This window comes from Cohnella candidum, assembly GCF_003713065.1.
GTDB lineage: Bacteria > Bacillota > Bacilli > Paenibacillales > Paenibacillaceae > Cohnella > Cohnella candidum.
This window is the reverse complement of record NZ_CP033433.1, coordinates 2,893,358-2,951,028: the sequence shown is the minus strand read 5'-3', so window position 1 is coordinate 2,951,028 and position 57,671 is coordinate 2,893,358. Positions and strand designations below refer to the sequence as shown.

Here is a 57,671-nt window from a genome sequence, read left to right as displayed (position 1 = left end):
CGAGTTCAGCCGAAAGATTCTGCTGCCTGAGGAGGCGGCCGAAATTCGCCCTTTCCAGCGGGAAGGCGAAGAGCCGAGGCTCATGCGTTGCCGCGACGGGGCTCAGCTCGCCGACACCGTCGCCGCCGATATCCGCAGCCTGCTGGAACAAGGGCACGGCACGATCGGCGTGATCGCCAAATCGGCCAAGGAGTGCGGCAACGCCGCCGCTTTGCTGAAGGAAAGGCTTCCTGACGAAGTGCCGGTGACTTACGTCACGGGAGGGTCCGCCGAGCTGCCGCGCGGCGTATCGGTTCTGCCTTCGTATTTGGCCAAAGGCATCGAATTCGACGCGGTCGTCGTGTGGGACGCGTCGGCCGCCCGGTACGGCCAGGAGAGGGACCGCAAGCTGCTGTACACCGTTTGTACGCGGGCTTTGCACGTCCTTCACGTTTATCATTTAGGGGAACCGTCGTCCTGGCTGCCTCAAGGGAGCTAGGACCCGGGAAGGGGAGAACCAGGTTGTCGATGGAGCAGGCGCGGGCGGCGCTGCGGACTTATTTCGGATACGACTCGTTCCGCCAAGGGCAGGAGGAGCTGGTCGGCGCGATCCTGGAAGGACGGGACGTCCTGGGCATCATGCCGACCGGCGCGGGGAAATCGGTGTGCTACCAGATACCGGCCGTCCTGCTGCCCGGACTGACGATCGTCGTGTCTCCGCTCATATCGCTCATGAAGGATCAAGTGGACGCGTTGAACGAGAACGGCATTCCCGCGGCGCTGCTGAACAGCACGCTGACGGCGGCGGAGATGAACCGCCGCTACCGGGATATCGAGGCCGGCCGTTATCGCGTCGTCTATATCGCGCCGGAGCGGCTGGAATCGGACCGCTTCACGGAGTGGCTGGGCCGGGTGGAGGTTTCGCTCGTCGCCGTGGACGAAGCGCATTGCATTTCCCAATGGGGCCACGATTTCCGCCCCAGCTATTTGTCCGTCGCGAGGCTTACGGACCGTCTGGAGCCGAGGCCGGTCGTGGCCGCCTTCACGGCGACCGCGACGCCGGAGGTGCGCGAAGACATCGCGAAGCGCTTGCGGCTGCAGGAACCGCTTAGGGTAACGACCGGCTACGCGCGAAAGAACCTGTCGTTCCGCGTCGTGCGGGGCGGGGACAAGCGGAGGGAGCTGCTTCGCTGCCTGCAGGAACATGAAGGGGAGGCCGGCGTCGTTTACGCTTCGACCCGCAAGGAAGTGGAGGAATGCCACGCCTTCCTCGGGAAGCAGGGCATCCGGGCCGGCAAGTACCATGCGGGGCTGGAGGAACGGGAACGCGCGGACGCGCAGGACGCGTTCCTTCGCGACGACATTCAGGTGATGGTGGCGACGAACGCATTCGGCATGGGGATCGACAAATCCAACGTCCGATTCGTCATCCACTACAACCTGCCGAAAAACGTCGAAGCGTATTACCAGGAAGCGGGCAGGGCTGGCAGGGACGGAGCGCCGGGCGAATGCATCCTGCTCTATTCCCCCCAGGACACGGTCACGCAGAAATTCCTGATCGAACAGGGCGAGGGCGACGAGGAACGCAAAAAAACGGCGTACCGCCAGTTGAACGACATGGTCCAATACGCGTTCAGCCAGGAGTGCCTCCAGCAGGCGATCGTCGCTTATTTCGGGGATACGTGCGAGCCGTGCGGCAAATGCGGCAACTGCCTCGACACGGAAGAACGGCTGGACGTTACGGAAGCCGCGAAGGTCGTGTTCGCTTGCGTGGCGGGCATGCGCCAGCGCTTCGGCGTTTCGCTCACCGCTAAGGTGCTGAGAGGATCGGGCGAGGCGAAAATCCGCCAATTCGGCTTCGATCGGCTTCCCGTGTACGGTCGTATGAGCGGCCGTTCGGAGAAAGACATCGTCGGCCTCATCCAAGCTCTGGCCGCACAAGGTTATATGCGGGTGACGGACAGCGCTTATCCGGTCGTGACGTTAACCGCCAAAGTCCGTGCCGTGCTGGACGGAGAGGAAAGGGTGTACCGCCGGGCAGAGCGCTCCGCGGATGCCGAAGCTTCCGGCGGCACCGGGTACTCCCGCTCGGGTTCGGGTATGGGGTCGGCAAGAAGAGGGCGTCCGGCGGACGACGATCTGGGCGCGGAAGGGGAAGCGCTGTTCGCCAAGCTCAAAACGCTGCGAAAGTCGCTCGCCGACCGGGAGAACGTGCCTCCATTCGTCATATTCCACGATGCCACGCTGCGCGAAATTTGCCGGGTCCGCCCGACGACGGAACGTGCTTTAAAGGACGTCAAAGGCATCGGCGAGGCGAAGATCGCGAAGTACGGCAAAGCTTTTCTGGACGTCATCCGAGAGCATTGAAACCGTTACAGGAAATCGTTGACAGTTTCGCGTCCCCCCGGCTATGCTGGAAATAGTCTGACAATTTTACGGGACAGGGGACTGATTCGATGCACGAGCGGAGCGGGCAGGATCGGATTATCGTCTTTACGGGTCCCGACGGTTCCGGACGCAAGTCGGTTGCGGAAGCGGTCGGGCAGACTTTCGGCATGGAAAAGGTGCTTTCCTACGTCACCCGGAAGCCGCGCCAAGGGGAAGTGAACGGACAGGACTACCATTTCGTCACGAAGGACGTCTACCGGGAGATGGAAGGAGAGTTTCTGGAAAGCGTCGAGATCGACGGGGAATTTTACGGCATCCGCCGGTCGGACGTGGAAGCGGGCCTTCGCGACAACGGATGCGTTTACCTGATCCTGAACCGGGAAGGCGCCGAACGGATCAAGGAGCTTTACGGAAACCTCGCCATCCGGCTTTTCCTGTACGCCGACCGGCGGACGCTGGAGGACCGGCACCGGGACCTGGGATTGTCCGCGGACGTCATCGCGAATCGCATGCGGAGATACGACGAAGAATTGGCTTACCGCTCATCCTGTGAGCATACTTACGGCAATTACGATTTGGCGGATACCGTTTCGCGGATCACCGAAACGCTGGAAGGCTATTTTCAACGCGGGCTCGTCGACAAGGATTGACGGCCGGGCGATGGGCTTTCGCCGCTTGACTGGGGTCCGAAGGGCCGCTATAATTACTTACATCTTATTCCAAGGAGGCTGATGTCATATGATGTCCATTTCCATTTCGATTGCCGCAGCGCGTCAAACGGCATATGCATCGGTCTCATCGGCTTCGGTTCGCAAGTAATACGCGAACCGCGGGAGACCGGACGGTCTCCCGCGGTTTTTTTATGGCAGCGCCAACCGCAGGGGGTTCTTTCCCTGCGGTTTTTTGTTGTCCGAAAATCAACGCAGCGAGCTGGAAAACCTCCAGTCCAACATGCGTTAATCACCCGGGAGCCGAAATCAAGCCGAATAGACGCGAGTTTATCCAGTTCACGAGAAATGCAAGCTGCTGAAAATGAGACCAAACCAACTTAACCAACCAAACCAACCAAAGGGGTTATCGCATGAACGTTGAAAATCAAAATTACCTTCAGAATTACGGCTGGAACGGCCATTGGGAGTCGCTGTGGCAACAGAAAGAATTCGCGGCGAACGCGAACCTGCGTCCCGCCCGCGTGACCGCCCAGTTCTCCCACGCCTACCGCGTCGTCACCGAAACCGGTGAGCGGCTGGCTGAGGTCACGGGCAAATTCGAGTTCCGCGCCTCCGCCAAAAGCGAGTTTCCCGCCGTCGGGGACTGGGTGGCCGCGGAGCTGTCCGGCGAAGACCGTGCCGCCCTGCATGCCGTGCTGCCGCGCCGCTCCGCCATGACCCGCCGGGCGGCGGGCAGCCGTGACGAAGAGCAGGTGATCGGGACGAACATCGACTACCTGTTCATCGTCAACGCGCTGAACGAGGACTTCAACCTGCGCAGGATCGAACGTTACTTGGTCATGGCTTGGGAGAGCGGAGCCCAGCCCGTGGTGCTGCTTACGAAAGCCGACCTGTGCGCGGATCCGGAAGAGAAAGAAGCGCAGGTCGAAGCGATCGCGCCCGGCGTGCCGGTCCATGCGGTCAGCGCGGCGGAGAACGAAGGCAAGGAGAAGCTGCTTCCGTACCTGCAGCCGGGCCGAACGGTCGCGGTGACCGGGATGTCAGGGGTCGGCAAATCCACCTTGCTCAATTGGCTGGCGGATGAAGCGGTTCAGCGGGTGCAGGGCATCCGCGAAGATGACGCGAGAGGCCGCCACACGACGACGCACCGCGAGCTGTTTCTGCTGCCTTCCGGCGCCCTGCTGATGGATACGCCGGGCATGCGCGAGCTCCAGCTCTGGGACGCGCAGGACGGCTGGCAGGAAGCGTTCTCCGACATCGCCGAGTTGGCGCTCCGCTGCCGCTTCCGCGATTGCACGCATCGCTCGGAAGCCGGCTGCGCCGTACGGGAAGCGCTGGAAACGGGCGAGCTGGACGCCAAGCGTTACGCCAACTACGGTAAAACCGAGCGGGAACTTGCGAGGCTGGCGCGCAAGGAGTCTTCCGCGGCGGGAAGGCGGCAGCGCTCCGCGGACGGCAAGTCCGGTCAAACCCGCAAAAAAGAACGCGTCGCGGGCAAGCGCGCGATTTATGACGAAGATGTGGATTAAAGCGTCAAAGCGGCGAAGAAATTGTCGTTCTATGTCTTTGCTTGTCCGAAATGGATGGTATAATGAGAAAAAATGGGTTTTGACTATACCCTGTTCGGACACGTTTGAAACATGACGCAGAGGAAGTGTGGCGCTTGATCGACAAAAATCTGCTGGACGTGCAGACCCTGCTGCGGCGCAACGGCATCCTGATTAGTTTTTCAGGCCGTTTGTCGCAGCAATTGATCGAAGAGTACGGCGAAGCCGTCAAAACCTACCTGGAATCGGAGAACCGCCCGAAAAACGAGATTTTTCACATTTTCTCGATTTTCATCGAGCTCACCCAGAACATCAAAAATTACGGAACCGCCAAGACGGATTCCCCGTTTTACGACAAGATCGTGCAATCGAGCATCATTACGATCGGCAAGGACGGCCAGGGCAGCTACATCTGTGCGGGCAATCTGGTCGAAGGGCCGGATTTGGAGGTGCTGACCGCGCGCATCGACGAGCTTTCCGGATTGAACAAAGACGAGCTTAAAACGTTGTACAAGGACCGGTTGAAGCGGAGCGAACCCGAATTCGGCGCGGGCGTCGGCTTGATCGACATGGCCCGCAAATCCTCGCATGCCCTTCAGTACTCCGTCACCCCGGCGGAAGGCAACCTCTCATTTTTCACGTTAAAGGCGGTCGTGTAGCAATGGGCAGCATCCGGCACATCCAAATCGAAGGAACGAGAAGCACGCCGGAGGTGCGGTTCGATCCCGAGCGCCATATTCTCGCGATCCGAGGCCAATCCTATCCGGAAAACGCGTTCGCGTTTTATGAACCGCTGTTGAAGTGGCTGGACGAATACTTGGCGGAGCTGACGGCGGAGACGACCGTCGAAATCGAGCTCCAGCTTCCCTATATCAATACGACGAGCACCAAATGCTTCCTCATGTTCCTGGAGAAGCTGGACGGGGCGTTCAAGGAAGGGAAGCGGGTATCGGTTCGCTGGCTGTACGACGAAGAGAACGAGAGCGAACTCGAGTGTGCCGAAGAATTCAAGGAGGACCTTGTCCTTCCCTTCGAAATCGTGCCGAAAGCCGCGGAGTAACCGACATGAGCTCGCCGAAAGACAACCGGCATCGATCGCTTTACGACGGAAGCGTGTGGAAGGTCGTCATCCTGGCTTCCGCCCTGATCGTGCTGACGACTTCCTTAATCGGATTCATGTCCTACCGAATGACGCAGAAGGAAGTTATCCGCAAGCTGAAGACGAGCGACCTGTCTTTCATCGCGCGATCGATCGCGAGCCAAGTAGAAGGCCGCATCGACCGGGCGATGGAGACGTCGCGGATCGTGGCGGACGACCCCGCCGTGCGGGAATGGGTCGCGGGCGGGGAGAAGGACGAACGGCTGGGCATGCTCGTGAAGCAAGTTCTCGCCTCGATCCCCAGGGATTACGATTATACCAACTCCTTTGTCGTGAGCGCCGCAACGCACCATTATTGGGCGGAATCCGGAAAGGTGATCGATACCGTCAGCGAAAGCGACCCGGATGACAAGTGGTTTTTCAATACGATCGCTTCCGGCAAGAAGACGGATGTCGTCGTGGATTCGAACAGCGCCCGCAAGGACACGTTCGTTTTCGTCAACGTCTTGATCGGGGAGCCGGACCGACCGCTCGGCATCGCCGGCGTCGGATTGTCCCTGAAGAAGCTGTCCGAAGATTTCGCCGACTATCGGCTCGTCGAAGGCAGCCGGCTGTGGATGGTCGGCGGAGACGGCACGATCCATCTTTCGGCCGATTATGCGGATACCGGAACGAAACTGTCCGAGCATCTGACGGCAGCGGCCTTGCAGGAATGGAACCGAAGCCCTGCGGACCGGGAACGAGTCTTCGAAGCGGAAGACTTGTCTGGCGGCCGTATGGACATGATCAGCTATCCGATCGCGTCGGCGGACATGCGGCTGCTCGTACAGATCCCGAGAAGCCAAACGACGGGTTTCCTGGGCTCGATCAAGCAAAGCACGACCGTGGCCGTCGTGCTGTCGCTGATTCTCAGCATCTATTTTTTCACTTACGTGTCCCGCCGCATGGCCGATCCATACAAGCGCGCGCTCCGGCTCAACGAGGAACTGGAAAGCATGGTGGAGGACAGAACCCAGGCGCTCGCGGACAAAAACCGCGAAATGACGGAAAGCATCGCCTATGCCAACCGGATCCAGCGGTCCGTCCTTCCTTCCGAAGAGGCGCTTCGGGAGCATTTCGCCGAGTTTCTGACCTACTGGAAACCAAGGGACGGCGTCGGCGGGGATTTTTACTGGGTAAAGGAGGTCGGAGGCGTCAAGTGGATCGCGGCGGGCGACTGCAGCGGCCATGGCGTGCCGGGAGCCCTGATGACCATGCTGAGCGTGTCGCTGCTGGATCGGATTGCCGACCAGGAGGACAATGCGTCGCCGTCCGAGGTGCTCCGTAAGCTGAACGTTCTTCTGAAGGAGACGCTCGGCCAAACCGACCGTGAAGGACCGACGGACGACGGTCTCGATTTAGGGCTCGTATTCCTGCGGGACGGGAACATGCAATACGCCGGGACGGGCATCGTGATGGCCGTCAAGGATGCCGGCGGGCTGCGGATGATCAAAGGCGACAAACCGGGCATCGGTTACCGCCGGACGCCGGCCGACGCCGAATATTCCCTTCACGATATCGAACTCGGAGACGATACGGTCGTCTACATGGCAACGGACGGCATTCCCGACCAGAACGGCGGCGCGAAAAAGCTGTCTCTCGGGAAAACCGCGCTGCTGGAGTGGCTGGCCTCGTACGGCGATTCGCCGCTCGCGGAACAACGGAACCATTTTGAACGGGATATCGCGGCATTCATGGAGCAAGAGCGGCAGCGCGACGACATGACCTTGTTCGCGTTCAGGCCGAGAACGGATGACGGAACGAAAGAACGGTGAAATCATGGTCAAACGGAACAAGGATTTCGAAGCGTTTCATGAGGAGCGCGAGACGCTGCGCATCGCCCAGACGGAAGTCCGGTCGACCGAGCATCGGCAAAACGGTCTTCTTCCCGGTTACGAGAGGCTGGCCGCGCGGTACGAGAAGCTGCTCAAGGAAATGAACAAGGTTCTTCACATCAGCGACACCCAGAGTTTGGCGCTGCACCGGATGGAAATGGAGCTCACCGCCTTGCTGGACAACGCGGGCCAAGGGTTCCTGACGATCAACCGGAGCCTGGCGGTGCAGAAACCGTACAGCTCGGAATGCCGGCGGATTTTCGGCCGCAAAATCGGCGGCGCGCCGTTCGCGGAGCTGCTGTGGCCGGAAGACACGGATACCCGTATGAGGGTGGAACGCCTGCTGGGGCAAATGCTGGAGGACCGCGACGGGGAACGGCCTGTCGGCTACTCCGACGGTCTGCCCAACTCGTTCGAACGGGACGGGCTGCGAATCCGCATCGACTACAAGCGGATGGCCATGTCTACTGCCGTGGACGAGCCCCGGATCATGGTCATCCTGACCGACATCACGGAGCAGTACAAGTCCAAGGAGCAGCTCGAATTCCTCAGCACCCATGACCCGCTCACCGGGATGTTCAACCGGAATTACGTGGACAAGTGGCTGTCCGAATTCCGGCGCGGCGCGTTCCGGCCGCTCAGCATGGTGATGGCCGACATGAACGGCTTGAAGCTGGTCAACGACGTTTTCGGGCATTTGCAGGGCGACGAGATGCTGACCCGGGCAGGCGGCATCATCCGGCAGGCGTTCGGCGAAGACGCGGTGTGCTCGCGCTGGGGCGGCGACGAGTTCCTCGTGCTGCTGCCCGGCGCGGACGCTGACGCTTGCGCGGAGAAAATCGCCAAGCTTCGGGAAGCTTGCGAAGCCGTGGCGGCATATCCGATCCAGATCAGCATGGCGGTCGGTTCCGCGACGATGAACGGCCCGGACGAAGACGAATCGCGCCTGTTCCTGCAAGCCGAGAAGGAAATGTACAAGCAGAAGCTGCTCGAAAGCCGCCGGGTCCGCAAGAAGCTGATCCGGGAGATTTCGGAAGCGATGTACGACCGGGGCATCGAGGATCCCCTCCACGTGGAGAGGGTGTCCAAGCTCGCGCTGGGCTTGGCGGAGCGCATCGGCATCGCGCCGGAATCGCCGCAAGCCGCCACGCTCGAGCTGCTCGCCCGCCTGCATGACGTGGGCAACATCGCCATCCCGCAGGACGTGTTCCGGCACGGCGGGGATTTGACTCCGGAGCAATGGGAAATCGTGCGGACGCACAGCGAAATCGGCTATCGTCTGGCGTTCTCGCTGGGAGAGCCGGCGCTGGCCGAAGCGATCCTGTCCGTGCACGAACGCTGGGACGGTTCCGGGTATCCTTACGGGCTTCGGGAGGATCAAATCCCCGAGCTGTCGCGGCTGTTCGCCGTCGTCGACGCCTACGACGCCATGACGCACGAGCGTCCTCACCGCCGCGCCTTGAGCCGGGACGAAGCGTTGGCGGAAATCCGCAAAGCGTCCGGTAAACAATTCGAACCGCGTCTCGCGGAAGTTTTCTCGGCGTGGTTGAGCGGTGAATCATACGGATAATCGCGAAAGAGCAGCCTCGGCTGCTCTTTTTTTGCATGCCGATTTTGAACGCCATTGCGACAACGCAACGTTAATTTTTACCGCTACAGCTGCTCCTGGACGCCATTGCCGGGATGCAACGTTAATTTTTACCGCTGGAGCGCTTCTTGGACGCTACTGCCGGGATGCAACGTTACTTTTTACCGCTGGAGCGCTTCTTGGACGCTACTGCCAGGATGCAACGTTACTTTTTACTGCTGAAGAGGTTTAGACTCTCTAAGCTTGCCCTGCAAGACGGTGAGACCGTCTTCGGTAACGCCAAAGTCGCCAATCCAGCTTCGCAAGACGGTGAGACCGTCTTCGGTAACGCCAATGTCGCACAATCTGCTCCGCAAAACGGAGAGAACGTCTTCGGTACCTCCAAGCTCGCAGATTGAGTAAGTTTCCTGTCGAAATGGACATTTTTTTCCCGAATAGAAAGGGTTTTCACCCCTAGGCAACGTATGTGTGTAATTACGGAAATCATGCGCAGAAATACCGAGTTGGCGTTCGGCTCTTCTGAACGGGCGAGGCCGGTTTCATAATGGAGTCAGCAGCGGCGGGGAGTGTGCAGGATGTTGCGTTGGAGATGGACCAATCCGTTAACGAAAATGAAAGTAAAACAGCAGCTCATTCTGCTTTTCCTCATCTTGGTGAGCCCGGTGTTCCTGTTGAACTTCTATGCCAACATGAAGGCCGAGGAAATTTTGAAGCGCCACGTGACGAACGCCTACGTGGAGCTGAACAAACAGAACTTCACGATCATCAACCGGGATATCGACACGATCAGCAAAATCATGAACACGATCATCGTGAACCCGGTTACGCAAACGCTCCAAACGGGCGGGGACGACATCGTGACCCGGGTACAGAAATACTCGACCGCGGACCGCCTCCTGTCCACCTATTCTTCAAGCGTGACCGAAGGAGAGGCCATCGCTTACTACTTGTACATCTACGACCCGAACGGCGACTACTCCTTCGCGCCGAATACGTCGATCCGATTCAAAGGCGGCGGAGTATTTTTCTACAATGACCGGAACCGCCAGGATTGGATGACGGAAGCCGCCGAACGCAAAGGCAAAGGCTACTTCCGGGTGTTCGAGCCGCGATCGCTGAGCTTGACCCAACCTACGCTCGCCTACGTGCGGGCCGTGAACAGCACCGCAGAAGGAAACAAAGTAATCGGCGTCCTGATCGCGATCAACATGAACAAGAAAATGCAGCAGTCCTTGCAGACGATCACGCTGCCGGACAACGGCGAAATCTTCGTGACCGATTACGCGAACCGGATTCTCGCTTCATCGGTTCACGACGCGATCATCGGTCAATCGCTGGAATTGCCGCCTGAGCTGGTCACCGGGGACGATCCCGACGGGACCGTCGACGAGATCTCGGCGGGCTACATTTACGTCGAGCACTACAATTATGAAGCCCAGCAGAAGCTGATCTATAAAATTCCGACCCGTTCCCTGCTGCAGCAGCAAAACGAGCTGAAACGGGTCATTGCCACCATTTCGATCGTGTACTCGGTTTTCGCCATGGCGGTCATGGCGTATTTCTGGCGCTCCTTGCTGACGCCGATGCAGAAGCTGGCCGTTTTTACCCGTTCTTACGAGCCGGGACGGCCGCTTCCGCATGCGCCGGCGAAGGATCGGAACGACGAGATGGGCGTGTTAATCCACTCCGTATACGGCATGGCCAGCCGCCTCAACGCCTTGATCGAAGACCGGTACCTGCTCGAGATCAAGCAGAAAGAGGCGCAGCTGCAAATCCTGTACCAGCAAATCAATCCGCATCTGCTCTACAACACGCTCGAGAGCATTTACTGGAAAAGCTCGCTGGAAGGCAATTCCGAGTCGGCCGTCATGATCAAGGAGCTGGCGCTCATCATGCGCATCGGACTCAGCCGAGGCCGCGAATTGATCACCTTGCGGGAGGAGCTCGAACACGCGAGAGCGTACATGAACCTTCAGCAAATCCGGTACGAATACGAATTCCGGCTGACTTGGTCGATCGACGAAAGCGCGCTGGATTGCCTGATTCCGAAAATCACGCTGCAGCCGCTGCTCGAAAACGCGATCATCCACGGGGTGCGCAACATGGCGGACGACGGCGAAATCGCGGTTTCCGTCGCTCGGAACGGTGACCGCATCGCCATCCGCGTCGAAGATAACGGCTACACGGAACCGGATTACGGCTTGATCCGACAACTCCTCGAAGGGGAGCGGGCCGATACGCCTTCCGGATACGGCATTTTCAACGTGCAGCAGCGCATCCGCTTGCATTTCGGACAGGGTTACGGCCTTCAATATTCGCCGCGGGAAGGCGGGGGAACGGTCGTGACGATCGGGCTTCCCGCCAGAGAACAGGAGGAACAGCATGTATAACATTCTGATCGTGGATGACGAACCTCTGATTTGCAAAGGGCTGAGCAGCCTTCTCCAGTCGGCCGGCCTCGACATTAAAAGCATTTTTACGGCGTACAACGGGCATGAAGCGCTGGACTTCCTCCGGATGGAGGAAATCGACCTGCTGATCACGGACATCCAGATGGGCGCGATGAGCGGGATCGAGCTGATGCACCAGGCGAAAATCGTCAAGCCTTGGGTGCAGGCGATCATCATTTCCGCGCACGAGACGTTCCAGTACGCCCAACTCGCCCTTCGTCTCGGCGCGAAGGATTATTTGATCAAACCGCTTAAAAACGAGCAGTTTCTGAACTCGGTCCGCAACGTGCTGCTGCAGATGGATAAACCGATGCCCGCCGGAGACGAGTTCCTGTCGGCGCAACGGGAGCATTTTCAGATGGAGGAGCCGCGTCAGGAAAGGACGGACCGGTTGAACCGGCTGCTCGACGTTCCCGACGCCGGCGGCGATTCGGAACGGATCAAGGAGCTGGGGCTGACCGGCCCTTATTTTGCCGTCCTTAAGATCAAGCTGATGACGGCGCAGCGGGAATCGTCTCTCCGGAACGAAGATATCCGGCTCCTTCAATACGCCGCGCTGAATATCGCGGAGGAGCTCTTGACGCCGGACTGGAGCCATGTCGCGTTCTACTCGCCCGAGAGCGAGATCAGCGTCGTCGTGCAGTGGGACGAAGCCGCGTACGGCGCTTCCGGCGTCGATAAAATCAACCAGCTGGACATGATCGGCCGAAGCCTTCACCACAACGTCAGCAAGTACCTGAACCTTCCGTGCGTCATCGGGATCAGCCAAATCCTGAAGGGAACGGAATTTTTGCATACGCTCGGGGAACAGGCGAAGAAAGCGATCCTGTGGAACCGAGAGCATCGGGACCATTTCGTGTTCTACTTCGGGGATTTCAAATGGAGCCTGTTCAGCGAGGAACCGACGGAAGAGGAATGGGCCGAACAGAACAACCAGATCGTGGAGAAAGCGAAGGCCTATATCGACCGGAATTACGCGCAGAAAGGGCTCACTTTGCACGAAGTCGCGCAGAGGAATCACGTCAGCCCCAACTATCTGAGCTATCTGTTCAAGAAATATACCGGCTTCAATCTATGGGAATACGTCATCAAGCTGAGAATGGAAGAAAGCCGCCGATTGCTGCTGCATTCGGACATGCGCCGGTACGAAATCGCGGAGAAAGTCGGGTACGAATCGCCCGAGCATTTCAGCAAGATTTTCAAAAAATACTACGGCGTCAGCCCCAGCGAAGTGAAGAAGTAAAAACGCCCATCATCCCAATAGAACTGCACATGTTCACCCCAGTCTCCTTTTCCTACAATGAGTAGTGACCGATAGAGAAAGGACTGAGGGAGAGCTTATGGACCAAACTGCCGCAACCGTTCGCCCGCTCGGCGCGGAAAGGCCTCTTCAACGGGGCAAATGGAGACGGTCCTTCTGGGGTTACGCGTTCGTTTTCCCGGCCGTCGCGATTTTCCTCCTGTTTCTGTGGATGCCGATCCTGAAAGGATTCGTCTACAGTCTGTACCACATCGATTTCGTCAAAGGGGACACTTACGTCGGCTTCGACAACTACAAGATGGTCCTGAAAGATCCCGATGTCGTCACCGCCGTCAAGAACACGCTCTATTACATGCTGCTCTGCCTCGTGCTCGGCTTCTGGGTGCCCATCCTGTTCGCGATCGCGATTTCGGAGCTGCGTAAAGGCCAGGGCGTCGCGCGGGTCGCCGCGTATTTGCCGTACGTCGTCCCGGTCGTCGTCCTGTACGGCTTGTGGAGATGGCTGTACGATCCGGTCGGGCCGATCAACGCCGTGCTGCAGAAGCTCGGGCTGTCGCAGATCAGCTTCATGACCGATACGAAGTGGTCGATGGCGTCGCTCGTCATCATGGAAACCTGGCAGCAGTTCGGCTCGGCCATGTTGATCTACTTGGCGGCCGTGCTCAGCATTCCGCGCGATTGGTACGAAGCCGCCGAAATCGACGGGGCAGGCGTCTGGGCGCGAATCCGCCACATTACGCTTCCTTCGATCCGCAATCAGATCGCGCTGCTGTTCGTGCTGCAGTTGATCGCCACCTCCCAAGGCTACCAGTCCCAGTTCGCCATGCTGGACGGAGGCCCGAACAACGCCACGCTGACTTATTCGCTTTATATCGTCAAAATGGCGTTTAACCGGCTGGATTACGGAGTCGCATCCGCGCTCGGCGTCATGATGTTCTTCGTCCTCGTCATCCTCGCGATCATCCAGAATAGACTTTCGAACCGGGGAGGGAACGTGTCGTGAATAACGCGGAACGCGGCATCCTGTCGCCTTACGATTTGAGGAAACCGTTAAACCGGTTCGTCTATTGGCTGATGATTCTCGTCATCATCCTCATGATTTGTTCCATGCTGTATCCGATCGTCATCGCTTTCTTCAACGGCGTGAAAGCCAACACGGAAGTCAACTCGTTCCCTCCGACGTTCCTGCCGAAGTCCTGGAACTGGGACAACTACGGTAAAGGCTGGCATTTCATCGACCTGACGAAATACCTGAAGAGCACGCTGTACATTTTCGCCGGCAACATGGTCGTCACCGTCATCGTGCTCGGGCTGGCCTCGTTCAGTTTATCCAGGCTGAATTGGCGCTTCCGCAAAGCGGTGTACTACTTCTTCCTGGCCACGCTGTTCATACCGCCGACGACTTACATCATCCCGAACTTCATCAACCTGAAGGAACTGGGACTGCTGAACAGCTACTGGGCATTCTGGCTGCCCGCGGGCGCCAACGCCTTCTTCCTGCTGCTGCTTAAAACGTTCTTCGACGGCATCAACAACGAGCTGTTCGAGTCGGCGCGGATCGACGGAGCTTCGGAGCTTCGCAACTTTTTCCAAATCGCCTTTCCGCTGTCGATTCCGATTTTCGCCACGCTCGCCATTTTCGTTTTCGGAACGGCATGGAACGACTGGTTCTGGCCCTCCTTCGTACTGAACGGGGATAAGTATCCGCTGGCCACCGCGATCAAGCGGCTCGTCATCGACGCAAGGCGGTTGGACACGAACATCAAATTCGCGATTTTGACGATGGTCATGCTTCCGCCGGTCGCCATTTTCCTGATTTTCCAACGGTTTATCATCCGCGGCCTGCATCTCGGCGGGGTGAAAGGTTAAGCTCGAATATGTCTTTTTTCAAGATTCGCACATCGTAAACCTGCACATGAAGGGAATAGGAATACACATCGTCACGATGCAAACGCCTCCATTATGATGAGCGTGTAATCAAAAATAACGACTCAGAAGGGGAGTAACCAGACATGCGTAAGTTCACTTCGATCGCAGCTTGCTTGATGGCGTTCAGCCTCATCCTGGCTGCCTGCGGCGGGAAGAGCGACAACACCAGTTCGCCGTCCGCATCGCAAAGCTCCGAACCGGCATCCTCCGCACCGGCTTCCACCGACAGCGCAGCGCCTTCGGACGACATCTCTTCCAAGAAGATCACGATCAGCATTTACTATCCGACGCCGGACCAAGTCGAAAGACGGGCGCTGGAAGACGACAAGATCAAGCGCTTCAACGAGAAGTATCCGAACGTCACGATCGTGAAAAGCGACTGGCAATACAACCCGAACGAAATCGGGATCAAGATGGGCGCTAACGAAGCGCCGACGCTGTTCAACACGTATGCGACGGAAGGCAAGTTCCTCGCCGAAAAGGGCTGGGCAGCCGACATTACCGATCTGTTCAACAACTACGAGTTCAAAGACCAAATGAACCCGATTCTGCAAAACCAATTCGTCATCGACGGCAAAGTGTACGGTCTCGCCCAACAAGGCTATGTCACCGGCACCGTCGTCAACAAGAAAATGCTGACGGATAAAGGCGTGGCGGTTCCTTCGTACGATTGGACGTGGGACGACATGCTGAACACGGCCAAAGCGGTCGCCGATCCGGGCAAAGGCATCTCCGGCATCGCGCCGATGGGCAAAGGCAACGAATCCGGCTGGAACTGGACCAACTTCCTGTTCGAAGCGGGCGGCGAAATCCAGAACGTGGCGGACGGCAAAGTCACGGCAGCGTTCAACTCCGACTCCGGCGTGAAGGCGCTCCAATTCTATCAGAAGCTCAAATGGGAAGCCAACTCGATCCCGCAAGACTGGGCGCTCGGCTGGGGCGACGCGGTCGGCGCGTTCGCTCAAGGACGCACGGCGATGGTCATCGCGGGTCCGGACGGTCCGGTCGACCAAGCGCTGAACCAAGGCGGGATGAAGCCGGAAGACGTGCTCGTGTTCCCGATGCCGGCGGCGCAAGCAGGCGGCAAGCATACGGGCGTGCTCGGCGGCGACTTCCTCGTCATCAACCCGAACGCTTCCAAAGACGAACAGCAAATGGCATTCAACTACGCCGTGTTCGACTACTTCTCCGACAAAGGCCTGGAATCGTTGGAAGCGAACATCGCGGCCCGCAAGAAAGACAACAAATACTTCGTTCCTCCGGTCATCCAGTACTTCAAGGACGATTCCGAATACGGCAAGAAAGTACGGGACGTCTACGCGAAGCATGACAACGTGTACGTTTACAACGCAGACGCGATCAACCTGCTGGACGGCAAGCCGGAAGCGCAGTACAACACGCAAGACTACTACGCCGCAATGACCAACATCATTCAAGAAGTATTCTCCAAGAAGGGTTCCGATCCGAAGAAATTGTTGGACGACGCCGCGAAAACGGTACAGGCGAAGTTCTACGACACGATTAAGCTGTAATTCGATCACCGATCCAGTTTCATCTGATCCGGTCCTGCCTTGGCGGGACCGGATTTTTAAAAGCCGTAAAAGCAGAGAGGAGGCAGCGCGGAATGGCGACAAGCCGAATGAACCGCCGGAATCGGTGGATCGGGATAGGCGCCGGATTGGTCGTGTTGATCGCGGCCGCGATCATTTGGGGATACCCGGCGGTCGTGTCGGGCAGCGCGGTCAAGTTCGCGAAAGAAGATGACCGGATCGTCGTCGGCGGGGACCGTTACGAGATCGCCTTCAGTACGGCGAACGGAGGCATCCGGTACATTCGGGATAAGCAGACCGGCCTGGACCTTTCGCTCGGCAACCGGGAAAGCGCGCTGTGGTGGGCGTTTTCGGGCAACGAAGCGTTTTGGAACGGCGCCAAAGCGCCGGATTTCTCTTACGATTGGAACAACCGCTCGAAGAAGCTCGTGCTTCATTACGGGGGTCCTCTTCGCGTGGAGGCGACAGTGTCTTTCGCCAAGGACGGGTTGATCCGGATGTCCGCGAAAGTGTCGAACGGCACGGGGAAAACGGTGGAATCGTTCCAGTTTCCTTACGAGCTGAAGGCGGACGCCGGCCAAGTCAAGGACGGCTTGCTTCCGATGCTGCCGGGCGCGAAGCTGAAGGACGCGTTCTTCAAGGAAAGCAATTCGTATGAAGGCCAGTACCCCGGCGTCATGTTCGCTTCCTACGTTGCCTTGCGCACGGATGAGGGCCAACTCGCTCTCTACGACGTGCACGGAGACAAGGTAGAGACGGCGAATCTCGGCTTCAAAAACCAGGTGAAGGATCCGGGCAAAACCGCGCTCGTCCATAATTACGCCGTGTCGATCGCTCCGGACGCGGAATGGACGACGCCGCAGGTCGTGCTCGAGGTCGGAGGGGATTATTCCGATTCGATCCGTCGATATGGCGAAATGAACGGGATCCGCGACGGTAAGAGCCTGAAAGACAAGCTGGGCAAAGAGCTCTCGGCGTATGCCGCGCTCCCGTTCTACAAGATGGATATTTCCGCTTTGAAGGACGCCAATTGGAACGTGCTGAAGACCGGTTACGCAGACCGGCTGACATATCCGGGCGTACTTCATCTCGTCGGCTTCCAAACCGGCGGGCACGACGAGAATTATCCGGACTTCCTGCCCGCGGATTCGAAGTGGGGCAGCGAGGCCGACATGCAGGCGTTCGTGAAGGACGCGCACGACAAAGGGTTCAAAGTCGTGCCGTACACGAACTTCTCCTGGTGGGGCGTAAACTCGCCCACGCTCGGGAAACTGCCGCAGGGAAAGACGCTGGAAGACATCGTGACCGTCCTGAAAAACGGGACGATCAACAAAGAAGACTATGGACCGCACAGCGGCTACGTCGTGGATCCGAACCAGCCGTTCGTCCGCGAACGGATCGCGCAGGAACATGACAAACTGCTAAAGGGTGCGGGCTTCGACGGCATTTTCGAAGACCAGTGGGGCATCCGCAACGCGCCGGCCGTCTATAACAAAGACATTCCCGCCGGCACGACCCCGACAACCGCTTACTTCCAAGGCGTCCGCGACTATTTCGCATCTTTGAAAAACCGGATGTACACCGAAGACGGAATCGACGTTCTCGCGGGGGACACGGTCGGATTCATGGGCACGAACTATTTGTGGGACCTGCTGGACTACCGTAAAAATACGGCCAGCTATACGGAGTACTATCCGATGATCGGCATGCTGGCTCGAGATAAGGTCATGCTCTACCAGCATGACTTGGCGGCGGAAACGATGACGGACAGCCAGGAGATGCTGCGCTGGAATGTCGCCATGGGCTACAACCTGAGCGCCGATCTGTACAACGGCGTCTCGAATCCGTGGCTGGACGTGACCGGCGTCTTCCAGAAAGAGGTGCTGTCCGGCTACGTCGATCAGTTGGTCACAGGATTCGAGGAGATCGCGCCCGGCGTGACGCGCACTTCCTTCGGAGACCACCGTATGGTCACCGCGAACTGGAACGCGAAGGAGCCTTATGTCCTGAACGGAGAGATCACGTTGTCCCCCGGCGGATTCGACATCGAAGCCAAGGACGGCGGCGTGCGGGCCGGCAATTATGCCCGCTATAACGGTTTCGATCTGGATCCCGGCGAGCATGACCTCGTGGAGGTCCGGAGCGGCGATCGCATCCGCGTGTATCAGCCATTCGGTTCCGACACGACGCTCCGGATGAAGAAGGGCGCGAAGTGGAGCCATGCGGTAGCGTCCGCTTATGAAGCGAACGGTACGAAAATCGCGGAACTGCCCGTCGTTGAAGAGGGCGATTTCGCGCAATTCGACTACATCGCGAGTATCCTGGACCGCAAGGTCGGTTACGTCGAGTTGACCGGCTCCGATCAACCCTCGGCCGTGAAAGGCACGCCGTTCAAAAAAGTGAAGCTGCAGACGAACCTGGCACTTGGCAAAGAGATTCGATCCACCTCGGCGACGGCGGAAGCGTTTGACGCGAAGAAAGCGAACGATGGGGATCCGTTCACGTATTGGGAAAGCACGAACAAGAAGTTCCCGCAATCGCTCACGCTGGATCTCGGCGAGGCTGCGGAAATCTCGAAAGCGGTGCTGCGTCTCGTGCCGCAGGACGCTTGGGAGAAACGCGACCAGGAAATCGAAGTATGGGGAAGCTCGGACGGCGAGACGTTCACGTCCATTCTGCCGCCGAAAGCCTACGCCTTCGATCCTGCGGCGGATAACCGCGTGGAAATCCCGCTGCCCTCGGCCGCGAAGCTGCGGTATGTCCGTATTACGGTGACCGGCAATACGGCATGGCCAGCCGCGCAAATTTCGGAGTTCGAGGTTTACGGTCCGTAACCGCAATGAACAAGATGGCCCCCGTTTCGTCACGGTAGTGACGGACAGGGGCCGTTTCGGCTACAACATCGTAATGCACATGAAAAACATAGAAATGGACCTCGTTTCGGACATGCCCGTCTTATATGATGGTGGCATCCTATCGAAATTTCGAGGTGAACAGACATGCTGACCAGCGAAGCCATCCATCCGGAACAGAACCGGCCTGGCTCGGACCGAATTGCCGGCCGGCGTATCGGGCGCATTCGGCGCGTGGAACGGACGGAGCAAGAAATACTCGTATTCGGGGAAAGAGCCAATTTGGCTTTCCGTTTGGCGGGAGAGGGGATCCTCCGGGTAAAGCTGTTTTTCTCGGCCATGCCGGATTGGGAGACCACGCCCGCGGTGTTGGCGTCTCCCGGCGTTCCGATGGAGGCTGAGGTACAGGAGACGGAAACGGGGTACGACATGCAGGCGGGATCGTTCCGCTTGTCGCTTCATAAAGAAAATTCGTCGCTGGTCGTCAGGGATGCGAGAGGAGACCGCTTGCTCGGCGAAGCGGAGTGGTCATGGGAGAGGGAGCGCATCACCCTTACCGTCCGCGCCGAAGCGGACTCCCACTATTACGGATTGGGAGAGAAGACGGGGTTTTTCGATAAAAAGGGCGAGAGCTACCGGATGTGGAACAGCGACGTTTACGAGCCTCACGTGCCGGATATCGACGCGCTGTACCAATCGATCCCCTTTTTGGTCCATTTCCGCAAGGGAGGCAGGGCGAGCGGGGTGTTCCTCGACAACCCGGGTAAAACGACGTTCGATATGCGGAGCCGCGCGGATGCTTATTCGATCGCAGCGGACAGCGGGGCCATGGACTTGTACCTCGTGGACGGCCCGGGGCTGAAGGACGTCGTGTCCCGTTACACCGACCTGACCGGGCGAACCGCGATGCCGCCGCGTTGGGCGCTCGGTTATCAACAGTCGAGGTACAGCTACATGGACCAAGAGGAAGTGCTGGAGCTCGCCCGCACGTTCCGGAGCAAAGGCATCCCGTGCGACGTCATTTATTTGGACATTCACTATATGGACGAGTACCGGGTGTTCACCTGGGACCCGGAGCGGTTTCCGGATCCGAAGGCGATGACGGCGGAGCTGGCGGAGATGGGCTTCCGCATCGTGCCGATCGTCGACCCCGGGGTGAAGAAGGACCCGAATTATGCCGTCTATCAAGAGGGCGTTGCCGAGGGCTATTTCTGCAAGAAACTGGAGGGGGACCTGTTCATCGGCAACGTCTGGCCCGGGCCGAGCGCCTTCACGGACTATACCGACGATCGCGCCGCCGAATGGTGGGGGGACTTGCACCGATTCTATATCGACCACGGCATATCGGGCATCTGGAACGACATGAACGAGCCTTCGGTGTTTAACGACACGACCAAAACGATGGACCTCGACGTCGTTCACCGCAACAACGGCCGCCCGAAAACCCACGGGGAGCTGCACAACCTGTACGGGATGCTGATGTCCAAGGCGACCTACGAGGGCATGGCCCGGGGGCTCGGCGGCGAGCGGCCGTTCGTGCTCACGCGCGCCGGTTACGCAGGCATTCAGCGGTATGCCGCGGTGTGGACGGGGGACAACCGCAGCTATTGGGAGCACCTGGAGATGAGCATCCCGATGGTGCTGAATCTGGGATTGTCCGGCGTGGCGTTCGCCGGCGCCGACATCGGCGGCTTCTCGCACCATTCCTCAGGGGAGCTGCTCGCCCGCTGGACGCAAATGGGGGCGCTGTTCCCGTTCTGCCGGAACCACAGCGCGATCGATACCTCCCGCCAGGAGCCGTGGAGGTTCGGGGAGCAGGTGGAAGCGATTTGCCGCGAGTACATCCGGTTTCGGTACCGGCTGATGCCATACCTCTACTCTCTCTTCTATGAGGCCTCCGCGTCCGGGCTCCCGGTTCTAAGACCGTTGCTGCTCGAATATCCGGGGGATCCTCTGGTCACGAACTTGAGCGACCAGTTCCTGGTTGGAGAATTCCTGCTGGCGGCGCCGGTGTGCCGTCCCGGCGTGACGGCGAGGGCGGTCTATCTGCCCGAAGGCGTGTGGTACGATCACCGGACGGGTGAACGGTACGCGGGAGGAAGACATGTGTTGGCGGAAGCGCCGCTGGAGTCGATGCCGCTGTTCGTGAAAGCGGGAGCGATCATTCCCGTGAAGGAAGCGGGTGGCCAGTTCGCCGACGAGGTCGGTAACGGGGAGTTGACGCTGGAGGTGTACGCCGGCGCTTCAGGCGCGAGCCGCTTCCGTCTGTTCGAGGATGACGGGAAAACGTTCGCTTATCGCGAAGGGGCTTATCGGCTGCTGGAGTTCGCCTGGGAGGAGAGCGGCGAGGGAGCAACGCTTACGGCGAACTCTCTGCATGACGAGTTGGAGGATGGCGGTAAGCCGCTGCAGGTCGTCGTGAAGCACATGGCGCGCAAACCCGCCTCCGTGGAACTGTCCGGCGCTGCGGAAGACGGTGAGTGGACGTACGACGAGACGAAAAGGGAGCTCTGGCTTGGGTTGAGGAAGACGGGAGCGTTCCGGATGCAATTGCGATAATTTTGCGTTAGGACGGAAAACAGCCGCCTGCCGATCTTGGATCGGTAGGCGGCTGTTTTCATCGTTACTTGAATCGGTAGGCCCGCGGTTCCTGGAACCAGAAGCTGCCGTCTTGAGAAAAGTCTTTATAAGGACTCGGCGATACGAGATCCACTTGACGGAAATCTTCTTCCGTCAATTTGACGTCGAGAGCGCTCAGGTTGTCGGCGAGCTGTCTTTCGTTTCGGATGCCGACGACCGGAATGACACCCGGACGATGCAACAGCCACGCCAGCGCGAACTGCCCGAGCTTCAACCCTCTGGATTCGGCCCATAATGCGAGCTGCTCCACCTTCTCCAGCTTCGCCCGGTTTCCCGGAGCATCCGGATCCATTCTTTCCCCGCGCGAGTCGGACGGCATCGGCTGCCCGAGCCGGTATTTGCCGGAGAGCCAGCCCCCGTCCATCGGGGAATAGGCCATCGTCGCCAGCCCGTGCCGCTCGCAAGCCGGCAAAATCTCCTGCTCGACGTAACGGTTGAAAATGCTGTAAGAGGGCTGGTTGGTGACGAACCGTTCGAGGTTCATTTTGTCGCTGACCCAGAGCGATTCGACGATTCTCCACGCTTCGAAGTTGGAGCAGCCGACGTAGCGGACCTTGCCTTGCGCGACGAGATCGTCGAGCGCCCGCAGCGTCTCGTCCAGCGGCGTATGCGGATCCGGCCGATGCACCTGGTACAGGTCGATGTAGTCGGTGTTCAGCCGTTTCAGGCTGGCTTCGACCTGCCGCATGATGCGATGGCGGCTCGCGCCTTCGCCGTTCGGTCCTTCCGCCGTGCGCACCTTGAATTTGGTGGCGACGATGACGCGGTCCCTGCGGCCTTGGATCGCTTTGCCGATGATTTCTTCGCTGGTGCCTTTCCCGTATGTATCCGCCGTGTCGAGAAAGTTGATGCCCGCGTCCAATACCCGGTCGATGACCGCCAGAGACGTTTTCTCATCCAAATCCCAGTCCCCGTAAGTCATCGTGCCTAAGCAGAAGCGCGACACCTGCAGCCCCGTTCTTCCCAGATAGACGTATTCCATGTTTCTCCTCCTGCCGATTTGTTTTTGAATGCCGCTTTTTCTATGATTATACCGTAACGGAACACGGGCTTCATTTAAAGGAGGGTTCGGCCATGCAAACGGTAGGTTGGATCGGGTTAGGCGCCATGGGCACGCCGATGGCGGCGAATTTGCTCCGGGCGGGGTATCGGGTGCACGTTTACAATCGTTCCATGGAGAAGGCCGCGCCTTTGATCGAGGCCGGAGCGACGGCGGCCCAGTCGCCCCGCGAAGCGGCGGAGCGGTCGGACGTCGTCGTCACGATGGTTGCCGACGCGGCGGCCGTCGAACGGCTCCTGGTCCTGCCGGACGGCATTCTATCCGCGGAGCTGAACGGCAAAACCGTCGTCAACATGAGTACGATCGGTCCCGCGGAAACGCGAGGGTTCGCCGCAATGGTCCGGGAGCGCGGAGGGGATTTCCTGGACGCCCCGGTGTCGGGCTCGGTCAAGCCGGCCCAAGAAGGGCAGCTCATCATCCTCGCCGGCGGGGAGGCGGACGTGGTGGAACGCTGCCGGCCGATATTCGACGTGCTGGGGAAAACGACGATCCATTTCGGAGGCGCTGGGGACGGAAGCGCCGCCAAACTCGTCATCAACTCGCTTCTGGCGATGGTGATGCAAGGCATCTCGGAGGCGCTCGTGATGGCCTCGGGATTGGGGCTGGATCAGGGGAAGGTAGCCGCTTTGATTTCCGAGTCCGCCGTGAACGCGCCGCTGTTCCAGGCGAAGAAAGGCATGCTGCTGCAAGAGGAGTTCCCTCCCGCGTTCGCGCTCAAATTAATGACCAAGGATTTAAAGCTGGCGGCGGATGAAGCGGTTCGCCGTAACCTTCCGCTTCCCGTCGTTTCCACGGTGCTGAATACTTACCTGGCGGCCAACGCGAACGGAAAAGGCGAGCTGGATTTGGCCTCGGTTTACTTGCAGCTAAAAGAAATGGCCGGTATGGGGCCGGCGGCGAAGGAGGACTAAACGGATGGATTACGTGAAACTCGGCTCTACGGGAGCGGAAGTGTCCCGCCTGTGCCTTGGCTGCATGAGCTACGGCGTCCCGGAGCGGGGCCCGCATCCTTGGTCGCTGAACGAAGAACAGAGCCGGCCTTTTATCAAGAAGGCACTGGAGCTCGGCATCAATTTCTTCGACACCGCCAACGTCTACTCGGACGGGACGAGTGAAGAGATCGTCGGAAGGGCTTTGAAAGATTTCGCGCGACGCGACGAGATCGTCATCGCGACGAAGGTTCAGGGCCGGATGCGGCCGGGACCGAACGGGGCGGGGCTGTCTCGCAAAGCGATCATGCAGGAGATCGATGCAAGCCTGAGAAGGCTCGGTACTGATTACGTCGATCTGTACCAGATCCATCGCTGGGACCCGCAAACGCCGATCCAGGAAACGATGGAGGCGCTGCATGACGTCGTGAAAGCCGGTAAGGCGCTTTACATAGGGGCTTCTTCCATGTACGCCTGGCAATTCCTCAAAGCGCTCCATGTGGCGGAAAAGAACGGCTGGACGCGGTTCGTCACGATGCAGAACTATTTGAACCTGCTGTACCGCGAAGAAGAACGGGAGATGCTGCCGTTGTGCGAAGCGGAGAAGATCGGCGTGATTCCGTGGAGCCCGCTTGCCCGGGGGCGGTTGACGCGCGATTGGGAGGAGCAAAGCTACCGCTCGGAAACGGACGAATTCGGCAAAACGCTTTATACGGCTACGGCGGCGGCAGACCGCAAGGTCGTGGAACGGGTGGCCGAAATCGCGGCGGAACGCGGCATCCCCCGGGCTCAAGTCGCGCTCGCGTGGGTGCTGCAAAAGCAGCCCGTCACCGCTCCGATCATCGGCGCGACCAAGCCGCACCATCTGGACGACGCGGTGGCGGCTCTGTCGGTGAAACTCACGCCCGAAGAGATCGCGAAGCTCGAAGAGCCGTACGTGCCGCACCCCATTCTCGGAGGATTGCGCTGAACGCGTGTTTATCTCATCGCAGCGATTTGCTATGATAGGTAGGTAAGCATTTTCATGGGATGCAAGGAGAGGATGAAGAAGATGGAGTACACCAAATTGGGACGTTCGGGCCTGCGGGTCAGCCGGCTGTGCCTGGGCACGATGAATTTCGGGGTGGACACCGAGGAGCAGGAAGCGTTCCGCATCATGGACGCTGCGCTGGATGCGGGCATTAACTTCTTCGATACCGCGAACGTATACGGCTGGGGCGAGAACGCCGGCAAAACCGAGGAAATCATCGGCCGCTGGTTCGCGCAGGGCGGCGGACGCCGCGAGAAGACGGTCATCGCGACCAAAATGTACGGCGACATGCACGATCCGCTGGACGGCCCGAACCGCAAGGAAGGCTTGTCCGCCTACAAGATCCGCCGCCATCTCGAAGGCTCCCTGCGCCGGATGCAGACGGATCATATCGAGCTGTACCAGATGCACCACGTCGACCGTTCGGTCGTCTGGGAAGAGCTGTGGGGCGCATTCGAAATCGCGCAGCAGCAAGGCAAGATCGGCTATGTCGGCTCCAGCAACTTCGCGGGCTGGGACATCGCCGTCGCGCAAGGCGAAGCCAAGGCGAGAGGCCACCTCGGTCTCGTGTCGGAGCAGCACAAATACAACCTGCTGTGCCGCTTGCCGGAGCTTGAAGTGCTTCCGGCCTCGCAGGCGCTCGGCTTGGGCGTCATCCCTTGGAGTCCGCTGGACGGCGGCATGCTGGGCGGCACGGCGCTGAAGCCGGACGCGGGACGCAGAAGCGGCGGCGACAAAGCGAGGATCGAGAAGCTCCGTCCGCAGCTCGAAGCGTTCGCGAAGCTGGCGGCCGAGCTCGGCGAGACCGAGGACATCGTCGCGCTCGCTTGGCTGCTGCACCAGCCGGCGGTGACGGCGCCGATCATCGGCTGCCGCACGCAGGCCCAATTCGAGCGCAGCCTGAAGGCCGTGGAATTGAAGCTCGACGAAGCAACGCTCGGCCGCATCGACGAGATCTTCCCGGGACCGGGCGGATCCGCGCCGAACGCGTACGCTTGGTAAAGATCGAATCGACGAAGAAACCCGTGACTCCTCGGAGTCGCGGGTTTTTGTTTTGCAGAGTTCCCGGTAAACTTCCCGGAAGGCCGGGATGAAGTCCCTTGCCGCGGGAGCGGCTGGTCCGGAAAATAGGGGTAGAAATCGCAAAAGTATACTTTTGTATAATGTCGGACTCGTATTCGCAGGTGCTATATTTTTAGGCAGTCGAACCAGGGGAGGCAGCAAATTGAAACGTAAAAAGTTAAAAAAATGGCTGTCCGCGATCGCGGCGGCGGCAGCGGCAACGTCCATTCTGGCGGGTGGGATCGGCGAGGCGGATGTCGCCCGGGCGGCGGACCAGCCGGTGCGGTTGACCGTCTACGACGACGGATTAAGCGGGGAATTCGCCGATTACAGCTGGGCGGATCACGACATGGCCGACCGGTCGGCGCCGCATGGAGGAGTCAACGCGATTCGGCTGAAGCCGAACGGGGACGATGGGCTTTATTTTTACAAAGATAGAATCATGTCCGTCGCGGATTATCCGGTGTTGGAGTTTTGGATGAACGGGGGCAGCGCAAGCGGCCAGCGGTTGGAGGTCGTGCTGCAATCCGGCGGGCAGCCGGTGGCCAGTCAGGCGCTGAGTCCCCCGCAAGGCGGGTGGCAGCCGGTTCGGATCAACTTGGCGGAACTCGACATCGCGGGCGGTATCGTGGACGGGATTCTCGTTCGGGGAACGACGGGCGGCGAGCAAGCCGACGTGCTGCTGGACGATATCGCATTCGTTCGCGAAACGGTTAAAGTCGGCCTGGAGGTAACGCCTTCGCCTCTTAGCCTGCTGCCGGAAGACCGCGTGACGCTGTCGGCTGCGACCGTCTTCTCCGATGGTTCAAGGACACCGATCGAGCAAGGCGTTTCCTGGAGCTCCCGAAATTCGGACGTCGCGGTCGTGCAAAACGGGATGGTCACCGCGGTGAGCGCGGGCAAAACGTCAATCGACGCAGAGTTCGGCGGCATGAAGATCAGCGTGCCGGTTACGGTGGCGGACCCGAGCGCCGTTCCGCAGGGAGGCTCCGCCGACGATCGGCCCGGCGTTACGATCTACGGAGATACTTTGCATGAAGATTTCCGGGACTACAGCTGGGCGGATCATGACCTGACGGAGACATCGACCGTACATGCCGGAGAGTCTGCTATCCGCATGAATCCTAGCGGTGAAGGCGGATTATACCTGTACCGCGACGGCGGTCCGGTGAATGTCAAAGATTACGACACGCTCGAGTTCTGGGTACATGGCGGCGTTTCCGGAGGTCAGCAGTTGGAGCTCGTGTTCAATTCCGGCGGCGCTCCTGCGGGCAGGGTAAACATCGGCAGCCTGTTGGCTGGAGGGGAGATCCCGGCCGGCGAGTGGGCGAAAGTGAGCGTTGATTTGACGCAGATGAACATCGAAAACGGCATTTTCGACGCTCTGCTGTTCCGCGGTTTGACGGACGGCGAACAAGGCAACGTATATCTCGACGATATCCGCTTGCTGGAGAAATACGTCGCGCCTCCGACCCTGAAGGAAGGCGTTTTGTCCCAGTATGGCATGGTGCTGGCGGCCGGAGACGTTTCGTCCTTGTCCTACGAAGCCCGCTACAGCGACGGCTCGGCGAAGGACGTCACCGCAAGCGCGCAATGGACGTCCAGCGATCCTACGGTCGTTTCCGTGGACGCGAAAGGGAAGCTGCAAGCGAAAGGCAGCGGGATGGCCAAAATCTCAGCCAAGTTCGAAGACAGCTCCGCATCCATGCACGTTCAGGTAGCGGCTGTTGAGCCGGAAACCGCGTACGGCGACAGACTGGCGGATGGGTACTCGAACTGGAGCTGGGGGACGAGCGACTTCGACAACGCCGCTCCGGCAGCCTCGGGTGACCGCTCGATTTCGTTCCGGGCCAAAGGTTACGAAGGAATCTGGATCCATCGGGACACGACCGTGATGGACTTGCACGGTTATTATGGTTTGACGCTTAAGCTTCATGGGGGAACGAAAGGCGGCCAGCATCTGCGCGTGAACATGATGGACGGCCGCAATTTCGCGGGCGAGTTCAATTTGGACGATTGGCTCCCGCAAGGGATACCGGCAGGCAAATGGACCGAAGTGAAGCTGAAATTCGCAGATCTCGGTTTGAGCGAGCTGAACTTCGACGGAATCGTTTTGTCGGCATGGGGCGAACAAGACCAAGGAACGGTTTACGTCGATGACGTGAAGTGGCTCCGTACGACCGAACCGGTCAACCTGCCCGACCCCGAGGTGCCGGCCGTGAATGTCACGATCGACGCCGGCGGTGCCAAACGCGCGCTTAGCCCGGGCATTTTCGGCGTCAATTTCGAAGATATGCCCTCCGAAGACGCTTCGACGATGACGTTCCCGATCAAACGCTGGGGCGGCAACCAGATGACCCGGTACAACTGGCAGTTGGATACGACGAACCGCGGCGGCGACTGGTACTTCCTCAACATTCCGAACGACAACGATGATCCTTCCGCGCTGCCGAACGGCTCGCTGTCGGATCGGTTCATCGTGGATTCCAAAACGAAAGGCACCGACGTGCTGCTCCAAGTGCCGACGATCGGTTGGACGCCGAAAAGCCGGGACATCAGCTGGAGCTTCTCGATCGATAAGTACGGCGAGCAATCCGGCAACGAATGCGATTGGCAAGAAGCTTGGTGCCGTCCGGATGCAGGCACGGGCAAGACGAAGGACGGCAGCTACGTGACGGGCAACGATCCCGAGGATACGTCGAAGCAGGTCGGGACGTCATTTATCACGGATTGGATCGCGCATCTGCAGCAAACGTTCGGTTCCTACGTGCACAAGTACGCGCTCGACAACGAACCGATGCTGTGGCCGCATTCCCACTGGGACGTCCATCCCGAAATGACGACGTATGACGAGGTCTGGAATTATACGTCCGACTATGCCAAGGCGATCAAGCAGGCGGACCCGCGGGCGGAAATTTTCGGACCGGTTCCGTGGGGCTGGTGCGAGTACTTCTACTCCGCGAAAGACGGCTGCTCGCCCGGGACCGACATGGAAGCGCACGACGGAAAGCCTTATCTGGAATGGTACTTGGGCAAGGTGGAGGAGTATCGGCAGCGGACCGGCGTAAGATTGGTCGACGTGCTGGACATCCACTATTATCCGGCGGAAAACAACGTGCCGTTCTCGAGCGACGAGTCTCCGGCGATGACGAAGCGCAGGCTGAACTCGCTGAAGTCGCTCTATGACCCGAATTTCGCGGATCCGTCTTCCTGGATCCAAGAGCCGGTCATGCTGCTCCCCCGCATGAGGGACCTCATCGCGCGGAACGCGCCGGGCACGAAGTTGTCGATCTCGGAGTACAACTTCGGCGACGGAAGCGGGATCGGCAGCGGTTTGGCTCAGGCGGAAGCGCTCGCGATTTTCGCACGGGAAGGCGTCGATTACGCGATGCGCTGGGGTGCGCTGCCCGGCGGCACTCCGCTGGAAGACGCGTTTAAGCTCTATCTGGATTATGACGGCAAAGGCAGCAAAATCGAAGGCGACGTCGTCGGCGCCTCCAGCTCGAACGGGGACGCGGTCGGAACCTACGCCATCGTCTCGAAGACGGGCAAGAAATACGTTTTGCTGTTCAACAAAGATACCGCGCCGCGCATGGCGAGCGTCAAAGCGGACCTCGATCTGTCCGACGAGGGGCAAGTTTACCGGTTCGACGCGAAGCATCGCCTGGCGGCTGCCGGCACGGTGCAAGGCGGCGAGGACGGTTTGAACGTCCGGCTGCCCGCGAAATCCGCGACGCTGATCGTGCTGCCGTAAGAAAGGAGATCGAAGCATCCGATGATTGCGCATGTCGCCATTGAAGCGCCGGTCGAGAAGGTGTTCGAACGTCTCGTGGACCCGGACTACCGGGTGCAGTGGATCCAGAACGCGTTCAACATCCGGTACGACGGCGGAGCTTCCTGCACCGCGCCGGGAGCATCCTTCGTTCAGGTGCAGAAGGAAGGCGGGAAGACGCTGTGCTTCCGGGGATTGAATCTGTCCGTGGAGGAGCCGAACATTTTCCGCTATCGGTTGTCGGACCATATGTTCGACATTGAATCCACGTACAGGCTCGTGACGCTCCAGTCCGGCACGCTGGTTCAGATGACGGCGGAGCTGCGGGGCCGAAACCCGGTCACCAAAGTGATCAGCAGGTGGACGGCCGGAGCGAGGCAGCGCCTCGCGGGAGAAGAACTGCATGCGCTGAAGCAGCTGTGCGAAGGCGCTTGATAGGAAGAAAGCCGGCGGAACTCGGTTCCGTCGGCTTTTTGTTTGTGCGAATCAACCTACCTCCATATCTCCCGCACGCGCAGTTCTATTTTGCCCACTTACAGCGCCGTCTGGCGAGGAAATGTTGCTGTAGTTCGTTTTTGCACAACTGGAAGCTCATTTTGGTGCGGGCGACGGAAAAATTGGCTTGTAAGTGTGCGAAATCGAATTGGAGAGAGACTTTCAACTTCAGCGCTTCTGTAAGTGTGCAAAATCGAATTGGAGAGACTCTTCCTCGGGTAGTCGACTGGCATCACATCGGCGGAAGTTTGCGGGCTTCGTCCAAGCGCCACGCATGCACGCGGGAAGTTCCCTTTCCTACCGGGATCAGCCACTTTTTGTCTACCAGGCTCGTGATCGGTTTCCGCGCGGAATCGTAGGCGCAATCGAGCAGGGTGCGGACATCCGCCAGTTTGATGGGGCGGTCCAAACGGGAAGCCAAACGAAGGATATCTCTTTCGCTCGCGGACAGGTCATAGCGGAGTCCGGGGTCCCCGAACAATCGTCCGACCATTTGCTGCAACAATTGCTGCCAGAGGCGAGGGCGTTCGAGGATATCGTCGTAGCTGATGCGAATGAATAGCCAACCATCGTTGAACAAATGCATTTGCCGCACCCATTGGTTACTGTACTGTCTGCGGTCCAGCCTGCCGTAATGAGTGCCGAAAGGGTCTACCTCTATCGCGATATAAAGACCGCCCCGGATATAGGCGAAGTCCACATATCGTTTTCCGCCGAAAAAATCCACAACTTCATACTCGGGATGCAGATGATCGAAATGTCCGAAAGCCGGCCACCAAACTTTTTCAGCCATCGCCTGTTCCGCATGCGCATGGCCGTCTATCAACCTTCTGCGGGCTTCGCCGCGCCGAGCGTTTACATGTTTCGCAATCCACTGTTGATGCGCCATCTTAAACTGAGTACCCACAACCGTTGGCCTCCTTGAACGCAAAAAAGCGCCGTCCCGGGAATTATCCGGAATCGGCGCATGCTTTGCGCGTGTCATATTTACGATCATCCTATCACGCATTGCCATACTAGGAAAGGACAATTTTGGGGCGATTCGCAGCGCAATTCGATTTTGCACAACTGCACGGTGAAAAGTGCGCGAACGGAGGGCTGCAATTCGATAATGCACAACTAATCAGGGATTTTCAGAAGAAGGCTTATGAATAACCTCTCCAAGTGTGCAAAATCGAACTGCGGCGAGCGCCCCTCACCCCTCCGAATGCCCCAAGCCCGCCTCCTTGGCGAGCAGGATGGCTTGGGCGCGGTCCGTGACCTGGAGCTTGTTGAGCAGGTTCGAAACGTTGTTGCGGACGGTTTTAATCGTGATGTCCAATTTCCGCGCGATCTCTTCGTTCGATAAACCGTCCGCGATCAGCTCCAGCACCTCCTGTTCCCGTTCCGTAAGCTTGGGGAACAAGTCGGCGACGTGGGGCTTGCGGGTGATCGTTTTGAAGTAGTACATCATTTTACGGGCGATGGAGGGACTGAAAATCGCTTCGCCGTTGCCCGCCGCGACGATGGCCCGGAGGATGTCCTCTTTGTCGGAGCCTTTGAGCAGGTAGCCCAGCGCGCCGGCCTTCATCGCGGAGAAGACGGACGCGTCGTCGTCGAACATCGTCAGGATGAGCACGTGGATATGCGGATGCGCGTTCACGATCGTCCGTGTCGCCGTAATTCCGTTCATTTCCGGCATGCCGACGTCCATCAGGATGACGTCCGGCTGGAGCGATTCGGCCAGCTCCACGGCTTCCCGGCCGCCGCCGGCTTCGCCGACGACCTCGAATTCTTCATGATGCCGCAGGGCAGACAACAGCCCTTCGCGGAACATCGGATGATCATCCGCCAAAAGAATGCGCAGCGTCTCCTTGGACGGTCTGCTCATGTTCCCCACTCCCTTCTTCCAGCGGCAATCGAATCTCGATGCGCGTACCGGCTCCGGCTTCCGAACTCAGCATGCATACGCCGCCCAATTCCTCCGCCCGCTCTTTCATGGAACGAATGCCCATGCCGGGCGACAAGTCGGCGGGCAAACCCGTGCCGTCATCTTGAATCGTAAGATGCAGCGTGTCCCCGCGGTTAGAGAGCCGAACTTCGGATGAACGAGCCTTTGAATGACGCGAAACGTTGGTCAGCGCTTCCTGCACGATCCGGTAAACGGCCACCTCCACGGCGGCGTGGTATTTCAGATCGCCATCCGGCAGGAACAACCGGACGCTCAAGGATGGGTCTTGATAAGAGCCTGCAAGCTCCTCCAGCGCGAAAGCCAGACCGAATTCGTCCAACGCCGGCGGGCGCAGCGCGTACACTAACCTGCGGATGTCGACGATGATTTCTTTCATCTGCCGCTTCATCGTTACAAGGGCCTGCTTGGATCGGGGGGGATCCTCGTCATGCAGCTGATTCGCTTCTTCCGTCCTCAGCATCAGGCTGGCGATCGTTGAACCCAGCCCGTCGTGCAAATCGCGGCGCAACCGCCGCCGCTCTTCCTCGCGCGCGTTCACCAGCCGTTCTCGGGAACGATGCAATTCTTCGGTCAACCGCACCGCTTGAACCGCGATGCTCACTTGCCGCAGCAGATCTTCGAGGAGCGGAAGCTGCTTCGGCGGAATGACGTCCCGGAAATCGGGAATCCCCAGCACGAGCCAGCCAACCGTCTCTCCCGTCACCTTCAGCGGGAGGCGGCTGGCCGCCGCAGTCTCTTGTCCGTAGGAAGCCAGCGTTTCCGTTCCGTGAACCCCATGGATTTCGATCGAAGCATAAGGGAGGCGGAAGGCCGCGGCAACCGTTTCGACGACGGCGCCAAGCAGGGTACGGCGGGTCAACGAGCCTTCCAGCCGCCGCGTCAAGCCGGACAAAATTTGATAGGGATTGTCCCTTTCCCCATACACGAGCAAGTTGATCTGCTTTTGGATTCGATCGCGCAGCGGTTGAAGGAATACGGCCACGAGACCGATTGCGATGAGGGAGGCGAGGGTGTTGCTTTTGAATTGCAGGAATATCCCCAGCACGCCGACCAGCAGCGCATAAAAAGCGATGCTCATAACGCTGAGCACGAAAAACACGAGAGTCCGGTTAAACGCGACCGACATCCGGCGCAGCCGGAGTTCCAACACCATCACGCCGACGGAAATCGGGGCAAACAGAAGTCCCGTGTAGAGCAGTACCTGCACGGCGAGTCTGAGGATGCCATGCTGCGGCGGAGGAGCCAAACCGAGCGTCGTGCCCGCGACGAACGCGGTCAAGCTTCCGACCAACCAAACAATCTGCCGTTTTTGTTCGCTGGAGGCACCGTGGAAGTATCGGTAGCCCTGGGAGACGAGAATGAGCACATGCAGCAAAAATCCGATGGACTCTTTCAAGTAAGGATTCCAGTTCAAAAAGTTCCACCCGTTTTCCGGGAAAAACACATTCGTCATCGCCAGAACGATCGTGATCCACGCGGGATAGGCCATCCACCGGGGCACGAATCTTCCTTCCGGCAGGAAAAACATCAGAAAAGGATAGAAGATGCCGATCATGACGTTGATTTGCATGAGCAGCAGGAGCATAGGATCGCCTTGCAGCACAACGTCGTCCGTACTGAACATGGTGCCGGTGACGACCAGCATCATGGACGCGATGACGCAGTAGGCATCCTTCCAACCGTAACGATAGAGGACGAATCCGACCATCCAGGACGAAAGATTTTGAATGAACAGCAAAATGACCGTCAAACCGCCGTACAGCTCGGAGGTCATCCCGAAAGATTCGAGCTGATGCAGCTGCCGCGAGGTCAATTGAAAATAATTGGCGCAAGCCATCGCGTCACCACAGGTCGAGTCGTACATGCCGATTCCCCGCCAATGGCTGTAGAAGGAGACCGCGGCGGATACCGCGAAAGCCGCCCACCATGCCGTATGGAGGAATACGAGCAACGCTTTGCGCGCAGGTAAGGCTTTGGAAACCGAATCGATAGGGACCCACATCCCCGCAATGGCAAGTTTTCCCTAGTATAGCACGGACTTTCGGAATCGGGAGCCGGTCTCGGGAAGATTCCCGCGCGACTTCCCGTCTGTCCGGGACGGCATCCCTTGCTGCGGGACGCGAACCTTTTTACGATGAATGGCGAAGTCGACGAATCGAAACGGGGAGTGACCGAAAATGGTAAAAGTGCCTCAAGGAGTGTTTCGGGCAAGCGGGTGGATGCTGATCGCGGCGGGGTTGACGAACTTCATCGTGTCGATCGTGCATCTCGAGGATACGCCGGCCAATCTGGCGCAGCTGCCTTATTTTCTGAACGTGGCCGTGGGCACGCACGTCGCCATGCTGCTCGCTACGCCGCTGATTTTGATGGGGCTGGCGGGGCTGTATTTGAGGCAGGCGGAACGGCTTCGTTGGTGGGGGTGGATCGGGTGCTTCCTGATGTTCTTCCTGTTCATTTTCGAAATGATCCATGCAGTGCTGCAGGTGTACCAATATCCGGTTCTGTTTGATGGCATCACGACGGAAGCGCAATTGAAAGCCGCTTCGGATACCGCGCTGAAGACGATGAACCACGACGGGTTCCCGACGACGCTCTCCTTGGTGGCGATGCCGGGGGTCCTGCTCGGTTTCGCGCTGATCACGATCGCGATGTACAGGTCCCGCGTGTTCTCCAAATGGCTGGCTTTGACGTTCCTGCTCATGCCATCGACGTATTTTCTGCCGTGGGAGAGCTATGGGAAATACGTCTTTCCCGTCGCCTATTTGACCTACGCCGTTTATGGAGTGTTGTTGGTGACGGAACGCAAGATCGTAGCGGCGCCCGTAACCGAGCAGGCTGCGACGGCTTAATGTAAACTCCGATGCGAAAAATCCCGCGACCTTTCGATCACGGGATTTTTTCTATTTTCGTGAGAACGAGTTTGTGCTGCGTCCAATCCGGCTCGAAATGGAGCCGCGTCGTTCCGTCTTGGCCGGCGGCCCGCCCGCCCTCGACGACGAGTTCCGAGCCGTCAACCGTCGGCAAGTTTACGGGAGAAGTCGTCCATTCCTCGACGGTCCGACCGGCTTCCTCGAACGTAAAGGCCGAGGCTTCCCCGGTTTTCTTATCCACGCCGTAAACATGGAATTCCAACCCGTGGCAATCGGTATAACGCGGGATGAGCAGGAACAGCTCCCCATCCGGAAAATCGAGCTTTGTCATCGCGAACGCCTGGTTTTCTTTTTGGATGATTTCGAGGTTCGGTAAGCTGCCGATCCGGCTTTCCTGACCGGACGCGGATTTGAAATAGACGCCGTAGCTTCCCGTCACGTAATAGTCGGTCTCCTGACCGAGACAACTCGGCGCGCCAAGCGTTTGGATTTTCTCTGGGAGCCCATCGTCAGGACGGAGCTCCAGCCGCCCGAACGAGGAGTCCGCGAAGGCTCTGACGTCTAAGCTTGAAAATAGCGGCGGGTCCGGCGACACCGAAGGCGACGGTGTCGGGACCTCCGTGGAGGCTTGCGGCCCGATGAAAGAAGTATTCACGCCTGCCCCGTCCGAATATTTGAAGATCGCTCTATTCACAAGACGATCCTTCCAAACGATGACCAATTGCGACTCTAGGCTGCCGTTGATCAAGCCCTGCGTATCGAAGCCGTCGTCTTTCTCGAGATCGGACGTAACATTCACTTGGTAACCGTCCATCACGCCGTAATCGTACCGCCAGACGTCAACAGCACTCCAGGTGGACATATCCAGCGGATCCTCTTCATGAGGCTGTGCAAAATCCCGTTTGACGGATAGGCCATTGTAAGACTTGCCAAAGGCTTTCTTGACCTCCGATTCCGTCATTCCCACCCGCAAATGTTCAATCACATACGATTCAGTCATTTCGGGGGTACCGTTGGATCCCCTTGGCGAAACCGCAGCTTTATCGGCTAAGCCGGATACCAAGAATAACCCGATAACGACGATCGCCATCCCGAATACGCCCGTCGCCGCCCACCGGTTCAGCCGTCTGGCCCGGCGTCGCGGGAGTATCTTGCCCGGGTTTTCGCCGAGCGCCCGTTCCTCCACCTCCAGCGCCATTTTCGAATCAAAACCCGATTCCGCGAATGGTCCGTTGCGCAACCGCGCATACCAGTCCGGCTTCATTTCACTCATCGCGCTCCGCCTCCCCCAGGTAAGCTTTCATCTTGCTCCGCGCCCGGTGCAAGCGGGATTTTACGGTCCCGACCGTTACCCCGAGCAGCAAGGAAATTTCCGTCAGTGGCATGTCGTACCTGGCATCCAGCACGAGCACCTCGCGGTATTTGGGCGGAAGCTTCAGGACCAGCTCCCAGATGGAATCCGTGAACGCCTGGTTCATGTACTGTTCTTCGGCGGATTTCTCGCTTACGACGGGATAAAGGAAATCGACCAGCGTTACTTTGCGGATGAAGGCGGATTTTCGATAATTGGCGGCCTTATTTCTGGCGATCGAGAAAAGCCACGTCCGCATGGAGGATTGGCCCCGAAACGATGCAATATGAAGGAACGCCTGCAAAAACACGTCCTGCGAGACGTCGTCGGCGGCGTGACGGTTTCGGGTCAGGAAGAACGCATAGTTCCAGACGTCCCGGCCGTGTTCCGCCATCAATTCCTGCAGCGTTCCGGCATGGATATGGGAAACATATTTCAAATAATCGTGCGCCAACCCGCTCACCTCGTTAGATTAGACAACCGGGAAGGCAAAAGGTTCCAATGATGAGAAAATAAATTGCCGCTCCGCCGCCCAAGCCCTATACTTAAACGAAAAATAGAAAAACAGGAGAGAAACCGCATGACGAAACAATTGCTGTCCCCCCTCGTGAAGACGTTCGATCTTCAGCCGCATATCGAGGGCGGCTGGTACAAGGAAACCTGGAAAGCTTCGGTCGACATTCCGCAGTCCGCTCTCGGCCCCCAATATTCCGGCGTTCGGGCGGCGGCAAGCTCCGTCTACTTCCTGCTGCATCCGGGAGAAGTTTCGCGCTGGCATAAAGTGCTGTCCGACGAAATGTGGCTGTATCATTCGGGAGGTCCGTTAAAGCTCAACCTGGGGGGAGACGGCGAAACTCCGGCGGAAGGGGAGACGATCATTCTCGGGATGGACGTCGGCGGCGGACAAGTCCCTCAAGCGCTCGTTCCGGCGAATGTGTGGCAGACGGCAACGCCCTTGGGGGATGAGCCGGTATTCGTCACCTGCATCGTGGCGCCGGCGTTCCATTTTGACGATTTCACGCTGATCAAAGAGTAGGAGCGTGCGAACGGGATGGAAGAGAAGAAGGAACCGGTTTTTATCGCGATCACGGGTACCCAGCATTATTTCGGCACCGATTTTTTCAAGGTCGGGCTCGTTTTGCAACTGATCAAGGATCCCGCCAATCCGCACGACGGAGAGGCCATCCGGGCGGAAATCCCGCCGATCGGCAAGGTCGGCTACGTCGCCAACAGCTCCCACACCGTGCCGCGCGGCTGCCGCAGCGCCGGGCGGGTGTACGATACGTTCGGGGAAGTCGCGCTGGCCAAAGTATGCTTTGTGGTGAAGGACACGGTGATCGCGGAGCTGCTTGAAGCGGATGAAGAATGGCAAAAAATCTATACGGCCGAGGATACGGACGACGCAGAGTGGACGCCGCCGACCCGCAGCACTTCAAAGCCATCCGGCTGGTGTGTGGTGATCCGTCCCGACGAGCCGTAAAGCCCGCCGTTTCGAGCTTGGTCTCTTTCTCATAAAATCCTGTCAACAGCTTTCGTGACGAAAGCTGTTTTTCCTTTGATTGATCGTGTAAACGCTTACCCGTTATGATGAGAAAGGTAAGGCAAGCGCATAATACTCGCATTGCGGGGTAATGGGTAATATTAGAAGGAGGCTGAGTTTTTTTTATGAGCGATTTAACCAAACAGCAAGGTTCTCCTGACGGAGGGTTTCGGGTAGCGGTCCAGAGTTTCGGACGTTTCCTGAGCGCGATGGTCATGCCGAACATCGGGGCATTCATCGCATGGGGCTTGATTACGGCATTGTTCATTCCGACCGGCTGGATTCCGAACGAAACGCTGGCGAAACTGGTCGGCCCGATGATCACCTACCTGCTGCCGCTGCTGATCGGTTTTACCGGCGGTCATGCGGTACACGGCCACCGCGGGGGCGTCATCGGCGCGGTCGCCACGATGGGCGTCATCGTCGGCACCGACATTCCGATGTTCCTCGGCGCCATGATCGTCGGTCCGTTGGCGGCATGGGTCCTCAAGAAGTTCGACAAATCGATCGAAGGCAAAATCAAATCCGGTTTCGAAATGCTGGTCAACAACTTCTCGTCCGGCATCATCGGCGGTATCCTGGCGCTGCTCGCGTTCAAAGCGATAGGACCTGTCGTCGAAGCGATCAGCAAAGGGCTGGCACACGGCGTGCAAGCGCTGGTGGACGCTCACCTGCTGCCGCTCGTCAACATCCTGATCGAGCCGGGCAAAGTGCTCTTTCTCAATAACGCGATCAACCACGGGGTTCTGGGTCCGATCGCGCTGGAGCAAGCTTCCAAAACCGGCCAATCGATCCTGTTCATGCTCGAGTCCAACCCGGGTCCGGGCCTCGGCATCCTGCTGGCTTACTGGCTGTTCGGCCGCGGAACGGTTAAACAATCCGCTCCGGGCGCCATCATCATCCACTTCCTGGGCGGTATCCATGAGATTTACTTCCCGTACATCCTGATGAATCCCCGCCTCATCCTGGCGGCGATCGCAGGCGGCGTCGTCGGCACGGGCACGTTCTCGGCTTTGGGCGCAGGGCTCGTAGCCGCTCCGTCGCCGGGCAGTATCTTCGCTTATATCGCCATGACGCCGAAAGGCGGACTCTTCCCGGTACTTGCCGGCGTCGTGACCGCAGCAGCCGCTTCCTTCCTGGTCGCGTCCGTCATGCTCAAGACCAGCCGTAAGAACCAGGCTGACGATCTGGAAGCCGCAACGACGAAAGTGCAAGCCATGAAAGCCCAATCCAAAGGCCAAGTGGCTGCCGCAAGCGCAGGCTTCGCAACGGCCGGCGTCGTCAAATCGAACGACGAAGTCCGCAAAATCGTGTTCTCCTGCGACGCAGGCATGGGCTCCAGCGCCATGGGCGCCTCTGTCCTCCGCAAGAAGTTGAACGCGGCGGGAAGCGATGCGATCGTGACGAATACGGCGATCAGTGACATTCCGCCGGACGCAGACATCGTCATCACGCAGAAAACGTTGACCGACCGCGCCCGGCAGAAAGCGCCGAACGCCGAGCATATCTCGATCGACAACTTCATTAACAGCCCCGAATACGATGCGCTCGTAAAACGTTTGGGCAAATAAGCAACAGATAAACGGGTTTGGGGTAACGCTGACGTCTTTCGTACGTCGGCGTTTCGCCCGTTTTTACGGATCAGGGATGGGGGTGGCCGGGTGAAGGTGTCCAACAGGCAGCGACGAATATTGGAAGTATTGCTGGACCGCCCTTCGGAAGTGACCGCAGGCCAGCTCGCGGAGGAGATCGGCATCAGCGCGAGAACCGTCCACCGGGAGCTTCAAGAGCTCGAGCCGGTTCTCATCTCCCACGGACTGTCGCTGGTGAAGAAATCGGGAATCGGAATCACCCTTGAGGGAGACGAAGGCGCCCTTGCAAGCTTCCGGGAAGAGCTTCGGTTATCCGAAACCGAGACCTATTCTCCGGATGAACGCAAGGTGCTGATGCAGTGCTTGCTGCTCGAAGAGGAGGAGCCCGTCAAACTGTTCGTGCTGGCGCGCGAGGTGCAGGCGGCAATCCCCACGGTGAGCCGAGACTTGGACGATCTGGAGCCTCAGTTGGCCCGAAGCGGTTTGTCCCTGGTTCGCAAAAGGGGATACGGCGTCGAGATCGCAGGAGTGGAGACGGCCAAACGCGAATACATCGTCTGGATGGCGGATGAACACCTGGACCATTCCGACTGGTTCGGCACCATTGACCCTTCGGATCAATGGCCGGTGACGCGAAGGCTTCTGGAGCTGGCCGGCAAGGAAGATTTCCTGCGCATTGAGCAGTCGTTGTGGCAGCAAGCGGAGGAATGGTTAAACGGCCTCAAGGAATCCGATTACACGAAGCTGCTGATCCGGTTGTCCGTGGCCGTCGCCCGCATCCGTTCCGGCCGGTTAGTGAAAGCGGATGAGTTGGTCCGGAGAGGCGAACCGCCTCACGGCCATCTCGGTTTCGACCTGAACCGGTTCGCTTCTTCGCTCGACCTTGCCTTGAACGAGAACGAAGCGAATTTTCTGCTCTCCCTCTTCGAAGAGGCGCGAAATAAAGCGGCAGACGTCTCGACGGTCATTTTGGAAAAATACGGCCTCGATTTCGCGGAGCGCACCCTCGACTTCATCCGCGGCGTGGAAGGCCGGCTGGACATCGCGCTCAGCAAGGACCGTTCGCTGCTGGATGGCCTCATCCGCCACTTGGGTCCCGCGTTGGAGCGGATCCGTCGCGGGGAATCGATCCGCAATCCGTTGCTGCCCCAGATCAAAAAGGATTATCCGGAATTATTCCTTACGGTGCGGCATAGCGTCGGCGACGTGTGGAAAGAAATTGCGATTCCGGAGGAGGAAGTCGGCTACCTGACCATGCATTTCGGGGCCGCTCTCGAACGCTGGAAGCTGACGCCGAACCACCTGAAAGCCTTGCTGGTCTGCACGAGCGGGATCGGCTCGTCGAAGCTTCTCGCCGTCCGCATTTCCAAAGAGATTCCCCAGATCGACCTGATCGGGCATTATTCCTGGTATGAAGCCTCGCGAATGCCGGAAGACCAGTACGATCTCATCATCAGCACCGTCGACCTGCCGGTCGAACAGGATCGGTACATCAAGCTGAGTCCGCTGCTCAGTCCGGATGAAGCGGATCGTCTCCGCTTGCACGTCCGCAAGCTCGTGACCCGAAGCCGCCCGCGCGTCATGGCGGCAAAGCGGGATGAAACCGTCGGCTCTTGGGAGAGGTTAAAGCTGATGTCGGGCTATTCCAAGGAGATCGTCGGCCTGCTCGAAAACTTCCGGGTGTTTGAGCTGGATAACCGTTCCGACGACGGCGATTTAAAGCGGCTGTTGAAGAACCTGTTGAACCGGCTTCCCCCTCGGGTTCTGGAGCGGGAAGACGAAATCGTCCAAGCGCTGCTCGACCGCGAAGAGCAAGGCAGCCTGCTCATTCCGGATACGGAGCTGGCCTTGTATCATACCCGAAGCGAAGGCGTGAGCATGCCGGTACTGTCCTTATTCCGGCTGGAAACGCCCCAGCGGCTTGGCGACGGTTCCGGCGCCGAGGCAAGGCAAATTTTGCTCATGCTCGCGCCCAAAACGCTGAGCAAACCCGGCCTCGAGGTGCTGAGCGAAATCAGCGCCATGCTGTTGCTGCCGGAGCTGGTCCGGCTGCTGGAGCAGGAGCGGGAAGAGGCGATCCGGGCTTATCTGTCGCGTAACCTGGAAGTTTATATAAAGAACAAACTGGAATGGAGAGATGCCCCATGAGTATCCTGTCGAAAGAGAAAATCAAGTTGAACGTCGCGGTCCAAGACAAATTCGAGGCGATCCGTCTGGCGGGAGGTTTGCTGGTCGAAGGAGGGCACGTGCCTCCGGAGTATGTGGATGCGATGATTGAGCGGGAGAACGTCTCTTCCACGTACCTCGGAGCCGGGCTGGCCATGCCTCACGGCACGAATGAAGCCAAAGGCTTGATTCGTTCGACGGGAATGTCGGTACTCGTGCTTTCCGAAGGCGTCGATTTCGGCGGAGACGAACCGGCACGCCTCGTGATCGGGCTGGCCGCCGTCGGCGACGAGCACATGGAAGTGCTGTCGAGCGTAGCCATGATGGTTTCCGAAGAGGCCGACATGCAGCGCATCTTGAACGCTTCGTCCGAGGAGGAGCTCCTTAAGCTGTTCGAGGAGGGGATGCAGGGATGAAAGCCGTCCATTTCGGAGGCGGGAACATCGGCCGCGGATTCATCGGGCTGCTGCTCTCGCAAGCCGGCTACCGCGTGGAGTTCGTCGACGTGAACGAGAAGTTGGTTGATTTGTTGAACGCCCGTGGGGAATATCCGGTCCAGTTGGCCAACGAAACAGCGGATACGACGATCGTCACCAACGTTTCGGCCATTAACGGGAACGACAAACAGCGGGTCGCCCAGGCCGTCGCCGAGGCGGACCTCGTCACGACCGCGGTCGGCGTCAACATCCTCAAGTTCATCGCCGAAAACATCGCCCTGGGCATCCAGCGCAGGCTGTCCGCCGGCGCGGAGGGGGTTCAGCCTCTCCACGTGATCGCATGCGAGAACACGATCGGCGGCAGCACCCAACTGAAAAAGCTGGTGTTCGAACATTTTCCTCCCGAGCTTCGCGACGAAGCGGCTTTGAAGGTCGCGTTCCCGGACGCCGCCGTCGACCGGATCGTCCCGATCCAGCAGAACGAGGATCCGCTGAAGGTGATCGTCGAGCCCTTCTACGAATGGGTGGTCGACCGTTCCGCGATGTTGGAAGGCTTTGCCGAAGTCGAAGGCGTCCATTATGCGGACCAGCTCCAGCCTTATATTGAGAGAAAGCTGTTCACGGTCAATACGGGCCATTGCGTGGCGGCGTACCATGGGTATCTGAACGGATATGAGACGATCCAGGAATCGATGAACGACAAAGCCGTGCTGGCGGAAGTGATCGGCGCGCTGGGAGAGACCGGTGCGGCGCTTCGCGGGCAGTACGGATTCGATAAAATGGAGCATGACGCGTATATCGCGAAAATTTTGGACCGTTTCCGCAACCCTTACCTGACCGACGAAGTCGAGAGGGTCGGACGTTCGCCGATCCGTAAAATTTCCCCGAACGACCGCTTGATCAAGCCTGCGCTGGCCGCCCTGTCCCTGGGGGTCGAAGTGCCGCATCTGGCCAAAGGAGTCGCCGCGGCCCTGCTGTTCGACTATGAAGAAGATCCGGAGGCGGTGGAGCTGCACCGGTCGCTGCGCGAGAGCGGCGTCTCCGCCACGGTCACCGAGTATACCGGCCTGCCGGAGGAGCATCCGCTTCACGGCCAAATCATCGCGGCATACGAGTCGCTGAAGGGCCTGAAATAGCGGACAGAAAGGAAGGCAACACCGATGAGACAAACCTTTAAAGGAATCGGGGCGTCGCCCGGTCTGGCGATCGCTCCGGCGTTCATATGGAAAACGGAAGAGGCTTACATTCCGCAGGAAAGCCGGGTAGAGGACCGCGAAGCGGAAGCGTCACGGTTTCAAGCGGCGGTAGACCAGGCCCGGGTGGATCTGGAGGCGATCCGGAAATCCACGGAGGAGAAGCTGGGCGCCGATAAAGCGGAAATTTTCGAAGGGCATCTTCTTATTCTTGAAGATCCGGATTTAATCGACGCGATATTGGAAAACGTCCGGGAAACCGGGATTAATGCGGAATTCGCGTTGCATGAGACCTCGCAATCGTTCATCCGGATGCTGGAGGAAATGGATGATGAGCTGCTGCGTGAACGCGCGGTAGACATCAAGGACGTCAGCGGTCGGATCATGCGGCATTTGCGGGGCGTTGCCGGCTCGGATTTGTCGGCCATGCCGGACGAGTGCGTGCTGGTCGCCGAGGATTTAACGCCTTCGGATACCGCCCAATTGGATTTGAACAAGGTGCGCGGATTCATCACCGAAGTCGGCAGCCGTACGTCCCATTCGGCGATCATGGCCCGGTCCCTCGACGTTCCGGCGATCGTCGGAGCAGGCGTCGGGCTTCGCTCGATCCAGCCGGGCACGCTCGTCGTCATGGACGCGACGGAAGGCGTGCTGCTGGCGGAACCGGCGGCCGAAGAACTGACGGCATACCGCGAGAAGAAAACCGCGTACGATCGCCGCAAGGCGGAGCTGGCGCTTTGGAAAGACAAGGAGACGCTGTCTTCGGACGGACGGCATGTCGAACTCGCCGCCAACATCGGCAAGCTGGAGGACGTCCAGAAGGCGCTCGACAACGGGGCGGAAGCCATCGGCCTGTTCCGTACGGAATTTCTCTATATGGGACGCACCGAGCTTCCGACCGAGGAAGAGCAATACAACAGCTACAAATTCGTGCTGGAGAAAATGGACGGCAAACCGGTCGTGATCCGGACGCTGGACATCGGCGGAGACAAAGAGCTTCCGTACCTGAACCTGCCGAAGGAAAGCAATCCGTTCCTTGGGCAGCGCGCCCTGCGGCTGTGCCTGGAGAGGCCGGACCTGTTCCGGACCCAGCTTCGCGCGCTGCTTCGGGCCAGCCGTTACGGGAACTTGAAAATCATGTTCCCGATGATCGCGATCGTGGAGGAGTTCCTGGAAGCCAAGCGGATTCTCGAGGAAGAGAAGCGGAAGCTGCTCGCAGAAGGCGTTGAGGTAGCCGAAGGCATCGAGGTCGGCATGATGATCGAAGTGCCAGCGGCGGCCGTGTCGGCGGATCTGTTCGCCAAGGAAGTGGACTTTTTCAGTATCGGAACGAACGACCTGATCCAATATACGATGGCCGCCGACCGGATGAACGAAACCGTTGCTTACCTCTATCAACCCTGCCATCCTTCCGTGCTTCGTCTCATCCGCATGGTCATCGAGGCCGCGAACCGGGAAGGCAAGTGGGTCGGCATGTGCGGCGAAATGGCGGGGGACCAGACGGCGATCCCGATCCTGCTCGGTCTGGGCTTGCATGAGTTCAGCATGAGCGCCGGATCCATCCTGCCCGCCCGCGAACTGATCGGCCGTTTGTCCCATGAGGAATGGCGCGGATTCTCGCGGGAAGCGATGTCGCTAACTCGCCAGGATGCGATCCAGCAATACGTGAGGGAACATACGTTAGGAGGGCAACCCGCATGATTTCGCAAACGTTCAAAATCACCAACCCGAGCGGCTTCCACGTCCGGCCGACCAAAACGTTCGTGCAGGCCGCGAATCAATACCCTTGCAAGATCACCGTCATCAACAAGGGCAAGAAGGTCAATGGGAAAAGCTCGCTCAGCATGCTGACGCTCGGCATCGCCGCCCAGGAGGAAGTCACCCTGGAAATCGAGGGCGAACGCGAAGATGAGGCCATGCAGGAGCTTGGCAAGCTGTTTACGGAAGTGCACGAGTGAGTTGAAGCAGGAACGCCCGATTCTCCATGCTGAGGATCGGGCGTTTTTTGCGTTCGCGGATGCGTGAGGTGCGGCGTTTGGTTACTTTGGCGGTACCGAAGGCGGTCTCACCGTCTTGCGGAGCGGATTTTGTTACCTTGGCGGTACTGAAGACGGTCTGAACGTCTTGCGGAGCGGATGCGGTTATTTTGGCGTTACCGAAGACGGTCTCACCGTCTTACGGAGCAGGTTTGGTTACTTTGGCTGTACCGAAGACGGTCTCTCCGTCTTGCGGAGTGGATGTGGTTACTTCAACTATTGTCTCGTTAACCGGATTTTCCGGTCATCTCGAACTTTCGAACCCTTACTGCAGTGCCGTTAACCGGATTTACCGATTATCTCGAGTAATTAAGGCTCTTACAATCGCCGATGATCGGATTTTCTGGCTATCTCGGGCGGTTTCACCCGCTTCGGAGTGCCGCTAACCGGATTTTCCGGCTATCTCGGCCGTCCCCCTAGTCCCCGCCGCCTCCGCAGCTAGAGCCGCAGGAGGAGCTGGAGCAGGAAGAGCTGGAGCATGAGGAAGAGTCGCCGCCTCCGTCGGACGACGAGCAGGAACCTCCGCCGTTGCCATTGTCTCCGCCGCTATCTCCGTTGCCTCCGCTGCCGTCGTCATTTCCGTAGTCAACGTATGTACCGTCGTCCGAGTACAACCCGCAGGACGAGCCTTGCTGCCGTTGTCTCTCGCGCTCGAGTGCGTACGGGTCGAACGGCATCGTTTCGGACGCGAGCCCGTACGCCATCAAGATCCACAGCGGGTCGGCTCCGGCATAAAAGGCGGACTGTTCGCCCGGCCGGCTATCGTCGTGATAGGCGCGGGCTTGCCCGGTCTTCTCGCGTACGGCGGCGAGCACTCTTTCCTGAACCGCCGTTACCGCAATATCGCTTGAATCCCGCACACGCAGCGCTGCCCGCAAGCGTTCTTCATCGCCGGACTCGATTTCTTCCAGCAAGGCGGAAGGCATCCGGTGCCGATAAAACGGGCCCAACAACCGATGGGTTTCCGGCGCGAGGCTGAACAACGCGGCGTAAACGATCTCGAACGCGGCCCGTTCTTCCGCCCGGGCATCCATGACCTCGGCATCCCCGCCGCCATCGCCGGGATTCACGTTCGGCTGATGATGGATGTAGAAACCGGCGAACCGCTCGCTGAATTGCTGATATTCCCGGGTGAACATGAGCATTTCGTGCCAGATCAAATCGGCATCGTCGCTGTACATCGGCACGTGGCGCAAAATCGCCGTCAGCAGGAAAAAGCGTTTGAGCTCCAGCTCCATCCAGCCGTATTTGGCGTCGCCGATCTCCGGGTGCCGCACTTTGACGCGCTCGCGGACTTGTTGAAGATACGTTTCCGCCAGGGACTCCTGCAGCCTGCTAACTAGTGAATTTGCGTCCTCCGCCAGCTCCGGCCGGACACCGAGCCGCTCGGGAATCGGATACGAGTATGAAAACGTACGAGGACGTATCGGCTTCCTTGCCGGCGAACTCGAGAATAACCGCTTGAACCAGTTCATGGAAACTGCCCTCCTGAGGACATTTTACCACGAACGCTTTATGGGAATAATAGGGGGAAAAACTTCAGGTGGGCGAACGAATTGGCATTGGCCCTTTATGTCGGAGCAGCATGGCTGGCCGCGGGAGTCGCGTTCATCGCGTGTACGAACAGGCCAAGGCAAGAAACGGCTTTCCTGCTGCTTTTTTTCGAATCGATAAACACGCACGTATACAGCTTTTTCGACGATTTGTTTCACTGGTTCGCGACGTCTAGGGAGCCCGTACTTTTCACTTGCTTCCTTCTCTACCGAAGCGCGATCGCCCCGGCCTTGCTGACGGGAGCGGCGATCGCTTTCCGCGGCCCGCGCGCGTGGTTCGGTATCCTTGCGGGGACGGCGGTTTTCGCGCTGCTTGACGTCTTGAACGCGTCCTTCAAAACCGTTTCCCTCCACGAATGGAACGCCGCTTATGCCGCGGCTTATTTCGGCTTGCTGCTGTGCGCGGGCGTTGCCGCGCTGGCCGGCTTCAGGAGGTTGAGAAGCTGAAATGCTCCTGCATGTCAAATTTACTGAACATGGGTTCGGTCGCAACGACTGGTTCGTGATCGCGGCCGTCCTCCTCTTTGTAAGTATCGCACTACTGCTCCCGAGAAAGCTGCCGGGCTCGACGTCTTGCCTGTCCGTCATGTTCGCCGTCGCGATCTCCAGCGTTTTGGACAACTGCACGGGATATCTGGCTTTCGACTACTACGACATCATGGACGGACCCGAGTTAACGGTCATGGATTACATGGTGTACTTGTTGTACGCGCCGTTCGGCTACCTCTACATTTATTTCTACGAGGCTTGGCGACTGAGCGGTTGGAAAACGGTGCTATACATTCTCCTATGTTCCGTGGGGGCCGTTGGCTTCGAGTGGCTGTGCGATCTTTTCGACGTCTTCCGGTATAACGACGGATACCGAATCGGCTATTCTTTCGTCATCTATTTGTTCGTTCAAACAGGAGCGATTAATTTCTACCGCTGGATCAAAGAAAAATAAATTGACGGTTGACACCGGGGCTCGGCATCCTTTATCCTGAGTGTGTAATCGATTACGTAATCGATTACGTAATCGCTTGCAAAATGGCTTTGCATGACAGAGGTGAACGGCAGTTGTCTAAGGCAACGATTAAGGAAGTGGCCGCGGAAGCCGAGGTTTCGACGGCGACCGTCTCCCGGGTGCTGAACGAGAGCGGTTACGTCAGCGACGAAATCAAAGAGCGCGTGCTGGAAGCGGTCGCCAAGCTGAATTATCAGCCGAGCGCCATCGCGAGAAGCCTGAAGCAGGACAAGACGTACATGATCGGCGTTATCGTGCCCGACATTTCCAACTCCTACTTCATGGGCATTTCCAGAGGCATCGAAGACGTCGTGGGTCCCGAAGGCTTTCAGCTCATGTTCTGCAGCTCGGACGAGAGTCCCGACAAGGAAAACCGCCTTCTGCAGTTACTGCAAGAGAAGAGGGTCGACGCGATCGTGCTCGCCACGGCCGGCGGCAACGACGAGAAGGTCAAGCAGTTGAGCGACTCGGGACTGCCCATCGTGCTGGTCGACCGGAAGCTGGAATCGGACGAAGCGGGAGCCGGCCTTGACCTCGTGGCCGAAGACAACGAAGAAGGCGCTTGCCGCCTGACCGGCAAACTGCTCGAAGATGGCCACGTGCGGCTTGGCGTAGTCAACGGTCCTGCCCGCGTCAGCACGGGACGGGAGCGTTACGAGGGCGTTCTGAAAGCCATGAGGGAACATGGTTTGGATCCGAAACCGCTCGTGTACAACGGCGATTTCTCGACGGAGGACGGCGTGCTGGCGGTTCGCAAGTTTTTGAAATCCGATCCCAAGCCGACGGCAATCGTCTCGCTGAACAACCGGATGAGCCTGGGCGTTCTGCTCGAGATCGTCCGCAGCGGGCTCAAGATTCCCGACGACATGGCGGTCGCTTCCTTCGGGGAAGTGGAAGCGGGATCTCTGCTCAAGAATCCCGGGCTGTACTACATCGACCAGCATCCTTACGACATGGGGATCAAGACGGGCGAATTACTGCTGAAACGGATCCGCAAGGAAGAAACGCCGGCAGAACCCGTTTTTGAGATATTCCGCAACGAAGTCAACCGCATCGGTTGAACGAACCAGCAATCATACCAACTCAATGGGAGAGGATGATCGGAATGAACGAAGCTACGATCTGCAATCGATTGCAGGGCACCATGCCCAAAATCGGAATCCGTCCTATCATCGACGGCCGCCGGGGCGGCATCCGCGAGTCTCTGGAAGACGTAACGATGGACATGGCCAAACGCGCAGCCGCGTTTTTATCGGAAAATTTGAGACACAGCAACGGATTGCCCGTGGAATGCGTCATCGCGGACACGACAATCGGCGGTGTCGCCGAAGCGGCTCGCACCGAGGAGAAATTCGCCCGGGAGAACGTAGGGCTGACGATTTCCGTTACGCCTTCGTGGTGCTACCCGACGGAAACGATGGATACCCATCCGACGCGTCCGAAAGCGATCTGGGGATTCAACGGAACGGAGCGTCCGGGCGCGGTCTACCTGGCTGCGGCACTTAGCGCGCACAACCAGAAAGGGCTTCCGGCTTTCGCGATTTACGGACATGACGTCCAAGACATCGGCGACACGGAAATTACGCCGGACGTGCAAGAGAAGCTGCTGCAATTCGCCAAGGCGGGACTCGCCGTCGCCACGATGCAGGGCAAATCGTACCTCTCGATGGGTAACGTATCGATGGGCATCGCCGGATGCATCGCGGACGAGACGTTCTTCCAACGCTACCTCGGCATTCGCAACGAATACGTGGACATGACGGAATTCGTCCGCCGGATGGAGCTCGGCATCTATGATCCGGAAGAATACAAAAAAGCGCTGGCCTGGGTACGCGAAAACTGCAATCCCGGCGCCGACGTGAATCCGCCTCATCTGAAGCGTACCGACGAGCAGAAAGAGAAGGATTGGGAAACCGTCGTGAAAATGGCGCTGATCGGCCGCGACCTCATGGTCGGCAATCCGAAGCTTGCGGAAATGGGCTACGGGGAAGAAGCGATGGGCCATAACGCTATCGCAGCGGGCTTCCAAGGGCAGCGTGCTTGGACGGACTACTACCCGACCGGGGACTTCATGGAAGCGATTTTGAATTCTTCCTTTGATTGGAACGGGATCCGTGAGCCTTATATGGTCGCGACCGAGAACGATACGTTGAACGCCGTAACCATGCTGCTGGGACATTTGCTGACGGACGCCGCGCAAATTTTCGCCGACGTTCGCACGTATTGGAGCCCTGAAGCGGTTGAACGCGTCACCGGCCACACTCTGCAAGGCAAAGCCGCACAAGGCATCATCCATCTGATCAATTCGGGTCCGGCCGCTTTGGACGGCACGGGCAGACAAACCCGCGACGGCCAACCGGTGATGAAGCCGTTCTGGGAAATCACGCAGCAGGAAGTGCAGGATTGCCTGGACGCGACGAAGTGGTGCCCGGCGGTCGACTTCTTCCGCGGAGGCGGTTTCTCCACGGACTTCACGACCCGCGAAGGCATGCCGGTGACGATGGCTCGGGTTAACCTGGTTGCCGGCGTCGGACCGGTTCTGCAGCTGGCCGAAGGCTATACGGTAGAACTGCCGGACGACGTGCACGACAAGCTGGACCAAAGAAGCAATCCGACATGGCCGACGACTTGGTTCGTGCCGAACTTGACGGGCGAAGGGCTTTTCAAAGACGTCTACACGGTCATGAACAACTGGGGTTCGAACCATGCGTCCGTCAGCTACGGCCACGTCGGCGGCGACTTGATTACCCTTGCGGCGATGCTCCGCATTCCGGTGTGCATGCATAACGTGCCGGACAACCGGGTGTTCCGTCCGAGCGCTTGGACCGCATTCGGAGGAATCGAGCCGGTGGGAGCCGACTATCGCGCTTGCGCGGCATACGGTCCGCTGTACAAGTAAGAGGAGGAGGCTGGAGAGATGGAACGGCGCTATGCCCTCGGCATCGACTACGGGACGGAATCAGGCAGGGCTTTGCTCGTCGACATCGCGACCGGGGAAGAAGTGGCGACCCACGTCACGCCTTACCCGCACGGCGTCATCGACGAAGCGCTCCCCGACTCCGGCGTGAAGCTCGGTCACGATTGGGCGCTGCAGCATCCGGACGACTACCTGGAGGTGCTGCGGCGGTCGGTGCCCGAGGTGCTCCGCCTCTCGGGCGCAAGTCCCGAGAGCGTGATCGGCATCGGCATCGACTTCACGGCATGCACGATGTTGCCGCTGGATGAAGAAGGAACTCCCCTGTGCTTGCGGAGCGAATGGAAAGAAAATCCGCATGCCTGGGTTAAACTATGGAAGCATCACGCGGCGCAGGAAGAAGCGAACCGAATCAACGACATCGCCGTCGAGAGAGGGGAAACCTTCTTGGCCCGCTACGGCGGCAAGCTCTCTTCGGAATGGATGCTCGCCAAAGCGTGGCAGATCCTGAACGAGGCACCCGAAGTTTACGATCGCGCGAACCTGTTCATGGAAGCGGCGGACTGGGTCGTCATGCAGATGACCGGCCGCCTCGTCCGCAACAGCTGCACGGCCGGCTACAAAGCCGTCTGGCACAAACGCGAAGGGTTCCCGTCCGAAGCGTTCCTGAGCGCGCTCGATCCCCGTTTGGCCACGCTGGCCAGCGACAAGTTGGCCGGCCCGATCCAAGCGCTCGGAACGAAGGCCGGCGGGCTTACCGAGCCGATGGCCGAGCTGATGGGGTTGCGTCCCGGCACGGCCGTGGCCGTCGCCAATATCGACGCGCACGCCATGGTGCCGGCCGTCGGGGTCGTGGACCCCGGCAAGCTGGTGATGGCGATGGGCACTTCGACGTGCCACCTGCTTCTCGGCGACAAGGAAGTGCTCGCGGAAGGCATCTGCGGCGTCGTCGAGGACGGGATCGTGGCCGGCTATTACGGCTACGAAGCCGGACAATCCGCGGTAGGCGACATTTTCGCCTGGTACGTGGACGAAGCGGTGCCGGAATACGTCAAGAAGCAAGCGTCCGAGGATGGCATCGGTGTTCACACTTGGCTGGAACGCCAGGCTGCCGGCTATAAACCCGGCGAAAGCGGCCTGCTGGCGCTGGATTGGTGGAACGGCAACCGTTCCGTTCTGATGGACGCAGACCTGACCGGGCTCATCTTGGGCATGACGCTGCAGACGAAGCCGGAGGAAATCTACCGCGCGCTGCTCGAAGCGACAGCCTTCGGCACCCGGAAGATCATCGAAGCGTTCACGCAAAGCGGCGTAGCCGTCGACGAGTTGTATGCCTGCGGCGGACTGCCGCAGCGGAATCGGCTGTTGATGCAAATCTACGCCGACGTCACCGGGCGCGAGATTAAAATCGCGGATTCGACGCAGACGGCGGCTCTCGGGGCGGCGATGTTCGGTGCGGTGGCGGCGGGATCGGAAGCCGGCGGCTTCGACTCTGTCGTGGAAGCGGCGAAGCGGATGGCCCGGGTTCGCGAAGAGACGTTTAAACCGATTCCGGAAAACGTCCGCCTTTATGACCGGTTATACCGCGAATATACGGAACTGCATGACTATTTCGGACGCGGCGGAAACGCCGTGATGAAGAGACTGAAAGCGATCAAGTCCGGTCAAGATTGACCGGACGGCTTTCCGCCCGAACTGCAATCGATTGCAGATCGTTCGACAGAAAGCAAGAGGATCCGTGCAATTTTTCGTCTCATGTGGAATCGATTGCACCCTATTCGACAACCAACCAAAGGAGCGCTGACACAGATGGACGTTGTACAAAACCTTGCCTCCCTTAGCCTCGCCAGAACGGGCAAACGTAAACGGGAGTCCAGCTACGACCGAACGGGCGGCAACAAAGACTATTTCTCGATCCGCCCGGGCGACAACACGGAGATTTGCAGCATTCAAGGGGCCGGAGCGATTACGCACATTTGGATGACGATGGCCCCCGACGCTCCGGTCCAAGAGGAATTCCTGCCCCGCAAAATCGTGCTTCGCATGTACTGGGACGGAGAAACGGAACCGAGCGTGGAAGCGCCGATCGGTGACTTTTTCGGAATGGGCCATGGCCTTACCCGCAACTACACTTCGGCTCCCCTCATGATGAGCCCGGAAGACGGCAAAGCGTTCAACAGCTTCTTCCGGATGCCGTTCGCCAGCGGCGCGAGAATCACGGTGGAGAGCGAAGCGGAAAATCCGATCAAATTTTACTTCTACGTCGATTACGAGCAATACGAGCAATTGCCGGCGGGCGAATTGAGATTCCATGCGCAATGGCACCGCGAAAATCCGACGGAAGGAATCTCCGAAGACGGCATCGACAACGCGCACTTCGAGTTCGGCGGCAAAAACACGACCGGCGACGGCAACTACGTCATCCTGGACGCGGTGGGCAAAGGGCATTACGTCGGCTGCAACTTCAACGTCCACAACCTGCGCGATACCTCCGAGTGGAACTGGTACGGCGAAGGCGACGACATGATCTTCATCGACGGAGAGCCTTGGCCGCCGACGCTGCATGGCACGGGTATGGAGGATTACTTCAACACCGCTTGGTGCCCGCAACAGGAAGTTTGCACGCCTTACCACGGCATCATTTTGGGCGGCGGTCCGAACTGGAGCGGCAAAATCTCGACGTACCGCTACCATATTCTCGATCCGATCATGTTCGACAAGAGCATCAAAGTGACGATCGAGCACGGCCACAACAACCATCGGAGCGACGACGTTTCTTCCACGGCCTATTGGTACCAGGAAGAGCCGCACCGTCCGTTCCCGGAGCTGCCGAAGGTGGCGAAACGGCTTCCGAATCCGGACATCAAGCCGTTTAACCAAGCAAGCCTGGACCGGATTTTCGGCCATCAAAATCCTTGAAAATCGAACCGTAAGGCGGGTTCTCCATGAAACTCAGAATCGGCTTGGCCGCTTCCGCTCTACTTCTCGGCTTGACCGGATGCATGGGCGGATCCAAAGCCGATCCGAGGCTGGAATCCGAAGGCAAGGACTTCGTCCTGAAAGGCGTAACGGGACTCGAGAAAGTGTCGCAGATCACGGGAGCGGAATCGCCGAACAAAACGGACCGCTTCGCCGTGTACGGCACGGACCTCGGTTCGATGATCAACGAGGGCGACCGGACGTATTTCGTATTCGGGGATACGTTCGGCGAACGCCCCGCGGACCAGATCGGCGGAGGCGGAAGCTACTGGCGCTCGAACACGATCGCTTACACGAAGGACGACAATCCGGCCGACGGCATCACCTTGGACGGCATGATCACGGACGACATCGGCACGGCCAAAGAGCTGCTGCCTTCCAAGAAACTCGATTTCGACGAAATGACCAAAATCCCGACGCACGGTTTTAGCGCGAACGGAAACCTCTACCTCTACTACATGTCGGTTAACCATTGGGGAGATCCGGGCCAATGGGACGCCAATTATGCAAGCGTTGCCAAATCGACGGATCACGGAAACAACTGGACGCTGCTTGATTCGGTTCAATGGCCGGGAGACAGCAATTTCATTCAAGTCAGCCCTTATAAAATCGAAGACAAAAAGACTGGCGAATCGGAGATTTACTTCTGGGCGATCCCTTCCGGACGGTTCGGCGGCGTCAAGTTGATGAAAGTGGGTGAGGCGAACGTCGAAAAGCTGTCGGAGTACCGATACTACGCGGGCAAAGACGACAAAGGGAAACCGATCTGGAGTCCCGACATGACGAAGGCCGCGTCCGTGGTGGATGACACCGTTGGTGAGCTCTCCGTCGTGTGGAATCCCTATCTGAAACGGTGGCTCATGACCTACCTCAAGGAAGGCGAAGGCGTCGTCATTCGGGAAGGCTTAGCGCCATGGGGGCCATGGGGAGACGCGATTGTCTTGGTGAAAGCGACGGATCAGCCCGGCTTGTACGCGCCATTCATGAACGATCGTTACACGGGTGACGGCGGCCGAACGATCTACTTCACTTTGTCGCTGTGGGATCCCTATAACGTGTTTTGGTTCAAGGCTTCGCTTGAAAAATGAAAGCGGATTCAACGAATGACGCACCACTTCGGTTTAAGCGCGCAAAGCGTTTAAATAGCATGTCCACAAAAAAAGGGAGGATTCATCCATGCAAGCAAAAGGGAAGTTTTGGGCAGCGTTAATCTCTATTCTGATGGTCCTGTCGTTAGCCCTCACGGCCTGCGGCGGCAGCAAAAACGAAGCGAGCTCCAGCCCTTCGGCAAGCGACGAAGGCAGTTCGAGCGCAAGCGCAAGCCCCAGCGAATCGGCATCTGCAGCTCCGGCCGAGAAAGTCACGGTTGAATTCTGGCAGACGGCATTTGAAGATTCGACCAACAAATGGTTCAAGAAATATGTCGACGAGTTCAACAAGTCCCAGGACAAAGTCGAAATCAAGTATACGCTCGTTCCGGGCGACGCATGGGCGCAGAAACTGAAAGCCGCTCAAGCAGCCGGTAAAGCTCCGGAAGTATACACGATGAACTACGGCGGCATCGCGAACGCCGCGAAGCTGGGCCAAATCAGCCCGCTGAACGGCCTCTTGCCGGATTCCGCGTTCGACGACATCTATGACAACGTCAAAGACTTCATCAAAGTAGGCGACAAATATTACGCTTATCCGAAGCTGGTTGAACCGTCTGCGGTGCTGTACTACCGCAAAGACCTGTTCCAGGCCGCCGGGCTCGACCCGGAAAAGCCGCCGACCACTTGGGCCGAACTGCTTGACGACGCCAAGAAATTGACGGCCAAAGGCGTATTCGGATTCTCGACCGCACAAGTTGCCGGCGATCTGGGCTGGTCCAGCTGGGGCTTGCAGTTCGGCACGTCCGGACACCAGGCGGTGACGAACTATTGGTCCAAAGCGGACATCAACAACGACGCATACAAATCGGTGTTCAAATTCTATCAAGACGCTTACCAATCCGGCGTGATGCCGAAGCAGCAGCTTGCCCCGTACCCGGACATCAAGCCGTTCGGCGAAGGCAAAGTCGCCATGCAAGTCAACGGCTCCTGGGCCATCGGCCAGCTTCGCAACACCTATGCGAAAATGGTTCCGAACACGGGCATCGCGAAAATGCCTTCCATGAACGGCGACCCGAACTCGCCGACGGCTACCTTGGGCGGCTGGACGCTCGTCGTCGACAGTAAAGGCAAACACCAGCAAGAAGCCGCATCCTTCATCAATTATCTGCTTGCCGGCGACCCGGCCATCATGATCGACTTCTTCAAAACGTCCGGCTTCTCCAAGTTCTCTCCTCGCAAATCGGTAGACGAAGCGATGAAGAGCGATGCGGACGCTTCGAAGGACGCATGGCGCGCTTATATCGCCGAGAAGATCATCCCGACTTCCGTCGCCGAGCCGATCTATCCGTGGGATATCAGCATGGCCGTATCCACGGGAATCGAGTCCGCGATGAAAGGAACGAAAGTCGACGACGCCATCGCGAAAGCCGAGAAGACGATCAACGACTTTATCACGAACAATAAGCTGGCCGGTACGAACCCGAAACAATAAAGCCGGGCAACGTCCGGGGACGAAAGCCGTCCCCGGATCGTTTTGCCGGAAGCAGCCTGATTAAGCGAGGTGAATCCGATTGTTCAAGAAGAACTATCGTCATGACAACCTGACGGCATACTCGATGCTGGCGCCGATTCTCGTCGGGCTAACCATCTTCGTGCTCATCCCTTTCGCCTACGCGATCTACCTGAGCTTCACCGATTGGGGTTTCTATCAAGCTCCCGTATTCGTCGGGTTCAAAAATTATTGGGTGAACCTGACGGACCCGTTGTTCACGAAAGCCATATGGACGGGACTCAAATTCACGCTATATGTCCTGCCGGCTCAGCTCGTGCTGGCGTTCCTGTTCGCGAACGTGCTCAAGGGCTTGAAAGGCAAATTCTCCGGCTTCGTAAAGTCGTCCATCTACATCCCGACCGTCATTTCCGGTATCGTCGCCTCCGTTATTTTCGTCTTTATCTATGATTACTTGGGCGGTTTGGCCAACTATATCGCAGGCCTGTTCGGCAGCGAACCGATCGCGTGGCTCGCTGAAGTGAAATACGCGCTGCCCGCCATTGCCATTCCGGCGATCTGGCTGGGGTTCGGGATTACGACGCTCATTATGTTGGCCGGCCTCTTGGACATCTCCGAGTCGTATTACGAAGCGGCCGATCTCGAAGGCGCAGGTACGTTCACGAAAATGTGGTACATCACGCTTCCGCTGATGAAGAACATTTCTCTGTTCCTGCTTGTCACGGGATTCACGGCGCAGCTTTCCCAGTTCGAACTGTCGTGGGTGATGACGGGCGGCGGCCCGGTCAACGAAACGCAAACACCGAACCTGTACATCTTGCTCCACTTCCTGAACGACGTGATGATCGGCCGGTCGATCGCCGCGGCTCTCATGTTCTTCGTCGTTCTCGGTTCGATCTCGCTTGTCATTTTCAAAATACTGAATTCCGAGAAAGCGGTAGAAGGCTGACCGGACGCGAAGGAGGATACGGCTGATGGGTAAATCGACATTGACTTTTGGCAAGGCCGGCGTGACAGTCCTTTCCCTTCTGATTACCGCGCTTGCCATCTTTCCGCTGCTCTGGATGGCGATCGCCGGTTTCAAGTCGCAGGAAGAAGTGTTGGCCACTCCGTTTAAATTTCTGCCGAACGTATGGCATTTCGAGAACTATACGGTCATTTTGCGCGATCCGGCGTTCCAGAAGGCGATGGGCATTACGTTCATCGGTGCCATCATCTTTATGGCACTCAGCGTGGTGGTTAACGCTTCCGCGGCGTATGTGTTCGCGAGACTTGATTTCCGCTTCAAGAAATTTTGGTGGGTTTACGT

Annotated in this window: 47 protein-coding genes (2 of these 47 running past the window's edge); 40 read left to right on the top strand and 7 right to left on the bottom strand. The window is 58.5% G+C overall.

Features of this window, described 5'->3' with window-relative positions; translation table 11 throughout:
* The 16 genes from helD to EAV92_RS13545 form a co-directional block, all read left to right on the top strand.
* A protein-coding gene (gene helD / locus EAV92_RS13620; RefSeq protein WP_164472772.1) for an RNA polymerase recycling motor HelD crosses the window boundary here: on the top strand, positions 1–478 show its 3' end. It extends 1,868 nt beyond the left edge of the window; 478 of the gene's 2,346 nt are visible here — the last part of the coding sequence; its start codon lies beyond the left edge, outside the window; its stop codon occupies positions 476–478.
* Positions 479–507: 29 nt separating this feature from the next.
* On the top strand, positions 508–2,346 hold the full coding sequence (gene recQ / locus EAV92_RS13615; RefSeq protein WP_123041606.1) for a DNA helicase RecQ: 1,839 nt from the start codon (positions 508–510) through the stop codon (positions 2,344–2,346).
* Between the two features lie 89 nt (positions 2,347–2,435).
* Positions 2,436–3,017 (top strand): guanylate kinase, encoded by a 582-nt coding sequence (locus EAV92_RS13610; RefSeq protein WP_123041605.1) that lies wholly within the window; start codon positions 2,436–2,438, stop codon positions 3,015–3,017.
* 431 nt (positions 3,018–3,448) lie between these two features.
* Positions 3,449–4,567 carry a ribosome small subunit-dependent GTPase A gene (gene rsgA, locus EAV92_RS13605; protein WP_123041604.1) on the top strand — a complete coding sequence of 373 codons (1,119 nt, stop codon included), beginning with the start codon at positions 3,449–3,451 and terminating at the stop codon, positions 4,565–4,567.
* 134 nt (positions 4,568–4,701) lie between these two features.
* Entirely contained in the window at positions 4,702–5,244 is a 543-nt protein-coding gene (locus EAV92_RS13600) for a SiaB family protein kinase (RefSeq protein WP_123041603.1), read from the top strand.
* A 2-nt stretch (positions 5,245–5,246) separates the two neighbouring features.
* Positions 5,247–5,645, top strand: a complete 399-nt coding sequence (locus EAV92_RS13595; RefSeq protein WP_206424219.1) for a DUF1987 domain-containing protein — start codon at positions 5,247–5,249, stop codon at positions 5,643–5,645.
* A 5-nt stretch (positions 5,646–5,650) separates the two neighbouring features.
* Positions 5,651–7,498, top strand: a complete 1,848-nt coding sequence (locus EAV92_RS13590) for a SpoIIE family protein phosphatase (RefSeq protein WP_123041602.1) — start codon at positions 5,651–5,653, stop codon at positions 7,496–7,498.
* A complete protein-coding gene (locus EAV92_RS13585; protein WP_123041601.1) occupies positions 7,476–9,128 on the top strand; it encodes a diguanylate cyclase in 1,653 nt (550 codons plus the stop codon). The genes EAV92_RS13590 and EAV92_RS13585 overlap by 23 nt, the downstream gene beginning before the upstream one ends.
* A gap of 146 nt (positions 9,129–9,274) precedes the next feature.
* Positions 9,275–9,544 carry a hypothetical protein gene (locus EAV92_RS13580; protein WP_123041600.1) on the top strand — a complete coding sequence of 90 codons (270 nt, stop codon included), beginning with the start codon at positions 9,275–9,277 and terminating at the stop codon, positions 9,542–9,544.
* A 177-nt stretch (positions 9,545–9,721) separates the two neighbouring features.
* Positions 9,722–11,536, top strand: coding sequence for a cache domain-containing sensor histidine kinase (locus tag EAV92_RS13575; RefSeq protein WP_241158269.1), 1,815 nt, complete (start codon positions 9,722–9,724; stop codon positions 11,534–11,536).
* A complete protein-coding gene (locus EAV92_RS13570) occupies positions 11,529–12,839 on the top strand; it encodes a response regulator (protein WP_123041599.1) in 1,311 nt (436 codons plus the stop codon). The genes EAV92_RS13575 and EAV92_RS13570 overlap by 8 nt, the downstream gene beginning before the upstream one ends.
* 97 nt (positions 12,840–12,936) lie before the next feature.
* On the top strand, positions 12,937–13,860 hold the full coding sequence (locus EAV92_RS13565; protein WP_123041598.1) for a carbohydrate ABC transporter permease: 924 nt from the start codon (positions 12,937–12,939) through the stop codon (positions 13,858–13,860).
* Positions 13,857–14,726 carry a carbohydrate ABC transporter permease gene (locus EAV92_RS13560; RefSeq protein WP_241158268.1) on the top strand — a complete coding sequence of 290 codons (870 nt, stop codon included), beginning with the start codon at positions 13,857–13,859 and terminating at the stop codon, positions 14,724–14,726. The genes EAV92_RS13565 and EAV92_RS13560 overlap by 4 nt, the downstream gene beginning before the upstream one ends.
* Before the next feature lie 143 nt (positions 14,727–14,869).
* The gene (locus tag EAV92_RS13555; protein ID WP_123041597.1) at positions 14,870–16,318 is read left to right on the top strand and encodes an ABC transporter substrate-binding protein; all 1,449 of its coding nucleotides are present in this window, start codon (positions 14,870–14,872) and stop codon (positions 16,316–16,318) included.
* Between the two features lie 92 nt (positions 16,319–16,410).
* Positions 16,411–19,170, top strand: a complete 2,760-nt coding sequence (locus EAV92_RS13550; protein WP_123041596.1) for a discoidin domain-containing protein — start codon at positions 16,411–16,413, stop codon at positions 19,168–19,170.
* A 165-nt stretch (positions 19,171–19,335) separates the two neighbouring features.
* Entirely contained in the window at positions 19,336–21,747 is a 2,412-nt protein-coding gene (locus EAV92_RS13545) for a glycoside hydrolase family 31 protein (protein WP_123041595.1), read from the top strand.
* A 64-nt stretch (positions 21,748–21,811) separates the two neighbouring features.
* Here the strand turns inward: EAV92_RS13545 and EAV92_RS13540 are convergent, their stop codons facing one another.
* Entirely contained in the window at positions 21,812–22,810 is a 999-nt protein-coding gene (locus EAV92_RS13540) for an aldo/keto reductase (RefSeq protein WP_123041594.1), read from the bottom strand.
* Positions 22,811–22,902: 92 nt separating this feature from the next.
* On the opposite strand from EAV92_RS13540, the gene EAV92_RS13535 reads away from it, so the two are divergent.
* The 5 genes from EAV92_RS13535 to EAV92_RS13515 all read left to right on the top strand — a co-directional run bounded on the left by EAV92_RS13535 (position 22,903) and on the right by EAV92_RS13515 (position 30,116).
* The gene (locus EAV92_RS13535) at positions 22,903–23,799 is read left to right on the top strand and encodes an NAD(P)-dependent oxidoreductase (protein WP_123041593.1); all 897 of its coding nucleotides are present in this window, start codon (positions 22,903–22,905) and stop codon (positions 23,797–23,799) included.
* Positions 23,800–23,803: 4 nt separating this feature from the next.
* A complete protein-coding gene (locus EAV92_RS13530) occupies positions 23,804–24,787 on the top strand; it encodes an aldo/keto reductase (protein ID WP_123041592.1) in 984 nt (327 codons plus the stop codon).
* An 81-nt stretch (positions 24,788–24,868) separates the two neighbouring features.
* A complete protein-coding gene (locus tag EAV92_RS13525; protein WP_123041591.1) occupies positions 24,869–25,849 on the top strand; it encodes an aldo/keto reductase in 981 nt (326 codons plus the stop codon).
* A gap of 223 nt (positions 25,850–26,072) precedes the next feature.
* A complete protein-coding gene (locus tag EAV92_RS13520) occupies positions 26,073–29,663 on the top strand; it encodes a glycoside hydrolase family 44 protein (protein ID WP_164472771.1) in 3,591 nt (1,196 codons plus the stop codon).
* A 21-nt stretch (positions 29,664–29,684) separates the two neighbouring features.
* Positions 29,685–30,116 (top strand): SRPBCC family protein, encoded by a 432-nt coding sequence (locus EAV92_RS13515; RefSeq protein ID WP_123041589.1) that lies wholly within the window; start codon positions 29,685–29,687, stop codon positions 30,114–30,116.
* A gap of 292 nt (positions 30,117–30,408) precedes the next feature.
* Here EAV92_RS13515 and EAV92_RS13510 read toward each other — a convergent pair whose 3' ends face one another.
* From EAV92_RS13510 to EAV92_RS13500, 3 genes are all read right to left on the bottom strand, one after another.
* Positions 30,409–31,083 (bottom strand): DNA-binding response regulator, encoded by a 675-nt coding sequence (locus EAV92_RS13510; protein WP_164472770.1) that lies wholly within the window; start codon positions 31,081–31,083, stop codon positions 30,409–30,411.
* Between the two features lie 288 nt (positions 31,084–31,371).
* Complete coding sequence (locus EAV92_RS13505; protein WP_123041587.1) at positions 31,372–32,046, bottom strand: response regulator; 675 nt, start codon at positions 32,044–32,046, stop codon at positions 31,372–31,374.
* A complete protein-coding gene (locus EAV92_RS13500) occupies positions 32,000–34,129 on the bottom strand; it encodes a sensor histidine kinase (RefSeq protein ID WP_123041586.1) in 2,130 nt (709 codons plus the stop codon). Before EAV92_RS13500 ends, EAV92_RS13505 begins: the two co-directional genes overlap by 47 nt.
* A gap of 175 nt (positions 34,130–34,304) precedes the next feature.
* Here EAV92_RS13500 and EAV92_RS13495 point away from each other — a divergent pair, with 175 nt between their 5' ends.
* Positions 34,305–34,976, top strand: a complete 672-nt coding sequence (locus EAV92_RS13495) for a hypothetical protein (RefSeq protein ID WP_123041585.1) — start codon at positions 34,305–34,307, stop codon at positions 34,974–34,976.
* Between the two features lie 37 nt (positions 34,977–35,013).
* Here EAV92_RS13495 and EAV92_RS13490 read toward each other — a convergent pair whose 3' ends face one another.
* Positions 35,014–36,270 (bottom strand): hypothetical protein, encoded by a 1,257-nt coding sequence (locus EAV92_RS13490; RefSeq protein ID WP_123041583.1) that lies wholly within the window; start codon positions 36,268–36,270, stop codon positions 35,014–35,016.
* Positions 36,263–36,802: an RNA polymerase sigma factor gene (locus EAV92_RS13485; protein WP_241158267.1), complete on the bottom strand. Its 540-nt coding sequence runs from the start codon at positions 36,800–36,802 to the stop codon at positions 36,263–36,265. The genes EAV92_RS13490 and EAV92_RS13485 overlap by 8 nt, the downstream gene beginning before the upstream one ends.
* 126 nt (positions 36,803–36,928) lie before the next feature.
* On the opposite strand from EAV92_RS13485, the gene EAV92_RS13480 reads away from it, so the two are divergent.
* From EAV92_RS13480 to EAV92_RS13445, 8 genes are all read left to right on the top strand, one after another.
* Complete coding sequence (locus tag EAV92_RS13480; RefSeq protein ID WP_123041582.1) at positions 36,929–37,384, top strand: cupin domain-containing protein; 456 nt, start codon at positions 36,929–36,931, stop codon at positions 37,382–37,384.
* Positions 37,385–37,399: 15 nt separating this feature from the next.
* Positions 37,400–37,828 (top strand): DNA-binding protein, encoded by a 429-nt coding sequence (locus EAV92_RS13475; protein WP_206424218.1) that lies wholly within the window; start codon positions 37,400–37,402, stop codon positions 37,826–37,828.
* Positions 37,829–38,013: 185 nt separating this feature from the next.
* Positions 38,014–39,459, top strand: coding sequence for a PTS mannitol transporter subunit IIBC (locus EAV92_RS13470; RefSeq protein ID WP_123041581.1), 1,446 nt, complete (start codon positions 38,014–38,016; stop codon positions 39,457–39,459).
* 90 nt (positions 39,460–39,549) lie between these two features.
* Complete coding sequence (locus EAV92_RS13465) at positions 39,550–41,628, top strand: BglG family transcription antiterminator (protein WP_123041580.1); 2,079 nt, start codon at positions 39,550–39,552, stop codon at positions 41,626–41,628.
* Positions 41,625–42,062, top strand: coding sequence for a PTS mannitol transporter subunit IIA (locus EAV92_RS13460; RefSeq protein WP_123041579.1), 438 nt, complete (start codon positions 41,625–41,627; stop codon positions 42,060–42,062). Before EAV92_RS13465 ends, EAV92_RS13460 begins: the two co-directional genes overlap by 4 nt.
* On the top strand, positions 42,059–43,219 hold the full coding sequence (locus EAV92_RS13455; RefSeq protein WP_123041578.1) for a mannitol-1-phosphate 5-dehydrogenase: 1,161 nt from the start codon (positions 42,059–42,061) through the stop codon (positions 43,217–43,219). The genes EAV92_RS13460 and EAV92_RS13455 overlap by 4 nt, the downstream gene beginning before the upstream one ends.
* 24 nt (positions 43,220–43,243) lie before the next feature.
* Positions 43,244–44,977 (top strand): phosphoenolpyruvate--protein phosphotransferase, encoded by a 1,734-nt coding sequence (gene ptsP / locus EAV92_RS13450; protein ID WP_123041577.1) that lies wholly within the window; start codon positions 43,244–43,246, stop codon positions 44,975–44,977.
* Positions 44,974–45,234, top strand: coding sequence for an HPr family phosphocarrier protein (locus EAV92_RS13445; protein WP_123041576.1), 261 nt, complete (start codon positions 44,974–44,976; stop codon positions 45,232–45,234). Before ptsP ends, EAV92_RS13445 begins: the two co-directional genes overlap by 4 nt.
* A gap of 494 nt (positions 45,235–45,728) precedes the next feature.
* Here the strand turns inward: EAV92_RS13445 and EAV92_RS13440 are convergent, their stop codons facing one another.
* Positions 45,729–46,787, bottom strand: coding sequence for a glycine-rich domain-containing protein (locus tag EAV92_RS13440; protein WP_123041575.1), 1,059 nt, complete (start codon positions 46,785–46,787; stop codon positions 45,729–45,731).
* Between the two features lie 81 nt (positions 46,788–46,868).
* On the opposite strand from EAV92_RS13440, the gene EAV92_RS13435 reads away from it, so the two are divergent.
* From EAV92_RS13435 to EAV92_RS13390, 10 genes are all read left to right on the top strand, one after another.
* Positions 46,869–47,312, top strand: a complete 444-nt coding sequence (locus tag EAV92_RS13435; protein ID WP_123041574.1) for a hypothetical protein — start codon at positions 46,869–46,871, stop codon at positions 47,310–47,312.
* 1 nt (position 47,313) lies between these two features.
* Complete coding sequence (locus tag EAV92_RS13430; protein ID WP_123041573.1) at positions 47,314–47,808, top strand: hypothetical protein; 495 nt, start codon at positions 47,314–47,316, stop codon at positions 47,806–47,808.
* A gap of 113 nt (positions 47,809–47,921) precedes the next feature.
* Positions 47,922–48,929 carry a LacI family DNA-binding transcriptional regulator gene (locus tag EAV92_RS13425; protein ID WP_123041571.1) on the top strand — a complete coding sequence of 336 codons (1,008 nt, stop codon included), beginning with the start codon at positions 47,922–47,924 and terminating at the stop codon, positions 48,927–48,929.
* A gap of 44 nt (positions 48,930–48,973) precedes the next feature.
* A complete protein-coding gene (locus tag EAV92_RS13420; RefSeq protein WP_123041570.1) occupies positions 48,974–50,767 on the top strand; it encodes an L-fucose isomerase in 1,794 nt (597 codons plus the stop codon).
* An 18-nt stretch (positions 50,768–50,785) separates the two neighbouring features.
* Positions 50,786–52,456 (top strand): ribulokinase, encoded by a 1,671-nt coding sequence (locus EAV92_RS13415; protein WP_123041569.1) that lies wholly within the window; start codon positions 50,786–50,788, stop codon positions 52,454–52,456.
* Between the two features lie 135 nt (positions 52,457–52,591).
* A complete protein-coding gene (locus tag EAV92_RS13410; protein WP_123041568.1) occupies positions 52,592–53,701 on the top strand; it encodes a glycoside hydrolase family 172 protein in 1,110 nt (369 codons plus the stop codon).
* 26 nt (positions 53,702–53,727) lie between these two features.
* Positions 53,728–54,849, top strand: coding sequence for a DUF4185 domain-containing protein (locus EAV92_RS13405; protein WP_123041567.1), 1,122 nt, complete (start codon positions 53,728–53,730; stop codon positions 54,847–54,849).
* 88 nt (positions 54,850–54,937) lie between these two features.
* The gene (locus EAV92_RS13400; protein ID WP_123041566.1) at positions 54,938–56,344 is read left to right on the top strand and encodes an ABC transporter substrate-binding protein; all 1,407 of its coding nucleotides are present in this window, start codon (positions 54,938–54,940) and stop codon (positions 56,342–56,344) included.
* Between the two features lie 79 nt (positions 56,345–56,423).
* A complete protein-coding gene (locus tag EAV92_RS13395) occupies positions 56,424–57,311 on the top strand; it encodes a carbohydrate ABC transporter permease (protein WP_123041565.1) in 888 nt (295 codons plus the stop codon).
* A 25-nt stretch (positions 57,312–57,336) separates the two neighbouring features.
* Positions 57,337–57,671 carry the 5' end (the start) of a carbohydrate ABC transporter permease gene (locus EAV92_RS13390; protein ID WP_123041564.1) on the top strand. It continues 493 nt past the right edge of the window, so the window shows 335 of its 828 coding nt (coding positions 1–335); the start codon lies at positions 57,337–57,339; its stop codon lies beyond the right edge, outside the window.

Excerpts from the sequence above, each read along its gene's own strand:
- recQ (WP_123041606.1), top strand. The coding sequence starts at position 508 with ATGGAGCAGGCGCGGGCGGCGCTGCGGACTTATTTCGGATACGACTCG.
- EAV92_RS13610 (WP_123041605.1), top strand. The coding sequence starts at position 2,436 with ATGCACGAGCGGAGCGGGCAGGATCGGATTATCGTCTTTACGGGTCCC.
- rsgA (WP_123041604.1), top strand. The coding sequence starts at position 3,449 with ATGAACGTTGAAAATCAAAATTACCTTCAGAATTACGGCTGGAACGGC.
- EAV92_RS13595 (WP_206424219.1), top strand. The coding sequence starts at position 5,247 with ATGGGCAGCATCCGGCACATCCAAATCGAAGGAACGAGAAGCACGCCG.
- EAV92_RS13590 (WP_123041602.1), top strand. The coding sequence starts at position 5,651 with ATGAGCTCGCCGAAAGACAACCGGCATCGATCGCTTTACGACGGAAGC.
- EAV92_RS13585 (WP_123041601.1), top strand. The coding sequence starts at position 7,476 with ATGACGGAACGAAAGAACGGTGAAATCATGGTCAAACGGAACAAGGAT.
- EAV92_RS13575 (WP_241158269.1), top strand. The coding sequence starts at position 9,722 with ATGTTGCGTTGGAGATGGACCAATCCGTTAACGAAAATGAAAGTAAAA.
- EAV92_RS13570 (WP_123041599.1), top strand. The coding sequence starts at position 11,529 with ATGTATAACATTCTGATCGTGGATGACGAACCTCTGATTTGCAAAGGG.
- EAV92_RS13565 (WP_123041598.1), top strand. The coding sequence starts at position 12,937 with ATGGACCAAACTGCCGCAACCGTTCGCCCGCTCGGCGCGGAAAGGCCT.
- EAV92_RS13555 (WP_123041597.1), top strand. The coding sequence starts at position 14,870 with ATGCGTAAGTTCACTTCGATCGCAGCTTGCTTGATGGCGTTCAGCCTC.
- EAV92_RS13550 (WP_123041596.1), top strand. The coding sequence starts at position 16,411 with ATGGCGACAAGCCGAATGAACCGCCGGAATCGGTGGATCGGGATAGGC.
- EAV92_RS13545 (WP_123041595.1), top strand. The coding sequence starts at position 19,336 with ATGCTGACCAGCGAAGCCATCCATCCGGAACAGAACCGGCCTGGCTCG.
- EAV92_RS13540 (WP_123041594.1), bottom strand. The coding sequence starts at position 22,810 with ATGGAATACGTCTATCTGGGAAGAACGGGGCTGCAGGTGTCGCGCTTC.
- EAV92_RS13535 (WP_123041593.1), top strand. The coding sequence starts at position 22,903 with ATGCAAACGGTAGGTTGGATCGGGTTAGGCGCCATGGGCACGCCGATG.
- EAV92_RS13530 (WP_123041592.1), top strand. The coding sequence starts at position 23,804 with ATGGATTACGTGAAACTCGGCTCTACGGGAGCGGAAGTGTCCCGCCTG.
- EAV92_RS13525 (WP_123041591.1), top strand. The coding sequence starts at position 24,869 with ATGGAGTACACCAAATTGGGACGTTCGGGCCTGCGGGTCAGCCGGCTG.
- EAV92_RS13515 (WP_123041589.1), top strand. The coding sequence starts at position 29,685 with ATGATTGCGCATGTCGCCATTGAAGCGCCGGTCGAGAAGGTGTTCGAA.
- EAV92_RS13505 (WP_123041587.1), bottom strand. The coding sequence starts at position 32,046 with ATGAGCAGACCGTCCAAGGAGACGCTGCGCATTCTTTTGGCGGATGAT.
- EAV92_RS13500 (WP_123041586.1), bottom strand. The coding sequence starts at position 34,129 with ATGTGGGTCCCTATCGATTCGGTTTCCAAAGCCTTACCTGCGCGCAAA.
- EAV92_RS13495 (WP_123041585.1), top strand. The coding sequence starts at position 34,305 with ATGGTAAAAGTGCCTCAAGGAGTGTTTCGGGCAAGCGGGTGGATGCTG.
- EAV92_RS13490 (WP_123041583.1), bottom strand. The coding sequence starts at position 36,270 with ATGAGTGAAATGAAGCCGGACTGGTATGCGCGGTTGCGCAACGGACCA.
- EAV92_RS13480 (WP_123041582.1), top strand. The coding sequence starts at position 36,929 with ATGACGAAACAATTGCTGTCCCCCCTCGTGAAGACGTTCGATCTTCAG.
- EAV92_RS13475 (WP_206424218.1), top strand. The coding sequence starts at position 37,400 with ATGGAAGAGAAGAAGGAACCGGTTTTTATCGCGATCACGGGTACCCAG.
- EAV92_RS13470 (WP_123041581.1), top strand. The coding sequence starts at position 38,014 with ATGAGCGATTTAACCAAACAGCAAGGTTCTCCTGACGGAGGGTTTCGG.
- EAV92_RS13460 (WP_123041579.1), top strand. The coding sequence starts at position 41,625 with ATGAGTATCCTGTCGAAAGAGAAAATCAAGTTGAACGTCGCGGTCCAA.
- EAV92_RS13455 (WP_123041578.1), top strand. The coding sequence starts at position 42,059 with ATGAAAGCCGTCCATTTCGGAGGCGGGAACATCGGCCGCGGATTCATC.
- ptsP (WP_123041577.1), top strand. The coding sequence starts at position 43,244 with ATGAGACAAACCTTTAAAGGAATCGGGGCGTCGCCCGGTCTGGCGATC.
- EAV92_RS13445 (WP_123041576.1), top strand. The coding sequence starts at position 44,974 with ATGATTTCGCAAACGTTCAAAATCACCAACCCGAGCGGCTTCCACGTC.
- EAV92_RS13440 (WP_123041575.1), bottom strand. The coding sequence starts at position 46,787 with ATGAACTGGTTCAAGCGGTTATTCTCGAGTTCGCCGGCAAGGAAGCCG.
- EAV92_RS13430 (WP_123041573.1), top strand. The coding sequence starts at position 47,314 with ATGCTCCTGCATGTCAAATTTACTGAACATGGGTTCGGTCGCAACGAC.
- EAV92_RS13420 (WP_123041570.1), top strand. The coding sequence starts at position 48,974 with ATGAACGAAGCTACGATCTGCAATCGATTGCAGGGCACCATGCCCAAA.
- EAV92_RS13415 (WP_123041569.1), top strand. The coding sequence starts at position 50,786 with ATGGAACGGCGCTATGCCCTCGGCATCGACTACGGGACGGAATCAGGC.
- EAV92_RS13410 (WP_123041568.1), top strand. The coding sequence starts at position 52,592 with ATGGACGTTGTACAAAACCTTGCCTCCCTTAGCCTCGCCAGAACGGGC.
- EAV92_RS13405 (WP_123041567.1), top strand. The coding sequence starts at position 53,728 with ATGAAACTCAGAATCGGCTTGGCCGCTTCCGCTCTACTTCTCGGCTTG.
- EAV92_RS13400 (WP_123041566.1), top strand. The coding sequence starts at position 54,938 with ATGCAAGCAAAAGGGAAGTTTTGGGCAGCGTTAATCTCTATTCTGATG.